Annotated in this window: 58 protein-coding genes, 1 tRNA gene and 1 pseudogene (1 of these 60 only partly in view); 29 read left to right on the top strand and 31 right to left on the bottom strand. The window is 62.7% G+C overall.

The features are described from left to right. A protein-coding gene (locus VKR55_RS02220; RefSeq protein ID WP_324399209.1) for a glycoside hydrolase family 17 protein crosses the window boundary here: on the bottom strand, positions 1-630 show its beginning. Its footprint begins 996 nt before the window's first position; only the first 630 of its 1,626 coding nucleotides appear in the window; it begins with the start codon at positions 628-630; its stop codon lies off the left edge, out of view. Positions 631-891: 261 nt separating this feature from the next. Between VKR55_RS02220 and VKR55_RS02215 the strand changes: the two genes are divergently transcribed. The 3 genes from VKR55_RS02215 to VKR55_RS02205 all read left to right on the top strand — a co-directional run bounded on the left by VKR55_RS02215 (position 892) and on the right by VKR55_RS02205 (position 4,639). Next, a complete protein-coding gene (locus tag VKR55_RS02215) occupies positions 892-1,467 on the top strand; it encodes a beta-1-3, beta-1-6-glucan biosynthesis protein (protein WP_324399208.1) in 576 nt (191 codons plus the stop codon). 185 nt (positions 1,468-1,652) lie between these two features. Then, a complete protein-coding gene (locus VKR55_RS02210; RefSeq protein WP_324399206.1) occupies positions 1,653-4,328 on the top strand; it encodes a glycosyltransferase in 2,676 nt (891 codons plus the stop codon). Positions 4,329-4,563: 235 nt separating this feature from the next. Continuing rightward, positions 4,564-4,639, top strand: a tRNA-Lys gene (locus tag VKR55_RS02205). Positions 4,640-5,431: 792 nt separating this feature from the next. Here the strand turns inward: VKR55_RS02205 and VKR55_RS02200 are convergent. From VKR55_RS02200 to VKR55_RS02190, 3 genes are all read right to left on the bottom strand, one after another. Then, positions 5,432-6,058 (bottom strand): hypothetical protein, encoded by a 627-nt coding sequence (locus tag VKR55_RS02200; RefSeq protein ID WP_324399204.1) that lies wholly within the window; start codon positions 6,056-6,058, stop codon positions 5,432-5,434. A gap of 626 nt (positions 6,059-6,684) precedes the next feature. Continuing rightward, on the bottom strand, positions 6,685-6,855 hold the full coding sequence (locus VKR55_RS02195; RefSeq protein ID WP_324399202.1) for a hypothetical protein: 171 nt from the start codon (positions 6,853-6,855) through the stop codon (positions 6,685-6,687). Positions 6,856-7,155: 300 nt separating this feature from the next. Beyond that, on the bottom strand, positions 7,156-7,395 hold the full coding sequence (locus VKR55_RS02190; protein WP_324399200.1) for a hypothetical protein: 240 nt from the start codon (positions 7,393-7,395) through the stop codon (positions 7,156-7,158). Positions 7,396-8,178: 783 nt separating this feature from the next. Here VKR55_RS02190 and VKR55_RS02185 point away from each other — a divergent pair. The 4 genes from VKR55_RS02185 (at position 8,179) to VKR55_RS02170 (ending at position 10,297) form a co-directional block, all read left to right on the top strand. Continuing rightward, the gene (locus VKR55_RS02185; RefSeq protein ID WP_324399199.1) at positions 8,179-8,397 is read left to right on the top strand and encodes a hypothetical protein; all 219 of its coding nucleotides are present in this window, start codon (positions 8,179-8,181) and stop codon (positions 8,395-8,397) included. A 246-nt stretch (positions 8,398-8,643) separates the two neighbouring features. Further along, a complete protein-coding gene (locus VKR55_RS02180) occupies positions 8,644-9,237 on the top strand; it encodes a formyltransferase family protein (RefSeq protein ID WP_324399197.1) in 594 nt (197 codons plus the stop codon). A gap of 201 nt (positions 9,238-9,438) precedes the next feature. Next, positions 9,439-9,798: a hypothetical protein gene (locus VKR55_RS02175; protein ID WP_324399195.1), complete on the top strand. Its 360-nt coding sequence runs from the start codon at positions 9,439-9,441 to the stop codon at positions 9,796-9,798. Next, on the top strand, positions 9,743-10,297 hold the full coding sequence (locus VKR55_RS02170; protein WP_414642283.1) for a hypothetical protein: 555 nt from the start codon (positions 9,743-9,745) through the stop codon (positions 10,295-10,297). Before VKR55_RS02175 ends, VKR55_RS02170 begins: the two co-directional genes overlap by 56 nt. A 68-nt stretch (positions 10,298-10,365) precedes the next feature. On the opposite strand, the gene VKR55_RS02165 is transcribed toward VKR55_RS02170, so the two are convergent. Then, entirely contained in the window at positions 10,366-10,566 is a 201-nt protein-coding gene (locus VKR55_RS02165; protein ID WP_324399193.1) for a hypothetical protein, read from the bottom strand. A gap of 16 nt (positions 10,567-10,582) precedes the next feature. After that, complete coding sequence (locus tag VKR55_RS02160) at positions 10,583-10,981, bottom strand: RidA family protein (RefSeq protein ID WP_324399226.1); 399 nt, start codon at positions 10,979-10,981, stop codon at positions 10,583-10,585. Positions 10,982-11,156: 175 nt separating this feature from the next. Here VKR55_RS02160 and VKR55_RS02155 point away from each other — a divergent pair, with 175 nt between their 5' ends. The 3 genes from VKR55_RS02155 to VKR55_RS02145 all read left to right on the top strand — a co-directional run bounded on the left by VKR55_RS02155 (position 11,157) and on the right by VKR55_RS02145 (position 14,470). After that, the gene (locus tag VKR55_RS02155) at positions 11,157-12,035 is read left to right on the top strand and encodes a DMT family transporter (RefSeq protein WP_324399191.1); all 879 of its coding nucleotides are present in this window, start codon (positions 11,157-11,159) and stop codon (positions 12,033-12,035) included. Between the two features lie 233 nt (positions 12,036-12,268). Next, positions 12,269-13,717, top strand: coding sequence for a caspase family protein (locus VKR55_RS02150; RefSeq protein ID WP_324399189.1), 1,449 nt, complete (start codon positions 12,269-12,271; stop codon positions 13,715-13,717). A gap of 120 nt (positions 13,718-13,837) precedes the next feature. Continuing rightward, positions 13,838-14,470: a GyrI-like domain-containing protein gene (locus VKR55_RS02145; protein ID WP_324399187.1), complete on the top strand. Its 633-nt coding sequence runs from the start codon at positions 13,838-13,840 to the stop codon at positions 14,468-14,470. Between the two features lie 18 nt (positions 14,471-14,488). Here VKR55_RS02145 and VKR55_RS02140 read toward each other — a convergent pair whose 3' ends face one another. Further along, positions 14,489-14,728, bottom strand: a complete 240-nt coding sequence (locus VKR55_RS02140) for a BrnA antitoxin family protein (RefSeq protein WP_324399185.1) — start codon at positions 14,726-14,728, stop codon at positions 14,489-14,491. A 1-nt stretch (position 14,729) separates the two neighbouring features. Next, positions 14,730-15,707, bottom strand: coding sequence for a cysteine synthase A (gene cysK, locus VKR55_RS02135; RefSeq protein WP_324399183.1), 978 nt, complete (start codon positions 15,705-15,707; stop codon positions 14,730-14,732). A 213-nt stretch (positions 15,708-15,920) separates the two neighbouring features. Between cysK and VKR55_RS02130 the strand changes: the two genes are divergently transcribed. Then, on the top strand, positions 15,921-16,136 hold the full coding sequence (locus tag VKR55_RS02130) for a hypothetical protein (RefSeq protein ID WP_324399181.1): 216 nt from the start codon (positions 15,921-15,923) through the stop codon (positions 16,134-16,136). A gap of 2 nt (positions 16,137-16,138) precedes the next feature. Here the strand turns inward: VKR55_RS02130 and tgt are convergent, their stop codons facing one another. After that, positions 16,139-17,272, bottom strand: a complete 1,134-nt coding sequence (gene tgt, locus VKR55_RS02125; RefSeq protein ID WP_324399179.1) for a tRNA guanosine(34) transglycosylase Tgt — start codon at positions 17,270-17,272, stop codon at positions 16,139-16,141. Between the two features lie 271 nt (positions 17,273-17,543). Here tgt and VKR55_RS02120 point away from each other — a divergent pair, with 271 nt between their 5' ends. Together VKR55_RS02120 and tnpA are read left to right on the top strand one after the other, a co-directional pair. Then, a complete protein-coding gene (locus tag VKR55_RS02120) occupies positions 17,544-18,569 on the top strand; it encodes an aspartate-semialdehyde dehydrogenase (RefSeq protein ID WP_324399176.1) in 1,026 nt (341 codons plus the stop codon). Between the two features lie 186 nt (positions 18,570-18,755). After that, positions 18,756-19,187 carry an IS200/IS605 family transposase gene (gene tnpA, locus VKR55_RS02115; protein ID WP_324399174.1) on the top strand — a complete coding sequence of 144 codons (432 nt, stop codon included), beginning with the start codon at positions 18,756-18,758 and terminating at the stop codon, positions 19,185-19,187. A 137-nt stretch (positions 19,188-19,324) separates the two neighbouring features. Here the strand turns inward: tnpA and queA are convergent, their stop codons facing one another. From queA to coaD, 5 genes are all read right to left on the bottom strand, one after another. Next, the gene (gene queA / locus VKR55_RS02110; RefSeq protein WP_324399224.1) at positions 19,325-20,398 is read right to left on the bottom strand and encodes a tRNA preQ1(34) S-adenosylmethionine ribosyltransferase-isomerase QueA; all 1,074 of its coding nucleotides are present in this window, start codon (positions 20,396-20,398) and stop codon (positions 19,325-19,327) included. Positions 20,399-20,540: 142 nt separating this feature from the next. Further along, positions 20,541-21,005, bottom strand: a complete 465-nt coding sequence (locus VKR55_RS02105; RefSeq protein WP_324399172.1) for a peptidylprolyl isomerase — start codon at positions 21,003-21,005, stop codon at positions 20,541-20,543. Next, positions 20,981-21,475 carry a hypothetical protein gene (locus VKR55_RS02100; protein WP_324399170.1) on the bottom strand — a complete coding sequence of 165 codons (495 nt, stop codon included), beginning with the start codon at positions 21,473-21,475 and terminating at the stop codon, positions 20,981-20,983. The genes VKR55_RS02105 and VKR55_RS02100 overlap by 25 nt, the downstream gene beginning before the upstream one ends. Before the next feature lie 20 nt (positions 21,476-21,495). Then, on the bottom strand, positions 21,496-22,059 hold the full coding sequence (locus VKR55_RS02095) for a peptidylprolyl isomerase (protein ID WP_324399168.1): 564 nt from the start codon (positions 22,057-22,059) through the stop codon (positions 21,496-21,498). Positions 22,060-22,151: 92 nt separating this feature from the next. Beyond that, entirely contained in the window at positions 22,152-22,649 is a 498-nt protein-coding gene (coaD, locus tag VKR55_RS02090; RefSeq protein ID WP_324399166.1) for a pantetheine-phosphate adenylyltransferase, read from the bottom strand. A gap of 207 nt (positions 22,650-22,856) precedes the next feature. Between coaD and VKR55_RS02085 the strand changes: the two genes are divergently transcribed. Then, a complete protein-coding gene (locus VKR55_RS02085) occupies positions 22,857-23,114 on the top strand; it encodes a hypothetical protein (RefSeq protein ID WP_324399164.1) in 258 nt (85 codons plus the stop codon). Between the two features lie 79 nt (positions 23,115-23,193). Here VKR55_RS02085 and VKR55_RS02080 read toward each other — a convergent pair whose 3' ends face one another. Together VKR55_RS02080 and VKR55_RS02075 are read right to left on the bottom strand one after the other, a co-directional pair. Continuing rightward, positions 23,194-23,919: an adenylate/guanylate cyclase domain-containing protein gene (locus VKR55_RS02080; RefSeq protein ID WP_324399162.1), complete on the bottom strand. Its 726-nt coding sequence runs from the start codon at positions 23,917-23,919 to the stop codon at positions 23,194-23,196. A 170-nt stretch (positions 23,920-24,089) separates the two neighbouring features. Next, positions 24,090-25,586, bottom strand: a complete 1,497-nt coding sequence (locus VKR55_RS02075) for a hypothetical protein (RefSeq protein ID WP_324399160.1) — start codon at positions 25,584-25,586, stop codon at positions 24,090-24,092. 333 nt (positions 25,587-25,919) lie between these two features. On the opposite strand from VKR55_RS02075, the gene VKR55_RS02070 reads away from it, so the two are divergent. Then, a complete protein-coding gene (locus VKR55_RS02070) occupies positions 25,920-27,983 on the top strand; it encodes an AfsR/SARP family transcriptional regulator (protein WP_324399158.1) in 2,064 nt (687 codons plus the stop codon). Here the strand turns inward: VKR55_RS02070 and VKR55_RS02065 are convergent. Continuing rightward, positions 27,967-28,368 (bottom strand): hypothetical protein, encoded by a 402-nt coding sequence (locus VKR55_RS02065; RefSeq protein ID WP_324399156.1) that lies wholly within the window; start codon positions 28,366-28,368, stop codon positions 27,967-27,969. The two genes, VKR55_RS02070 and VKR55_RS02065, sit on opposite strands and share 17 nt — an antisense overlap. Before the next feature lie 94 nt (positions 28,369-28,462). On the opposite strand from VKR55_RS02065, the gene VKR55_RS02060 reads away from it, so the two are divergent. Beyond that, a complete protein-coding gene (locus VKR55_RS02060) occupies positions 28,463-29,800 on the top strand; it encodes a YcaO-like family protein (protein WP_324399154.1) in 1,338 nt (445 codons plus the stop codon). A gap of 8 nt (positions 29,801-29,808) precedes the next feature. On the opposite strand, the gene gyrA is transcribed toward VKR55_RS02060, so the two are convergent. Together gyrA and VKR55_RS02050 are read right to left on the bottom strand one after the other, a co-directional pair. Next, positions 29,809-32,538 (bottom strand): DNA gyrase subunit A, encoded by a 2,730-nt coding sequence (gene gyrA / locus VKR55_RS02055; protein ID WP_324399152.1) that lies wholly within the window; start codon positions 32,536-32,538, stop codon positions 29,809-29,811. Between the two features lie 369 nt (positions 32,539-32,907). After that, positions 32,908-33,399 (bottom strand): single-stranded DNA-binding protein, encoded by a 492-nt coding sequence (locus VKR55_RS02050; protein ID WP_324399150.1) that lies wholly within the window; start codon positions 33,397-33,399, stop codon positions 32,908-32,910. A 485-nt stretch (positions 33,400-33,884) separates the two neighbouring features. Here VKR55_RS02050 and VKR55_RS02045 point away from each other — a divergent pair, with 485 nt between their 5' ends. The 5 genes from VKR55_RS02045 (at position 33,885) to VKR55_RS02025 (ending at position 40,344) form a co-directional block, all read left to right on the top strand. Then, a complete protein-coding gene (locus VKR55_RS02045; RefSeq protein WP_324399148.1) occupies positions 33,885-34,655 on the top strand; it encodes an outer membrane protein in 771 nt (256 codons plus the stop codon). A gap of 234 nt (positions 34,656-34,889) precedes the next feature. Then, a complete protein-coding gene (locus VKR55_RS02040) occupies positions 34,890-35,663 on the top strand; it encodes an outer membrane protein (protein WP_324399146.1) in 774 nt (257 codons plus the stop codon). A 266-nt stretch (positions 35,664-35,929) separates the two neighbouring features. Then, entirely contained in the window at positions 35,930-38,908 is a 2,979-nt protein-coding gene (uvrA, locus tag VKR55_RS02035) for an excinuclease ABC subunit UvrA (protein ID WP_324399144.1), read from the top strand. A gap of 61 nt (positions 38,909-38,969) precedes the next feature. Next, the gene (locus VKR55_RS02030) at positions 38,970-39,596 is read left to right on the top strand and encodes an inner membrane-spanning protein YciB (RefSeq protein ID WP_324399142.1); all 627 of its coding nucleotides are present in this window, start codon (positions 38,970-38,972) and stop codon (positions 39,594-39,596) included. Between the two features lie 64 nt (positions 39,597-39,660). Continuing rightward, positions 39,661-40,344 (top strand): HAD-IA family hydrolase, encoded by a 684-nt coding sequence (locus tag VKR55_RS02025; protein WP_324399140.1) that lies wholly within the window; start codon positions 39,661-39,663, stop codon positions 40,342-40,344. On the opposite strand, the gene VKR55_RS02020 is transcribed toward VKR55_RS02025, so the two are convergent. The 5 genes and pseudogenes from VKR55_RS02020 to VKR55_RS02000 form a co-directional block, all read right to left on the bottom strand. Continuing rightward, positions 40,331-40,456 (bottom strand): DUF433 domain-containing protein, encoded by a 126-nt coding sequence (locus VKR55_RS02020; protein ID WP_324399138.1) that lies wholly within the window; start codon positions 40,454-40,456, stop codon positions 40,331-40,333. The genes VKR55_RS02025 and VKR55_RS02020 overlap by 14 nt on opposite strands. 19 nt (positions 40,457-40,475) lie before the next feature. After that, positions 40,476-40,763, bottom strand: coding sequence for a HigA family addiction module antitoxin (locus tag VKR55_RS02015; protein ID WP_324399136.1), 288 nt, complete (start codon positions 40,761-40,763; stop codon positions 40,476-40,478). 4 nt (positions 40,764-40,767) lie between these two features. Further along, on the bottom strand, positions 40,768-41,055 hold the full coding sequence (locus tag VKR55_RS02010; protein WP_324399134.1) for a type II toxin-antitoxin system RelE/ParE family toxin: 288 nt from the start codon (positions 41,053-41,055) through the stop codon (positions 40,768-40,770). A 49-nt stretch (positions 41,056-41,104) separates the two neighbouring features. Next, positions 41,105-41,880, bottom strand: a pseudogene (locus VKR55_RS02005) (AAA family ATPase). Between the two features lie 18 nt (positions 41,881-41,898). Beyond that, the gene (locus VKR55_RS02000; protein WP_324399130.1) at positions 41,899-42,654 is read right to left on the bottom strand and encodes an AAA family ATPase; all 756 of its coding nucleotides are present in this window, start codon (positions 42,652-42,654) and stop codon (positions 41,899-41,901) included. A gap of 120 nt (positions 42,655-42,774) precedes the next feature. Here VKR55_RS02000 and VKR55_RS01995 point away from each other — a divergent pair, with 120 nt between their 5' ends. Continuing rightward, the gene (locus VKR55_RS01995) at positions 42,775-43,101 is read left to right on the top strand and encodes a hypothetical protein (protein WP_324399128.1); all 327 of its coding nucleotides are present in this window, start codon (positions 42,775-42,777) and stop codon (positions 43,099-43,101) included. A 110-nt stretch (positions 43,102-43,211) separates the two neighbouring features. Here the strand turns inward: VKR55_RS01995 and VKR55_RS01990 are convergent, their stop codons facing one another. The 4 genes from VKR55_RS01990 to VKR55_RS01975 all read right to left on the bottom strand — a co-directional run bounded on the left by VKR55_RS01990 (position 43,212) and on the right by VKR55_RS01975 (position 47,340). Further along, positions 43,212-44,531: a TIR domain-containing protein gene (locus VKR55_RS01990; protein WP_324399126.1), complete on the bottom strand. Its 1,320-nt coding sequence runs from the start codon at positions 44,529-44,531 to the stop codon at positions 43,212-43,214. Positions 44,532-44,658: 127 nt separating this feature from the next. Continuing rightward, a complete protein-coding gene (locus tag VKR55_RS01985) occupies positions 44,659-45,516 on the bottom strand; it encodes a PCC domain-containing protein (RefSeq protein WP_324399124.1) in 858 nt (285 codons plus the stop codon). Next, positions 45,516-47,138 (bottom strand): acyl-CoA synthetase, encoded by a 1,623-nt coding sequence (locus VKR55_RS01980; RefSeq protein ID WP_324399121.1) that lies wholly within the window; start codon positions 47,136-47,138, stop codon positions 45,516-45,518. The genes VKR55_RS01985 and VKR55_RS01980 overlap by 1 nt, the downstream gene beginning before the upstream one ends. A gap of 1 nt (position 47,139) precedes the next feature. After that, positions 47,140-47,340, bottom strand: a complete 201-nt coding sequence (locus VKR55_RS01975) for a hypothetical protein (RefSeq protein WP_324399119.1) — start codon at positions 47,338-47,340, stop codon at positions 47,140-47,142. A 256-nt stretch (positions 47,341-47,596) separates the two neighbouring features. On the opposite strand from VKR55_RS01975, the gene VKR55_RS01970 reads away from it, so the two are divergent. Further along, a complete protein-coding gene (locus tag VKR55_RS01970) occupies positions 47,597-48,121 on the top strand; it encodes a DUF3828 domain-containing protein (protein WP_324399117.1) in 525 nt (174 codons plus the stop codon). A gap of 110 nt (positions 48,122-48,231) precedes the next feature. Further along, on the top strand, positions 48,232-48,504 hold the full coding sequence (locus VKR55_RS01965; RefSeq protein WP_324399116.1) for a GNAT family N-acetyltransferase: 273 nt from the start codon (positions 48,232-48,234) through the stop codon (positions 48,502-48,504). A gap of 69 nt (positions 48,505-48,573) precedes the next feature. Here VKR55_RS01965 and VKR55_RS01960 read toward each other — a convergent pair whose 3' ends face one another. Beyond that, positions 48,574-48,969: a DUF3597 domain-containing protein gene (locus VKR55_RS01960; RefSeq protein WP_324399115.1), complete on the bottom strand. Its 396-nt coding sequence runs from the start codon at positions 48,967-48,969 to the stop codon at positions 48,574-48,576. A gap of 392 nt (positions 48,970-49,361) precedes the next feature. Between VKR55_RS01960 and VKR55_RS01955 the strand changes: the two genes are divergently transcribed. From VKR55_RS01955 to VKR55_RS01935, 5 genes are all read left to right on the top strand, one after another. Continuing rightward, positions 49,362-50,264 carry a DUF2189 domain-containing protein gene (locus tag VKR55_RS01955; RefSeq protein WP_324399114.1) on the top strand — a complete coding sequence of 301 codons (903 nt, stop codon included), beginning with the start codon at positions 49,362-49,364 and terminating at the stop codon, positions 50,262-50,264. A gap of 183 nt (positions 50,265-50,447) precedes the next feature. Beyond that, positions 50,448-51,236, top strand: a complete 789-nt coding sequence (locus VKR55_RS01950) for a lytic murein transglycosylase (RefSeq protein WP_324399222.1) — start codon at positions 50,448-50,450, stop codon at positions 51,234-51,236. A gap of 462 nt (positions 51,237-51,698) precedes the next feature. Next, positions 51,699-51,851, top strand: a complete 153-nt coding sequence (locus VKR55_RS01945) for a DUF1127 domain-containing protein (RefSeq protein ID WP_324399113.1) — start codon at positions 51,699-51,701, stop codon at positions 51,849-51,851. Between the two features lie 121 nt (positions 51,852-51,972). After that, complete coding sequence (gene trmFO / locus VKR55_RS01940) at positions 51,973-53,403, top strand: methylenetetrahydrofolate--tRNA-(uracil(54)-C(5))-methyltransferase (FADH(2)-oxidizing) TrmFO (RefSeq protein WP_324399112.1); 1,431 nt, start codon at positions 51,973-51,975, stop codon at positions 53,401-53,403. A gap of 7 nt (positions 53,404-53,410) precedes the next feature. Continuing rightward, positions 53,411-54,514, top strand: coding sequence for a serine/threonine protein kinase (locus VKR55_RS01935; RefSeq protein ID WP_324399111.1), 1,104 nt, complete (start codon positions 53,411-53,413; stop codon positions 54,512-54,514). 9 nt (positions 54,515-54,523) lie between these two features. On the opposite strand, the gene VKR55_RS01930 is transcribed toward VKR55_RS01935, so the two are convergent. Then, the gene (locus tag VKR55_RS01930; protein WP_324399110.1) at positions 54,524-55,261 is read right to left on the bottom strand and encodes an ABC transporter ATP-binding protein; all 738 of its coding nucleotides are present in this window, start codon (positions 55,259-55,261) and stop codon (positions 54,524-54,526) included. Next, positions 55,251-55,593 (bottom strand): ABC transporter ATP-binding protein C-terminal domain-containing protein (locus tag VKR55_RS01925; protein WP_475386236.1); only part of this gene is annotated, 343 nt, incomplete at its 5' end. The genes VKR55_RS01930 and VKR55_RS01925, both read right to left, overlap by 11 nt.

Raw genomic sequence — 55,593 nt, 5'->3', positions numbered from 1 at the left:
GGCAGGGATCGGGAAGTCTTCCCAATAGGGGAGGATGTGGATCGTGATGAAATCGACCACGTCGTAGATTTCGCGGTAGCGCAGCCAGTATTCCCAGACGTCGGCATAGGTGACGGGCACGCTGACCTGCGCTTTCACCGAGCGGATGATGGCGGCGAGGTCAGTGGTCGTCATCTCCCCGCGCAGCAGCACCTCATTGCCGACCACCAGCGAGGTGATGACGCCCGGAAATTCCTTGGCGAGCCGGATTCCGGTCGAGATTTGCGCAAAATTCTTGGCGCGGTCGGAGCCGAGCCAGATGCCCTGCATCACCTTTAGCCCGACCTTGGCGGCCACCGCCGGCACCTGGTCGAGGCCGTTCTCGATCGAATAGGTGCGCACGCAGTCGGAAATCTTGGCGAGCTGGGTCAGGTCCTGCTCGATCTGCTCTGCCGAGATGTAGGTTGTGGGATCGAGCGGCGTCTGCGCGCCGCGAAAGGGGGCGTAGGAGACGCAGAGCAGCTTTGCCGCCGGGTCGATCGGCGCGCGTGCAAGCGTGACCGGCGTGGCCAACCACCACCACACGCCTGCAATGGCAATCAGGGAAATGGGAAGAAGCGCCAGTGGCGTGCGAAAAGAAATCGTTTCCATCCTTTGGGCGGCGGCGGCACGTCGATTAGCGCCTGAAGTGTTCTCTGCCAAGAGCCCTGCCAGCGGCGCGAACCACTCATCGCGCTGGATAGCTTGACACGGCACGCTTTACCACTGTGGCGATAAAATCGTGACCTTGCTGGACAAATTCCCAAATACCAGTCATGGGATTCCGGCTGGGCGGTCTGCCGCATTGGGGACCTATTTGCTCGGCATCACCGAGGCCGTAGCCGGCTTTTTTGGTAACAAATCGGGGATTACATGCGTCGACCGGTGCTTCCACTTACGAATATGCTTTTGCGCCAGCTCGTCATCCCCGCATTCGCTCTCCTGTTGGCGTGCGGCAGCGCCGCCGCCCAAAGTGGCGACAATCACCCCCAGGACCAGGGGGCCAAGGGGAATGCGGCCGCCGCCGAGGCCGCAAAAAAAGAAAACGAGCGCAAAACTGCCGAATTCACCGAGGCGGCCCGAGCCATCAACGGCCCGGCCGGCAACCCCGAATGCGTCTGGCTCGGTCGGCGCGTGGTCCGCCTGATGTGGGTGGATGATCTCGACACGGCGTTTCGCCATCTCGACCTCTATGACCGCTTCGGCTGTCCGGGCGGTCACATCCAGGCGGCGTTCCGCTGCCTGACCCGGTTTGGCGCAGAGATCGACGACAAGGTTCCGCGGAGCCTGGATCTGAGGATTCATGCCTGCTGGATCAATCCGGACGCCCAGCCGCAGGCGGCGGCTGCCGCTGCGCCCGCCGCCACCGCTGCGACGCAGGGATCGGCCGCACCTGCGCCCGCCGCCTCGCCGGCTCCCTCGCCCTCGCCGCAGCCGCCCGCGAAATAGTGACGCGGCTGTGAGCACCGGAGCCGTTTGTTCACGAGCCAGCAAGGTTGGTGCCCTTAAAACGCCACTCGCGTCATACCAGTTGTGAAATGGCGCGGCAGGCTTATCCTTAAGCTTGCCGTCGTGTCGGTCGAACCTAGGGGACAGGTTCGTTTTCGCCCATTATGCCCCGCCAGGTCTTCGCGATGCGAGCCATCATCGCCGTTTTGTTGTTCGTCACGGCCGCCCACGCTGCGCTTTGGGGTGTCTTCCAGCAAAAACAGCAGGCTCCCGACTTCCGCGGCCTATTGCCGAGCGCTTCCTACACCCCGTTCGAGCCGGGTCACACGGTCGTCGACGTCGCCGCCGACTCTGCGAAGATCCGCGCCGACCTGAAGAAATTCTCCACCATCACGCGGGCGGTTCGCCTGTACACCTCGACAGAAGGCAGCGAGCTGGTGCCGCCAATTGCCGCCGAGTTCGGCATGAAGGTCATGGTCGGCGCCTGGATCGGCAAGGATGACAACCGCAACAGTCGGGAGATCGAAGCCGCCATCAATCTTGCCCGGCGCAACAGCAATGTCATCGGCGTCGTGGTCGGCAACGAGACCATCTTTCGCGGCGAGCAGAAGATCGACGACCTGATCAAGCTGATCAAGCAGGTCAAGTCGGCCGTCAACGTGCCGGTCAGCACCGGTGAGATCTACAGCATCTGGGCCCAGCATCCGGAGCTCGCCTCCAATGCCGATTTCATCGCGGCCCACGTCCTGCCGTACTGGGAGCGGTTCTCATCGACTGAGGCGGTGGATCAGGCGGTGAACCGCTACCAGTCGCTGCGCAACCAGTTCCCCGGCAAGCACGTCATGATCGCGGAATTCGGCTGGCCGAGCTCCGGTTACAATCTGGGCAACGCGGACCCCGGCCCGTTCCAGCAGGCCTCCGCGTTGCGCAACTTCGTCGTCCGTGCCGAAGCCATCGGCATGGACTACAACATCGTCGAGGCGATCGATCAGCCCTGGAAATACTTCGAAGGCGGCGTCGGTCCCTATTGGGGCCTTTTCACCGCCGCACGCGAGCCGAAATTTTCCTGGGTAGGACCCATCGTGAACCCCGACTACTGGAAGCTCGCGACGATTGCGCTTCTGGTCGGCATCCTGATGTCGCTGCCCATCCTGCGTCTCGCCGAGCCTACGGCGTTGCAGGCCTTCGTGCTGTCAACCGCGGCCAACGGCGTCGGCGCCTGGATTGCGACCGTGTTCGCCTATTGGGACAGCCATTACTTCGTCTTCGGCTCGTCGTTCGCGCTGATCCTCGGCCTGATCCTGTTGGTGCCGCTGATCCTGATCGCGATGGCGCGGATCGAGGAGATCGCGGCCGTGGCCTTCGGCCGCCCGCCCCGCCGGCTGATCGGCAGGACCGCGACGCTTGCGCCCGCCACCATCGGCGAGAACCTGACCTTCCCGAAGGTCTCGATCCACGTCCCGGCCTATTACGAGCCGGTCGACATGCTGAAGCAGACGCTCGATGCGGTATCGCGGCTCGACTATCCGAATTTCGAATGCGTGGTCATCATCAACAACACGCCGGACCCCGCGTTCTGGCAGCCGATCCAGGATCACTGCCGCTCGCTCGGTGAGCGCTTCAAGTTCATCAACGCCGAGAAGGTGAAGGGCTTCAAGGCCGGTGCGCTCCGCATCGCCATGGACCGCACGGCGGCCAATGCCGAGATCATCGGCATCATCGACGCCGACTATGTCGTCGATCCGGACTGGCTGAAGGATCTCGTGCCTGTTTTCGCCGACCCGCGCGTCGGCATCGTGCAGGCGCCGCAGGACCATCGCGACGAAGGCCGCTCGCCGATGCACTACATGATGAACGGCGAATTTGCCGGCTTCTTCGATATCGGCATGGTCCAGCGCAACGAGGAGAACGCCATCATCGTGCATGGCACGATGTGCCTGATCCGCCGCGCCGCGATGGACATGGCGGGCGGCTGGGCCGGCGACACCATCTGCGAGGACACCGATCTCGGGCTCGCCATCATGGAGCATGGCTGGCTCACGCATTACACCAACCATCGCTACGGCCATGGTCTCCTGCCCGACACCTACGAGGCCTTTCGCAAGCAGCGCCATCGCTGGGCCTATGGCGGCTTCCAGATCGTGAAAAAGCACTGGCGGCGCTTCCTGCCGGGCGCGAGCCGGCTGTCGCGCGATCAGAAGCGCGAATTTTCGCTGGGCTGGCTGAACTGGCTCGGGGCCGAAAGCCTCGGCGTGCTGGTCGCGATCCTGAACCTGATCTGGGTGCCGATCGTGGCCTTCGCCGATATCGCCATCCCCGACAAGATCCTGACGCTGCCGATCATCGCCGCGTTCCTGGTCTCGCTGATCCATTTCGTGTCGATGTACCGGATGCGGGTTGCAATCAAATGGGGCCAGACACTCTCCGCCATGGTTGCGGCGATGAGCGTGCAATGGACGGTCTCGCGCGCGGTCGCGCAGGGTCTGATCACCGAGCATCTGCCGTTCGCCCGCACCTCCAAGGGCGGGTTGTCGCGGATGTCGATCGAGTTTCAGGCGTTCTGGGAAGCCGTGATCGGCGTGCTGCTGCTCGTCGGCGCCGCCGTGCTGATCGTTACGAACAGCTACAAGCAGATCCGCGAAATCTACATCTTCGCGGGCGTCCTGGTGCTGGAAAGCCTGCCGTTCCTGTCGGCTGTCGCGATCGCGATCCTCGAGAGCTCGCGCATCAACTCGTTCCAGTTCTGGCGCAATGCCGGGGTGCGCACCGCGGAACTGATCGGCCTGCGCCCGGTGGCGCTGCCGTCGGTTGCAAGCCCTCCGCAGCCGGTCGCCTCCGAGGTGCATCGCGAGGCGGGCTAGCAACTTTGCCGCAATCCGCCGCAAGACTCGAAGGAACGTGCCTAACGGGCTGCGTGGTCATCGGAATCGACGGCGACGACCTGCGTTGATAAGCCGCGAGGTGCTATTGACCGCCACCAAGCCACCCCCTACACAGCGCCGTCTGGAGCATGAGCCCTTGAAAAAAGCCGCACGCGGCACGCCTTGAGGGGCTGGTATCCGGAGTTTTCCGGGCCGACATGTTCGTTCGACAAGTGAGCGCGTAGCTCAGGCGGTAGAGCACGTGACTTTTAATCATGGGGTCGAGGGTTCGAGTCCCTCCGCGCTCACCAAACAATATCTGTCCAGCCCGGAGACATGGGTAACAGAACGCACCTAGCTAGGACATGGGTGCACACGAAAGCGCAGGACCGAAGCCCCGCCGCTCTTGCTGGCCATCCTTTCGGACTAGCACCTATGGAAACTCACGTTGCATCCCGACTTAGGGCAAACTGCGGTCACGGCCCTCCCTGATCCAAGCCCCTGCTTCCCTGGGGCCGTCGGCCTCGGTACACACCGGATGTACCGAGGCCGTTTTGCTCTCGCGGAATCTTCCGATCGCTCTCCCTGGACGCCATAACGTCGCGCGGGACCGAAGCCCGCGGCGCTCACAGAGTATCACTCGATCGACAGCGCGAGGATGCCGAGTTCAATCAGAAAAACGGTGCAGCCCACAGCGAGTCCGAGAAAAACCTCATCGGGGGGAAGGGTCTTGATCCTCATGCGCGCCTCGCGTCATTTTGCGGCGTCTCACCTCAAAATGACCCAGGTCACCAGAAGTTCCGGTTCCCTTTTGCTTGGAAGTGAAAATCATCAGGAAGGCGCCGGATCGACGCTCCGCGTCTGGCGACGGCTGTGCTCGTGACTGGCGGCCCGACACATGCCCCCAGCCGGAGGTGTGCCGAGCCTAGCCAAGTCGCCGCGCTGGTCGACCCCGACCGGCCGGAATTAATCATGGCAGCAATGTGGCTGAGCCGCTATTGCTACGACGCAACAGTCTCGAACTATCGGTCGTGGAAATAGAAAACCCGCCGGGTGAGAAGCCGACGGGTTTCGCTCATGCCCGGTGTCGCGGCCCCATGTCTTCAGCCTTCCGGGGCTGGCGTGGTGACTGGAAAGCTTAGGGGAGCTCCTCCAACCGAGACAGGCCCTACAGGTTTAAGCTGCCGAGCCATCCTTTTGCGCATCGCTGCGGATAGCCGGTGACGAGCGCGCCCTTTTGGAATGGAGGACGTTATTTCCGGCGCGATCGCATTTTGCAGCGAGTCGACCTTCGCGATAAGCGTGGAAAGCTGAGCAGATATCTTGTTCACATCGACATGCTGGTCCGTGATGCTCTGTCTCAGAGAAGCAAGCGTAGTCGAGTCCTGCTGGAGCAAAGCCGTGTTTTGTTGCAATGAGGATCCATTGTCCCGCAGCGCGACAGCGTGTTGCTGCTGCGCCGACTGAATATCCTTCAAAGCGGCAACAACCGCGTCCGGTACTGGCGCCGGGGCTTCCTGGTGCGGAAGCAGTTCGGCTAGCTTACTGACATTCGGCAACGGAATGTCGAAAGAGGGCAGTGTGTAGATGGCCGCCGTGCCATTTATGGCCAAAGCGAACACCGACAGCGCCAGGATCGATTTCTGACTGGACCGCTTGCTCGATGCTTTGCTCGGCGCTGCGGATTCGAGTTGTTCGGTTTGACTCTGCGTTTCCGACGTCTCGGTCACGTGCTTGACCTCAAATGAGTGAACCAAGAAATGGAGCCGTCGCTGGATCGTCCTCGCGACGGCTCCTTTACGCGGCACCCATCTAAGCTGCCCTGGATTATGGGCTGATGAGATTAATTCCACGTTAGCGCCGCAACCGCTTGGCATGCGTCGACAGCCGCCGTCGGTGCAGCGCGCCGTTTGACTCGGACGCCAATTGCTGGCGCATGATTTTTTCGAAAGGCCGCTGCTCACTTTTGCGGATCGTGCGCCAGGCCCGGTTCCGGCAACCAATCTTCAACGTCCCTCGGCTATCCTGGCTCTATGCAGATTCGCCTTGGCCATTTCCGAAGGAAAGGATCGCGCAAGCGGCGCGAAGACCTCCTGAGCATTTGGCTTGAGGTCCTCAATCATTTCGACAATCCGATCCGACGGCGGGCCAGAAAGCTTCGGCTGACACAACGGCCCCGGCGCGACCTTCCGATGCGACATTCGCAGCCGACTGCCGGCCACGCCTGGCGGAGGTACGCATTGACGGTCTCTCGCACGCACGGCGCACGGTAGCTCGGCGTCGTTCGCCCCCAACGTATCGAGACCATACCGGCACCGGTGCAGGTTCGCGCCAGCGCCGCGGCCAACGCGCTGAGTCACGCGTCGGCCTGGCCACGCAGCAGCGCTTTGTGCAGATGCAGATAGACCCGGCACTGCATGCGATAGCGGCGGCGCGCCAATCTCTCTTCGCTCGACCGCCATGCGTGGCTGAGCTTGCGGTGCAGACGGTCGGCGTCGATCGCTTCCAGCATGTTGAGCGTCAGCATGGTGAGCCTCCATTGCCTAAGCGCTTGGTTCGGCCCAGCATCGAAGAGGTTGGGGCCGGCGTCGGTGACCCGGCTCACACCTCGGTCGTCCGGCTCGGTTCGGGGCGGTCAATCGAAATTTGCCGCATCAGTCGCCGCCAACAGACAGCCGGAAACACCGGTACGCCCATGGGAAGGTGCCGGGCGCGGCGTCCGGCTGTCTGACCGCATCGGCGGCTGCGGCTCGATCTATATAAGACTCAATGGCTTAAAGAAGTGTCTTCGGTTCCCGCACGAGGTATCAGGAGTCCGCTGAATATGTCAGAAGGCCGCCAGACTTAGCGTCGCCAAGCTCTGCCCGCGCGGCTCGAACGCCTGCAGCGCCGCGGCGATGATCCGGATCTCCTCGTCGATCTGCTCGATCGGCCGGCTGAAATCGTAGCCGCTGCGCCCCCTGAGATCGATTGAAAGCCGCCGGCGGTGCATCAGCAAATCCTCGATCGCCCGGCGGTTGCCGAGCTTCACATAGGTGTCGACGATTTTCTTGATGGCGGGTTCCATGTGCCTCATCCCCAAACACAAAACCCGCCGGCGAAATGCCAGCGGGACGGCCCATTCCCTACCCCACACAGATTACCAAAACTTTCGCGCGCCGTGGTTGCGCGATGACAAGGTGTGGGCCGATTTCCAGTCCGTGTGACCTTTCGGTGCGCGACCTCGATGCGCGCACGAATAACACGGTACCGTTCGTGGTTACGCCGCGAGCCTCACCTGATCCTTGTGAATGCCCACGCCTTCTTCATCGCAAGCGCCGTCGCGCGGCGTTGGCCGCATCCGGTCGCTCGTACGCGATGAAAACAAAGGCGACATTGGGGCGCGGTGCTTCGCCGTAGCCCGACTTCGGCAATCCACAATCGAGCTGCGCCGCGCGCAGCGCGCGTCGCGAAGAGCCGGAAAAATCAAGGAGGTATTCGTGACCGCGCCAGTGCCCACAGAGGTGCGGACAAGGAAGGCTCGAAAGTCAGCCGGTCCGATTAGCGACAAAGCCCGGCAATTTTGAGGAATTGCACGACAATATTCTTCTCGCTTTTTTTCAGAAACGCTTAAATGGTAGCGGTCAAACTTGAATGGGGGGAATCGGCGCGGCGGCGACCTGAGACCTTCGTTGCAGTCAACCAACCATTTGGGTGACTGCGTCGGCCGGGGACCTGTTGTGGCAGCAACAGCGGCATGAGAGTTCAGGGCGCTTAAGTCACGCAGAGGTTTTTAACCTCGCCCTTAACGCCGCAACAAAACCAGCGCGACTACGAGAGCCCGCTTGGGCTCACAAATGGGGCGCGCCGAATGAAACAAAAAGAAGCAAAGGTCCTGATCCTCCGCGAATGGGAGCGATGGCTGCAAACACAATCCATCGATCCCGATCATGCCACTGGCCGGGACACGCTGAAATTCTATTTCGAGCTTCAGGACAATCAGTCGGAGTTATTGGATTTCCAGTCACGGGGCCGCGACAAGTGGCACATCATCAACGGCTGGCTCCTGCGCGAGCAGCATTGCGTGTAGGATTGGCTCTCGCGCATCACCGATGAGCTGATCGACGCGCGTCACGCGTGGTCGGCGTGGACATCGACAAAGCCGGCTCCGGCGGGATTGCGGCAAGCGACATCGCATCGCTGGCATCCCAGCGCATGCGCCCGCCCCGGCTTGTTGATAACCCTCCCCCTCCGGCCGCGCAGGCGTTACAGAGCCCCGCGACATGGTATCGACGCGGGGCCAATTGCCTCGCGCTCGCCTTGAGGAAGGAAGACCATGCGGATTACCCTTGTCGGCTCGCGTCATTTCGGCGTGACCACGTTCAACATGCTGAGGGAGCACGGCGTCGAGATCGCGCGGGTGGTCGTGCATGACGACGAAGATCGCCTCGCCGCTGCCGCGAAGGCGGCCGGCATCGAAGTAATGGTGCAAGCCGATCCGAAGCTGGTCGTGGCCAAGGATATCGCACCGGGCACCGACCTCATCGTCACCGCGCACAGCCACGCGCGGGTGAGCAAGGAGGCGCTGGCGGCGGCCAGGCTCGGCGGCATCGGCTACCACCCCTCGCTCTTGCCCCGCCACCGCGGCATCGCGGCGGTGGAATGGACCATCAAGGAAGGCGACCCGATTGCCGGCGGCACGATCTATCATCTCGCCGAGCGCATGGATGCCGGCGCCATCGCCGCGCAGGAATGGTGCTTTGTGAAGAAGGGCGAGACTGCGCGCGAATTGTGGGAGCGTGCGCTGGCACCGCTCGGCCAGAAGCTGCTCGGCGAGGTCATCGACTACGCCAAGACCCACAACGCGCTGCCGGCAAAGCCGCAGGACGAGCAGTTCGCGACCAAGGCGCCGGCCCTCGCGCCGCATTAACCCTTCGTTCACTTCAAGGCTTGCACTGGCTCGGCCCGCGGGCTACCCAGCATCCGCCAATTTCGCCTTCCAGTGAGGCCCCAAGCTCGCGACCAAGTGTTTGGATTCGCTGGAACAATCCGCAATGTTGCGGCGCGGCAAATTTTGGACACATTTGCCCAAAATAAACCGCCTATCTCAGCCAAATCGAGGATTTGATTTATGCGTCTCAATCGCATTGGCCCAGCCTTTTTTGCTTTTGGCTTGTCCGTCCTGGCCACCTCGGCCGCCGCTCCCGCTTTCGCGCAGCAGCCCTATGACGGCGTCTGGAATGTCACCATTGTGACAAAGGCCGGCAGTTGCGAGCCGACCGCCACCTCAACGCTCACGGTGTCCGACGGTAGGATTTCCGCCTCCGGAGCCAACGTCTCCGGACGCATCGGACGAGAGGGCCTTGTTCGCGTCTCAATCAACGGTGCATATGCCAACGGACAGCTCAGCGGCAACGCCGGATCGGGAAAGTGGAATGGGGCTTCAGCAGGGATACCTTGCAGCGGTCGCTGGCAGGCGTCGCGGCAATAAATCGGATACGATCAACAACGCCCTCGTCGTGATCCGGCGGCTGCTGATGGCAGCCGCCGTTTTGTTTGAGGGCACACTGGTCAATTCAGCGAGCCATGCGCAGGCAGGTCCATTTGCAGGCCTGGCCGGAATCTGGAGCGGCGGTGGCACTGTGACGCTCGATGACGGCTCCAGGGAGCGCATCCGCTGCCGCGCGGTCTACAGGGTCGCGGGCGCCACCATGAGCATGACTCTGACCTGCGCCAGCGACGCCTACAAGTTCCAGCTCGCTGCCGACGTCGTCGATCAGGCGGGCGTGGTGTCGGGAAACTGGACCGAGACAACCCGCGTCATCAGCGGCACGCTGGCTGGCCGCGGCGGTGGCGGCAATTTCGACGTTGTCGCGAGCTCGGGCGGCTTCAATGCCAATATCTCGCTGCGCACCGCCGGCAACCGGCAGTCGATCGGCATGCGCGCCGACAGCCAGTTCCGCACGGCGGCGATCGCGCTGGCGAGATAGCTTCACACCGTCAATTTTGGAAAACGCGACGGCAATCCGGGAGATCGGGTTGCCCCGTTCGCTATCGACTAAACCGTCTTCGGCTTGGCGAGGCGTTCGGCCGTCTGCTTCAGGGTCTTCGCGACCAGCAGCGCCTGCTTCCTGGTGAAGGCAAAATCCTGCACGCCCTTATACGTGGTCAGGGACAACACCAGAATACTCGGCTCATGCTCGGGCCAGCCGGTGGCAAAGGCCGTGACGAAATCGGCGGATGTCGCTCGGTCGGTCATGTCGATCAAGCTCGCTTCACGCTGCAGGGACAAAGGCGGTGACTTCGATCTCGACCTTGGCCCTGACATCGACGAGACCGTCGATGTAGAGCAGCGTCGATGGCGGGAAGTTTCGGCCTAACGTCTCCTTCCAGGCCGCGCCGATGTCGCGGCCCGCGGCCTCGTATTCGCTGCGGCTGGTCAGATACCAGGTCAGGCGGACGATGTGCTCGGGCGCAGCACCCGCCTCGCCCAAGAGCTTGACGATCCGCTTCAGCGCGGTGGCGACCTGCGCTCCGAGCTCTGTGGCGTATTCGCCCTTCTCGTCGCCACCGGTTTGTCCGGCCAGCACGATCCAGCGGCCGGGACCGTTGAACTCGACGCCGTGCGAGAAGCCGCGCGGCTTTGACCATTCGGCCGGTTGCAGGATGCGCATCATCTTCTTGCCTCCGCTACTTTCTCCGTTCCCCTTAGCACCGACCGACAGCCACTCCCACCCCGGATTTCAAGCGCGGCGCATCGCTGCCCTCTCAAATTGCCCGTTGCAAGCGGGCGGACGCAGGGCCATATCGGCATGCCTGCCGTCATCCCCTCCCCGACAGTGTGAATCGATGCAACCGATCCCTTCCAAACCGATGGCCGCGCTGTGGATGGCCGGATGGCTCACGCTGATGCTGGTGATGGTGGTTGCCGGGCGCGAGGCGACGCGCGAGCTGAATGTGTTCGAATTGATGGAAATCCGCGCCGTCATCGGCTTCTTCCTGCTCATGCCGTTCGTGGTTCGCAACGGCGGCTTCCGCACGCTGAAGACCTCGCGGCTGCCGCAGCACATCGCGCGCAACCTCATCCATTACGGTTCGCAGCTCGGCTGGTTCTTCGCGCTGACCCTGATCCCGATCGGCCAGGTGGTGGCGATCGAGTTCACCATGCCGATCTGGACCGCGATCCTCGCCGCGAGTTTCCTCGGCGAGCGCATCACCTCCTGGAAGGCGATTGCGATCATGCTCGGCATCGTCGGCGTCGTCATCATCGTTCGGCCGGCGACAGGCGAGGTCAATCCGGGCCAGTTGATCGCGCTTGCCGCCGCAGTCGGCTTCGGCGTCTCGATGGCGCTGGTCAAATCGCTGACCCGCACCGAAAGCGCGCTCGCGGTGATCTTCTGGATGATCGTCGTGCAGGCCGTCGCCGGCTTCTTGCCGACGCTGTATTCCTGGGCGTGGCCGTCGACACATGCCTGGGGCTGGGTCATCGTGATCGCGATCTGCGGCACGTTCTCTCACTATTGCCTCGCCAGCGCGATGCGCTACGCCGACGCGACGATCGTGGTGCCGATGGATTTCCTACGGGTTCCGCTCACGGCGACCGTCGGCTGGCTCGTCTATGCAGAGCGGCTCGACATCTTCACGGTCTGCGGCGCTGCGCTGATCCTGACCGGCAATCTCTTGAATCTGAAGCCGAATGCGCCGGTGGCGGCCCGCGCCGGGACCTGATTGCGACGTGCCGGCTCGACCAAAGTCGGCCATCCATTTTGTGATCTAAATCACGCAAAGCCGGCGGGTGAATTGGATACCATCGGTCGCGGATGAAGAGCACCGCGGGCGACCTTCAGGAGTTGGGCATCAGTCCGTTTCTGGCGGATTTTTCCTGGCGCGGCGCGAGTGCTTTTCGTGTAAGCTGGCAGCCACGTGTCGCTACTTCATTTTATTGATTCCGGGGATTTCAGATGCGCTACCTGACCCTCCTCCTTTCGCTCATAGCAATCCTGTTCAGCGCGGAATCGGCCCTCGCCGACAAGCGCGTCGCCTTTGTCGTCGGCAATGGCGCCTACAAGAATGTCGTGCAGCTTCCGAACCCGCCGGTCGACGCCAAGGCGATGGCGGCGCTGCTGCGCAATGTCGGCTTCGATGTCATCGAGGGAACGAACCTCACGCGCGATGCGATGACCGAGAAGCTGCTCGATTTCGGCAAGAAGGCGGAAGGCGCCGATGTCGCCATCTTCTTCTATGCCGGCCACGGCATCGCGATCGGCGGCGTCAACTACCTGTTGCCGGTCGATGCCGACATCAAGTCGGAGATGGACGTCAAGCTGGGAGCGGGGATCAATGTTGATCTTACGCTCGACCAGACCATGAGCGACGCCAAGGTCAAACTGGTGTTCCTCGACGCCTGCCGCGACAACCCGTTCGCGGCAAAGATCAAGGCGAACTCGCCGACCCGCAGCGTCGCGGTCCAGCAAGGCCTCGCCGAGATGAAATCGGCGGAAGGCACATTGATCTCGTTTGCGACCGGCCCGGGCCAGACCGCTCTCGACGGTCCCGAAGGCACCCACAGCCCCTTCACGAATGCGCTGCTCGCCCACCTCACCGAGCCCGGAGTCGAGATCCAGCAGGTCATGACGGAAGTCCGCGCCGAGGTGCACGAGCAGACCCATAATGGCCAGCTCCCCTGGGGCAACACCAACCTGATCGGCGCGGTGTACCTCAATGGCGCACCGGCGCCGGCCGCCGCTCCAGCGGCCGCTGCGACCGCACCGCCGGGCGCTGCCGCGCCGGCCGTCGCATCGACCACCGACAGCACCAACGTCGAGCTGGAGTTCTGGCGGTCGGTGAAGGATTCCAACAAGCCGGAAGAGCTCAATGCCTATCTGAGCAACTATCCGAACGGCCAGTTCAAATCGCTGGCGCTCGCCCGCATCGCCGAGCTGCAGAACGGCCCGTCGACGACGACGCGCAACCTGGCCACCGGCGTCGATCCTGCGACCTTCACGGAGGACGCCGACCAGCTCACCGAGGACCAGTTGGGTCTCGACCGCGGTCAGCGCCGTGACGTGCAGCGGCGCCTGAACGGGCTTGGCTTCGACACCAAGGTCACCGGCAGGTTCGACGAAGCTACGCGCGAGGTCATTAAGCGCTGGCAGGCCGCGCGCGGCTATCCCTCGAGCGGCTATCTCAACAAGCTGCAGCACAAGGCGCTGCTCTCCGAGATCGTGGCGTCCACGAATTCGGATGACTCCTCCTCAGACGAGCATGAACATGTCACGCGCCACCACTCCAGTGGCGGGGGCGGCGAACGCCATTACTCTCGCCGTGGTGGCGGGGGCGGCGGCGGAAACCCCGGCGCCTTCATGGGCGGCATGATCGGTGGCATGATGGGCGGCATGTTCCGCCACTGACGCCCGGTACCTGGGCAGCATTTCGAAAAGCCCGGCCCTCGCTGGGCTTTTTGATTCATGTTCACGTTACGACAATTGATTTATCGAGCTATCGGGATGTGAAGGTGGTTGGGAGGACTCGTGGACAAACTCGATTTCAAGAAGACCCTATCAAGACTCTACAGCGCGCCAAAGGGCAGCTTTGCTACCCTCGAGGTGCCGCCCCTGCAATTCGTCAAGGTCGACGGCAAAGGCGACCCGAACCACGAGCCCGACTACAAGCGCGCGATCGAATGGCTCTATCCTGTGAGCTACGCGATCAAATTCGCCGCCAAAGCCAGATCAGGAAAGGACTACGTCGTCCCGCCGCTGGAGGGCCTCTGGTGGGCCGACGATCCCACCGATTTCGTCAAACGCAAGAAGCACCGCTGGCGGTGGACCATGATGATCATGGTGCCCGACTTCATCGACCGGCCCTCGTACGATGCCGCGGTCGCCAAGATACGCGACAAGATGCGCGACAAGCCCGGCGAACCCCCGGAAACGCTGCGTCTGGAACCGCTCAACGAAGGGTGCTGCCTGCAGACGCTGCACATCGGCAGCTACGACGATGAAGGGCCGATACTTGCCATGCTCCACGACGAGGTGATGCCGGCGCAAGGATTCACGTTCGCGGGTCCGCATCATGAAATCTACTTGAGCGATCCGCGCAAGACGGCGCCAGAGAGGCTCAAGACGATTCTCCGGCAACCGGTCAGGCAAGCCGGCCGATAACCACGACCCTTGCCCTCGCTATTTCCCTACGGCCTTGCGCAGTGCCTCGTTGATACGGTCCTGCCAGCCCGGACCGCCAGCCTGGAAATATTCGAGCACGTCCTGGTCGATGCGCAGTGTCACCTGCTCCTTGATGCCCGGCACCGCAGTCTTCTTCGGTGGCGTCTCGGCGATCTTGGTGGTGACCTTCTTGAACGCTGCTTCCGCCTCGGTGCGGGCGTCGTTCAGCGTCCGCGGGCGTCTCGGTTGATCGGCCATGTCAGATTCCTTCGAACAGCACGGTGGAAAGATAACGCTCGGCGAATGACGGTACGATCGCCAGGATGGTCTTGCCGGCGTTCTCGGGCCGCTTGCCGAGCGCGATGGCGGCCGCGACCGCAGCGCCCGACGAGATGCCGCCGGGAATACCCTCGTGCCGCGCCAGCGCCCGCGAGGTATCGAGCGCAGTTTCGCTGTTGACCGTCACGATTTCGTCAATCACGGAGCGGTCGAGGATGTCGGGAACAAAGCCCGCGCCGATGCCCTGGATCTTGTGCGGCGAATGCGTCCCGCCCGACAGCACCGCGCTTTCCTCCGGCTCGACCGCGACCACGCGCAGCGACGGTTTTCGCGGTTTGAGCACCTGGCCGACGCCGGTGATGGTGCCGCCGGTGCCGACGCCCGCGACGAAGATGTCGAGATCACCGCCGGTGTCGTTCCAGATCTCCTCCGCCGTGGTGCGGCGGTGAATCTCCGGATTGGCGAGGTTCTTGAACTGCTGCGGCATCACCGAGTTCGGCGTTGTCCGCAATAGTTCCTCGGCGGTGGCGATCGCTCCGTTCATGCCTTGGGCAGCGGGCGTCAGCACAAGTTCCGCGCCAAGGAACGCCAGCATCTTGCGCCGCTCGATCGACATCGAGTCCGGCATGACGAGCTTCAAGCGATAGCCGCGCGAGGCCGCGACAAAGGCGAGCGCGATGCCCGTATTGCCGGACGTCGGTTCGATCAGCACGGTGTCGGCATTGATCAGCCCGGCCTTCTCCATGGCCGTGACCATGGACGCGCCGATGCGGTCCTTCACGCTGCCCGCCGGGTTGAAATATTCAAGCTTGGCCAGGATCGTCGCGTTGGCGCCGCGAAGGTGCGGCAATTTGCGCAAGCGCACGATCGGAGTGTCGCCGATCGCCTCGACAATCGAGTCATACACGCGGCCTCGGCCGGGACGGTGCACTGCACCAATGGCAGACGATGCATCCATGAATGACTCCTTCCCGGCCAGGAAAGCGCTGGCATGTCGTAATTAGTGGCAGGGTGCGCTCTCGCGCAAGCGGGCTCGCGCGAAATCACAACTCACTGCATTGCAAAATTTTAATTGAGTCAAATTGCGCAGAAGCACCGCATTTCTGTTGCGACATCGTCAAGCAAAATAGTGTAGGATATGCTCAGGCTTGGAATGCATGGAGGGTCAACGATGTCAGCAGTTGCTGAAGTCCTGTCGACCGTCGCTCACAACCCCGATCCGCGCGGGAGTGATCTGCCGACCTGCCCGGTCTGCGCCGACTCCATGGTGGCTGCGGAAGCGTCCGCGTATCTGACGGACAACATCATCAGCTACCTCTGGACCTGCGACACCTGCGGTTACGGCTTTGTGACCAAGCATGCGCTGAAGCGGATTGCGTGTAATTGAGATTACCGGGGCACGATGTCGCCCCGCGCCCAACCGGCCCGCGTCTGTTCGTAAAAGTCAGAGAACGCCCCCCGCGCCACCGCGTCGGCGACGTCGTGCATCAAGCGCTGGTAGTAGGCGATATTGATCTCGGAGAGCAGCATCGCGCCGAGCGTTTCGCCCGCTTTGACGAGGTGATGAAGGTAGGCGCGCGAGACCTCGCGCGTCGACGGCCAGTCGCTGGTCTCGTCGAGCGGCCGCGGATCATCGGCGTGCCGCGCGTTGCGCAGATTGATCTGGCCATGGCGGGTGAACGCGACGCCGTGGCGGCCGTTCCGCGTCGGCATCACGCAATCGAACATGTCCATGCCGCGCCTGATTGCTTCCAGGAGGTCCTCGGGCGTGCCGACGCCCATCAGATAGCGCGGCCGGCCGACTGGCAGGAGCGGCGCGACCTCCTCGATCATGGCGAGCATCACCGCCTGCGGCTCGCCGACCGCAAGGCCGCCGATGGCATAGCCGTGGAAGCCGGTGTCGACGATGCCGCGGGCGCTGACGCACCTCAACTCGCCCACGTCGCCGCCTTGCGCGATGCCGAACAGCATGTGGCCTGCCGGCGCCGCTTCGAAGGCGCGCCGCGAGCGCTCGCCCCAGCGCAGCGAGAGCTGCATCGCCCGCTCGATATCGGCGCGCTCCGCAGGCAGCCGCACGCACTCGTCCATCTGCATGGCAATGTCCGAGCCGAGCAGAAGCTGCACTTCGATCGAGCGCTCAGGCGACAGCTCCACCGTGGCGCCGTCGATATGCGAGCGGAACGTCACGGCCTTTTCATCGATCTTGCGCAAGTCCGAAAGCGACATCACCTGGAAGCCGCCGGAATCCGTCAGCATCGGGCCGTTCCAGCCGCTGAATTTCTGCAGGCCACCGAGTGCTGCGATGCGCTCGGCGCCGGGCCGCAGCATCAGATGATAGGTGTTGCCGAGCGCGATGTCGGTGCCGGCCGCACGCACCTCGCGCCAGTGCACGCCTTTCATCGCGCCGGCGGTCCCGACCGGCATGAAGGCGGGCGTGCGCACCAGGCCATGCGGCGTGGTCAGACGTCCGGCTCGGGCCTGGCCATCGGTTGCGAGCACTTCGAAGTGATTAGGGAGCGTCATGGGCCGGCTTATCGCGTAACCCCCGCGTCCGTGGCAACCTCGTTAAGACCCAAACCGGGCCGCAAAAGCCATTGACGCGCTTCCCGCTGGCCCATATGGTCCGCCGCCATGCACGCGATCGCGAAAACCACGACCAAAACCGGAAAGCCCCAGCGGGCTTCGGGAGTCGTGCGCGCGTAAGTTGACGGCCGCATATCCGTAACCGAAGCCCCGCCTGATGAAGGTCCGGGGCTTTTTTATTGCCTTAAAGTCCAATCCGAAGGAGACAAAAGTGAGTGACGATCCCGTTGTTGCCATTGCCGGCGTGACCGGCGCTGTCGGTCGCGAGTTCATCGCCACCATGGACAAGCGCAGCTTCCGCGTCGGCAAGCTGAAAGCACTGGCGAACGCGCGATCGGCAGGGAAGAAGCTCGCCTTCCGCGGGCAGGAGATCACGGTCGAGGAGCTCAGCGAGCGCTCCTTCGACGGCGTCGATATCGCGCTGTTCTCGGCCGGCAGTGCCACCTCGAAGAGGTTCTCTCCGCTCGCGGTTGCGGCCGGCGCTGTGGTCATCGACAACTCCTCGGCCTTCCGCATGGACCCGCATGTGCCGCTCGTGATCCCCGAGATCAACGGCCGCCGCATCCGCGACCATCGCGGCATCATCGCCGTGCCGAACTGCTCTGCGATCACGGCATTGATGCCGCTGTGGCCGATCCACCGCCAGAACCGCATCAGGCGCGTGATTTTGTCGACCTATCAGGCCGTCAGCGGCGCGGGCGCCGCCGCCATGGAGGAATTATTGGCATCGACCCGCGCGAGCCTCGCCGGGGAGCTGTTTACGCCGAAGGTGCTGCCGCATCCCTGTGCGTTCAATGTCTTCAATCACGACACGAAGATCGATCCGGAAACCGGCTACAATGAAGAGGAAACGAAGGTGATCCGGGAGACCCGGAAAATCTTCGAGGACGAGGGCATCGCCATCGGCGTGACCTGCGTCCGCGTCCCCGTGCTCCGCGCGCACAGCCAGGCGATCACCTTCGAATGCGAGAATCCGATCTCCGAGACTCGCGTCCGCAACATCCTCGTCGGCGCGCCCGGCGTGCGGCTGGTCGACGACCGCACCGCCAATTACTTCCCGATGCCGATCGATGCTTCCGGCCAGGACGACGTGCTGGTCGGCCGCATTCGCCAGGATCTCAGTGATCCCTCCGGTCACTCGGTCTCCATGTTCGTATCGGCCGATCAGCTCCTCAAGGGCGCCGCACTGAACGCGGTGCAGATCGCGGAGCTATTGCCGCAGCGGGCGATGGCGTGAGGTGAATTCTAGGGTGGGCAAAGGCGCGCAAGCGCCGTGCCCACCTCATCACACTCCACGCTAGCCTAACAAGGGAGGCCCCCCGGCTCTGCCGGGGAGGCAGCAGAAGTTTGACATTTCCGGCGGTCGTCCACCGACGAAACTCACGACTCGTGAGCCACCACGCGCACGAGAAGGAGTTTCGCGATGGACGATTACGAGAGCCTAAGCCACAGCAAATGGGAGTGCAAATATCACGTGGTCTTCATTCCCAAGTGTCGCAGGAAGACGCTTTACGGGGAGTTGAGGCAGCATCTCGGGGACGTGTTCCGCAGATTGGCAATGCAGAAGGAGTGCAGGGTCGAGGAGGGGCATTTGATGCCCGATCATGTTCACATGATGATTTCGATCCCACCCAAGTATGCTGTGTCGCAGGTGATCGGATACATCAAGGGCAAGAGTGCGATCCATCTGGCGCGGGTCTATGGAGAGAGGAAGCGCAACTTCGTAGGGCAGCACTTCTGGGCTCGGGGATACTTCGTCTCGACCATCGGTCGAGACGAAGCGGTGATCAGGGAATACATTCGCAAGCAGGAGGCCGAGGATACCCGGCTCGACCAAATGAATATGTGGCGCTGAGGCCGCCTTTAGGCGGCCAACAAAATCGGGGACGCGTTAGCGTCCCCCATGGCCGCTTTGAGCGGCCCAATTCCTAAAGCCCCCGGCTTTGCCGGGGGATACTTACCTGGTGGTGGGCACGCTTCGCTTTGCCCACCCTACGAATTCGCGCGAAACAGCAAACAGGCATCGCCATAGGAATAAAAGCGATAGCCTTCGTCAATGGCGTGCGCGTAAGCGCGTTTCATCGTCTCGAGCCCCGAGAAGGCCGAGACCAGCATGAACAGCGTCGAGCGCGGCAAATGGAAATTGGTCATGAGGACCTCGACCGCACGAAAACGATAGCCCGGCGTTATGAAGATCGCGGTCTCGCCTTCGAACGGCGCGATGCTGCCATCCTCGCGCGCGGCACTCTCCAGGAGCCGCAGCGACGTGGTGCCGACCGCGACGATCCGCCCGCCCTTGGCGCGCGCGTCGTTCAGCGCGGCGGCGGTCGCCTCCGAAAGGGTGCCCCATTCGGAATGCATCCTGTGGCCCGCGGTATCGTCGGCCTTCACCGGCAGGAAGGTGCCGGCCCCGACATGCAGCGTCAGCCGCTGCAGCCCTATGCCGCGCTCGCGTAACGCGCGCTCCAGCGCCGGCGTGAAGTGCAGCCCCGCCGTCGGAGCCGCGACCGCGCCCTCCTCGCTAGCAAACATGGTCTGATAGTCGGTGACGTCGCGATCGTCGGCTGCGCGCTTGCCGGCGATGTAGGGCGGCAGCGGCGGACTGCCGACATCGCTGATGGCCTGGTCGAGCACCGCGCCATGGAACGAGAAGGACAGCGTCACCTCGCCATCGTCGCCCTTGTGCTCGACCTCGGCATCGAGATTGCCGAGCAGGCAGACCCTGCCCTCATTGCCGAAGCGGATGCGGTCGCCTCTCACCAGCTTCTTCGCCGGCTTCACCAGCGCCTGCCAGCGCGAGCCGTCGAGCCGCTTGATCAGGGTCGCGTCGATCTTCGGCTCGGTCTCGCGCCCGATGCGGCGGCCGTGGAGCTGCGCCGCGATCACCTTAGTGTCGTTGACGACAAGCTGGTCACCGGCTCTGAGCAGCGCCGGCAGATCGGACACCGCGCGATCCTCGAGCCGGTTACCCTGCACCACCAGCATGCGCGCGGAATCGCGCGGGCTCGCGGGCCGAAGCGCGATGCTCGAAGGCGGAAGCTCGAAGTCGAAGAGGTCGGTGCGCATGGATTTGCGATGCGCTTTCGTCGCGGTCATTCCGGGGCGTGCGAAGCACGGACTCTGGTGCGCAATCGCGCATCTGGGAACCTCGAGATTCCGGGTCTGGTGCTGACGCACCAGCCCGGAATGACGGTGCCTATGTCAGGTGTCACGCCGCGTCGGCGGCCATATGCGCTTTCACGATCTTGTCGGGATCCGTCACCGGCTCGCCGCGCTTGATCTTGTCGACGTTCTCCATGCCATCCGTCACCTTGCCCCAGACGGTGTATTGGCGGTTGAGGAACGAGGCATCGTCGAAGCAGATGAAGAACTGGCTGTCGGCGGAGTCGGGGCTGGCCGCGCGCGCCATCGACGCGGTGCCGCGCACATGTGGCTCGGCGTTGAACTCGGCCTTCAGCTTCTTGCCGGAGCCGCCGGTGCCGGTGCCATGCGGGCAGCCGGTCTGGGCCATGAAACCGTCGATCACGCGATGAAACACGATGCCGTCGTAAAACCCTTCTCGCACCAATTCCTTGATCCGCGCCACATGGTTGGGGGCGAGGTCCGGCCGCATCTCGATGGTGACGGGCCCCTGGGTGGTCTCGAGGATCAAAGTATTTTCGGTGACAGCCATGCTCTCTTCTCTTGGGGTTCAAGGTGGGTGCGGAACCGGACCGCAAAGGGGTGGCCGGCTACAGCCGCGGCCATGGAATCTGTAAATGGCATCGGCGAACAGCGTTGCAATGCCTCCATGACCGCCACGCGATAGGCCAGCCGGTCGTTGTCGGTGGCTTTCGGCGATTCATAGGTAATCCGGGGATGCCCCATGATCGCCCCGGAACGGTTAAAGCTGACGATGACCGTGATGTCCATCGGGTTGGCGACTGCGGTTGACGGCGGTTTCCAGCAGTGACCCAGCCTTTCGAACACGTCCTTGATGGTGTTGACCCGCGGACCCTGCACCGCGCCTCCGGGGAGACCTTTCGCTGGCCCCTTGGTTGGCGGCTGATTTGACTGGCTTTGCGCTGGCGCCGGCGTAGCGAGCGCGGTCAGCAGCAGCGCGGCGGACAGGCCGAGGATCGATCTCGTCTTGCCTGCCGCCATCGCATCACTCCCTCGCGCTGCTATTTCATGTCGGAAGCAACCTGGACCTTCACCATCTTGTCGGGATTGGTGACGGTGCCGCTCTGGGATCCAGGGGGCGCCTTCTTGAGCTTGTCGACGACATCCATGCCCTGCACGACGTCGCCGATCACGGTGTATTGCCCATTCAGGAACGAGGCGTCGCCGAAACAGATGAAGAACTGCGAATTCGCTGAATCGACGCTGTCGCCGCGGCGCGCCATGCCGACCGTGCCACGCTTGAACGGCAGCTTGGAAAATTCCTGCTTGAGGTTTGGATATTTCGATCCGCCGGTGCCGTCGAAATTCTGGCCGTCGCCGGTCTGCGCCATGAAGCCTTCCATCACGCGGTGGAACGGCACGTTGTTGTAGAAGCCGTCGCGCGCGAGCTGCTCGATCCGCGCGGCGTGATGCGGGGCGACGTCGGCGCGGAGGGCGATCACGATGCGGCCCTTGGTGCTGTCGATCACGACCGCGTTTTTCTTGTCGAGATTGGCCGGCAGAGATTGCGCCACCGCGGGTAGCGCGACAACGAGCGCGGCAAGGAAAGCAAGGATACGGATCATGGAAACTCCGGGTGGGATGGAGAGGGATGGTTCACTGCGGGCCGCACGGCGTTATCGCAGAGCCCGTTACAGCTTTCACGAACGTGATTGGTTCAAGCCTTGAATTTCGCTTTCAGGCTGGCCGCAACCGAGGCCGGCACGAAAGCCGAGACGTCGCCGCCCATCGACGCGATTTGGCGCACCAGTGTGGCGGTGATCGGGCGGATCGGCGCGGATGCCGGGACGAATACCGTGTGGACCTCGGGCGCCATGGTCTCGTTCATGCCAGCGAGCTGCATCTCATAGTCGAGATCGGTGCCGTCGCGCAGGCCCCGGATCATGATGGTGGCGCCCGCCTTCCGGGCCGCCGTGACAGTAAGACCATCATAGGTCGCGGTATCGAGGGTGCAGCCAGCCGCGGCCGCGACCGGTCCAAACACCTCCCGGATCATTGCAAACCGCTCCTCGGTCGAAAACAGCGGCTTCTTGGTGGGCTGGACGCCGACCGCGACGATCAGGCGGTCGCAGAGCTGGACGGCCCGACGGGCGACGTCCAGATGGCCGTTGGTGACGGGATCGAATGAGCCGGGATAGAGCGCGATGCGGGGCATGGCGCCGTCCTACAGGCCCGCACCGTCCGGCGCAAGCGTCAGCGGTTCCGCCTGCCGCCTTCTGTTTCGTGCCGCTGCCCTCGACGAAACACAACCGGACCGGGATGAAACCATTTTCCGTTTCCGGCGAAGGCAGGACGAAACCGCTCTTGGTTACCAAGGCGCAACGAAACGACAGGCCAAAAGGCCGCCTCACAGGGGACCGTCATGATCAAAGCTCTTTCAGCCGTCGCTGTCGCCGCCCTCGTTGCCGCCGCTCTCACCATCCTGCCCGGCTTTACCCCCCAGGTCGCCGCTTCGACCCCGCAGCCGCTCGCCAAAGGCGACCGCCTCGACTACCACCCGGTCGGGCGCGACTGCTCGCAACAGGCCTGGCCGAATTTCGAGGCTTCGTGCCTGCGCAACGCCGTCACCAGAACTCAGGTCCGCGAAGTCCGCTTCGTCAGCACGGACCGCACGCGGTAAGGCAACGAATTTCAGGAAAATCCCACCCGGGTAACTTGAATGGAGGCCAGGCGGGCGCGCTGGCCTCCGTTTTTGTTGGCTAGATGGATGTGGGGAAGTTGCCGCAATATAGCGCGGTATTGATGCTCGTCGTCGAAGAGGTCCGCTCCAACGGAAACTCGGCCGCCTCAGCTCGGAGGGCCCAAACACCAACAGGCGCGTGACGCCCTCGGATCAGCAGCGTGCCTGCATTGACGAACCGGCTGATTTCGAAAGCGCCGAACGCGTGCTCGCAACGCGCCCTTTGCATGAGATCGTCACCCACCACGATCTTGGTACCCAGCGCGTGCGCATGCTGTTCAAGCCGAGCTGCGACATTGACCGCGTCGCCAACAAGGGTCGGGCCATAGCGCTTTGAAGTGTTGATCATGCCACTCCAGACCTGTCCGTATTGCAGGCCAATCGACGCGGAAATCAGCCAATCGCCGCCAAGCGCGGCTTCGTTCAGATTCAGCGCGTTGATCTGCTCAAGAATCCGCCATGCGCATCTCAACGTCCTCGTCGCGCAGTCAGTCTGCCCGGCCGCATAATCGAATGTAGCCAGTACACCGTCGCCCTGATACGCGTTGAGCTTGCCTTTGAAGTTCGACACGTTGTCGGTCACGATACGCTGAAATTCTCCAAGCAGGACAAATACAGTCTCGGGCGCAACATCCGTGCAGATCCTCATGAAATGGTCCAGATCGACGAACATCACCGCCATGGGTTGACGGTGAACGTCCTGAACGCAGGGAACGATCTTGGGCCGCGGCTCGGCGGAGTTCATGGTTCTCTCCCTTCGAGGCAGATGTGGATCGGAAGCCTTGAAAACGGGGAGAACCCTATGAGACTTGCCGTGAAAGAGCCGTGAGTCGGGGGTTAGTGCATATTCGCCCGAATTCGGACGCTAAAACTAACGTTGGATCAATCGGATACCGGTGGTGTCGGAAGATCCGATCAGTGCGTCGATTTCGACTTCTGGAGAAGGTCTTCCAGCTGTTTGATCGCAACGGCGCGAGCATCCTGGCTGGCAGGCATCGTGGGCAGATTGGGCGGGCGATTGGGTTGAAGCAAGATCGAGAAGACATAGTCTGTCTTGCGTGCATGTTCGTGGCAGCCCATGCAGGTTCGTTCGACAAAACAGCTCGACAGCGACGTTTGATGGAACGTTTCCATAGTGGTGTTGACGGTCGCCGAGCCATTTCGAATGCTGCAAGATGGCTGCGACGCGTCGGCGCCTGCGGTCGGCGAAGACGCGAATATGGGCCACTGGGTCATGACCAGTTTGTAGTTCTTCCAGACACTGCCAAGACTACCGAGCGCGCTTTGTTGCGTGCTATTGACCATCAACACTTCAGCCTCGATGCGTTGTAGCCGCTCCACCTGGAAGGCCCTTGGAGGCACACCCGGCCCATTGGCGCCAGCCGGTCTCGGGATCTGAAAATCCGGCTCCGGTTCAGCGGTCATGTGGTGGTCGGGATTGCCGTCATTGAAAGTAAAGTGCGCTCCGGGACTCGAGTCAGGTTCGCGAACGTTGTCGACGTGCTCGAAGGTCGACCAAATCCACTGCGGCCGGGAAGGTGTCTTGTACACAATATGCAGGCCCACAAGTCCCACCGTCGCGAGTCGACACTCGGTGCTTCCTGGATCCTGAATTAATGCATCTCTGAAATAGAACCGAGAGGGATCGATATGATTTGGTCCTCCCTTCGGCAGTTCGACCCATGCCGACTTCACCGTCAGGGCGCCGTCGTTCTGCCTGCCGGGATCGGGTATGGGCTGACCACGCGGAGCGTCGCCAATGCCCGAAACGTTGTCCCTGTTGTAGAGGCCCTCCTTCTGGATCTTGTCGAAGACCGTTTGGTTGTAGCCAACCGCATAGCGCACATACGTTCGGTTCTGAGCGATCAGGAAATTATCGAGTCCCGGGTTGATGACCTCGCGGAGACTGCCGAATTTGTTAAACGAGGCGAGAACAAGCGTGCCAGGACCTATGGCCGGATGGTTAGTGCATGGTTCGGCGATGTCGGGGTAGACCTTCCAGTCCGCCGGCTGACGAGCATCCGGCAGAAAAGTCTCCCAGTCCGCCTTGAGAGACTCGAACGTGCGTGGACCCGGGTCCGTTATTTTCTTGTCGGCGTCGGGTTTGCCGCGTTGATCGGATGCCGGCCACACCAGAAATTTAAAGAGCTGCCAGGACAGCGCATAAAAGTCCTTCTTATCGATGACGCCGGTCGTCGCGCAGACATCCGCAGGCGGCGTGGCGGGCGGCGGATCGGTCCACGAAATTGTCGCTACGCACGTCGCGCTGCTTTGCGCCATTGCCGGGGTTGAGCTGACAATCCGTCCGGCCGCGCACAACGCCACGGCACAAATCATCAAGCGAGCGCAAAAGGTAGCAACCACGCTTCCAGTTGATCTCGAATGGCATCGGCTGTCCTGAATTGGCACCATGGCAGCAATCCTCCCGGCCGTCGTCAGTGGTAATCTGCGGTGTCCAAATCCTTTCGCAAATGACTGCGTCGATATGTCCTAAGAAATCGCCACAGCGGCAATTGTCCGCAACTCGAGGTTGACGACTCCACGCAGCTCGGAAGTCCGCCAACCAAAATCGCAAGGATGATCGGCGTTTTCGCGACGTGGCGCTCCCCTTTTGTTACTTTCGCTCTTGCGGCCAGTGGCGTCAACGGAAGCGATTGTTCGCTCGGCGCAGGTCCTGACGAGTCATCGTCCATTAGCGATCTCGGTAAACTGTTGTAGGCTCTCAGGGCTCAAGGAGTTCTTGCCGTGCTCCAGCTGTCATTGTTCGGCCCCTTCTCGCTGCGAAACGACGGGCACGAGGTCCGAATCAAGAGCCTCAAGCTGCGGGGCATCCTCGGCTACATCGCGCTGAGCGAGTCGCTGCTTGAGACGCGCGAGCGGCTGGTCGGCCTGCTCTGGAGCGAGTCAGGGGAAGCGCAGGCGCGTGCTGTGTTGCGCCAGGTCATTCGCGAGCTCCGTGAGATTTTTGCTGAGGCCGGCTGCGACGGGCTTCGCATTGACGCCCATGAAATAGGATTTGAGCACAGCGCTATCGACGTGGATGTGTGGGCTATCGTACGCGCGGCCGAAGCCGGAGAGGTGCATCCTCTCCTGCTCGAGCGGCAGCATCTGACCGATGATCTCTTGAGCGGCCTGGAGGATCTCGATCCGTCGTTCCGCGTCTGGGTCCTGGCCAAGCGGCACACGCTGTCCGATCGCCTGCTGCGCGCCCTGGAGCAGGGTCTCGCTCAGAATCTCCACAGCCCGAACAGGCAAGCGCGGCTTGCGGAAGCCATCATCAATCTCGACCCTACCCACGAGAACGCGTGTCGATGCCTGATGCTGGCGAATGCGACGACGGGCCGGACAGCGCACGCGTTGCGCGCCTACAAGGCCTTATGGGATTTGCTGGACGAAGACTATGGAATGGAGCCCTCGAAGGCGACGCAGGAGCTGGTGGCCAAGATAAAGCTGGGCGCCTACGAGCGTGCAGAGCAGCCGCAGGATGATAGCGCCGCAGCAGCGCCATCCGTTCCTTTTGCCCTTTTCGGGCCAGGCTCGATCGTTCCGCCCAATCCGGCCGAGACGCGACTTTTGCTTTCACTGCAAGCCGTCGACATCCAACAGGTCGATCGCGACAAGGCGCATCTTGCGGTCGGGTTTCGTCAGCTCCTGATTGCGTCACTGGTCAAATTCCGGGAGTGGCACGTGACTGACCTGCCCTTCCCGCCGCAGGCTGACAAGCTCTCGCAGCAGGCAGAGGAGCGCTACGAGGTGCAGATGTTTGCCAGTCAAAACCGGCAGGCCCTGCAACTCACCTTGATGCTGAAGGAATCGGCTACCGGTTTCTACGTTTGGAGCGACGGGTTCGAGCTCAATTTGGACAATTGGTTCGATTCGCAACGGCGCGTTATTGGGCGCGTGGCGATGGCGCTCAATGTACATCTATCGGCCGAGCGCCTCCGTCGCCTGTCGGAAAGGCCCGACATTTCGATCGGAGTCTATGATCGATGGTTGCGTTGCCAAACGCTGGTCCGGACATTCAATCCCCAGCACTGGTCTCGTCTGACCGCGCAATTCAGCGAGATCATCGAGGCCGCACCTCAGTTTGTACCGGCGTATTGCGGTCTGGCGGACTTGCATACGATCGAGCACATCGCCCATCCCGGCGTGCTTCGATCGCGTGCGCGAGAACAAAGGGCATTGGAGCTTGCACGCAAGGCGGTCGAGCTGGACGCTGCCGACATTCATGCCCATCGCTGCCTGGCCTGGGCATATGCGATGATCGGACAGCACAGCCAGGCGGAACTCCACATTCAGGTCGCCTGCGAGCTCAATCCGAATGATTCCTGGACCGCGATTTCCGCGGCGCTCCTGCTGGCATTTTGCGGGGAATACCAGCGCGCATCCGAGCTTGGTCAGATCGCACTGGATATGACGCTTTCACCAAGCCGAACTCATTGGGCCTATCAAGCCGACATTCAGTTCCTGAGCGGAAACTACGAGGCAGCGATCCAGGCGGCGGATCGTGCCCAGGATGTCCTGTGGGGGGCGGCAGCTTGGCGGACGGCGGCGCTGGCCCACCTCGACCGCGTGGCCGAAGCTGCCGCAGAAGCAAAGCGATTTCTGTCCCGAATCCGCGCGAACTGGTTCGGCGCCGAACCGGCAACCGACAGCGCGATCGTCCGCTGGCTGCTACACCTTTATCCGATCCGCCGGCGCGCCGACTGGGAAAGGCTTCGCGACGGCTTGCAGGCCGCGGGCCTTCCAGCCGGTGTCGAGCTCGACGGCCTGCACGCGCCGACGTTGGATGTCAGCAGCACTCATTGACGGAGTATTCTCCGATGCGCCTGATCGCGAAGTCGCGCGCCTGCTGCGCAGAGAGGGAGGCCCTCGCCGCGCCGGCATAGGCGATATCGTAGAACAGCGGCATGTTGGTGTAAGGACCGGGTTGGACTGTTGCCAGTTTCGCGTCGCGCATCTGCGCGGTGGGGATCATGATCACCAGGGAATCGTCGGGAGAGTCAGGATAGGACAGGATCTGGACAACCCTGTCATCCCCTCCCACGCAGTCGGCCACTATGTTGTTCGCGGCAAACTGGGTTCGGAGTTCACCAGCAGTGGTGGGACGCGATTCTTCGTCGTCGATCCAGGTCTGGACCAGATTGCCCCAGTTCAACCAATTTTGGTTGTCGTCTTTGATTTGAATGCGCATCGCGGCTTCTCCTTGAGGACCGAGCTGATTGCACAACTCTAACTTTCCTTTGTTGAAGCAGCTGACGTGAATCCAACGTGAATCGGACATCCCCATGGAAGATCAGCAAAATCCGCTTGCCGTCCGCCTGGAATCGGCGGCATCCGCGCTGACCACCAGTCCCGCCGCGATCGTCGCCGATACCAGTCTGTTGCGCTATCTCGGCTATGACGATGGAGCTACCGCCCAAGCGGAAGGCCGCGCACGCTTGCTGCGCGCCGCGGCACGGTTTCGCCGGCTCTTCCTTCTGCCCGTCCCCGATGCCCCCGGTTTGACATTCTTTGGCGCAGAGGCTGACCCCGCAACGTTTGGCAAGCCGTACGAAGGCCTTCCAATGGGCAATCTTGCGGGCTCCGGACTCACGCCGCAAAGAGCGTTCGAGGCGTGTGTCGGCGAAGGCATTGAATATTTGAGCCAGTTCGTTCGCGCCGACAACTCCGCCGAGTTGGGTCCGCCCGCCGTCTACGCCAATGCTCCCGACGAGCATGCAAGAAGGCTTATCAACGAAATACTCGCAGCCTGCTCGATCGACACTGATCGCCCAATCTCGTGGGTCGCGGCAGGCCGCTTGTCAGACGGCGCAAAGGTGCGATTTCCGCTGGACCTTTGTTGTCGGCGGCGCGCAAGCGAGCAGGATTTCGCCCCTCCCCTCAAGCTCAGTTCAGGATGCGCTGCGGGGGCGACCGTCGAGGCAGCTACCTTGCGCGCCCTGCTGGAGTTGGTCGAACGCGATGCGGCGGCACTGTGGTGGCGCGGCGGCCATCGCGGGCGAGCGATCGCGCCGGACAGCGAAGCCGCGGCTGCAGCCACCAAGTTGCTGACACAGCTAAGGCAGGGGAAGACAGACCGGAGAACCTGGCTCCTCGACATCACGACCGACGTGCAGATACCGGCAGTGGTCGCGCTCTCGGCACGTGAGGATGGGTTCGGCTTCGCCTTCGGTCTTGGCGCCCGATTGACGCTCGCGGAAGCTGCGCAAGCGGCCATCTTCGAATTGTGCCAGGTGGAACTTGGCCAGCATGTGGTTGACGCGAAGCGAAAGGAATCCGGCGATGCGGCATTGAGCGAGAACGATCGCCGTCAGCTGCGGCGCGGCACACTCTTCGACACTCGGTATTGTAAATTGTTGCAACCCGAGCCGGCCCACTTTCCGGCGGAGGGACACGATGCTCCGCTATCAGGCCTGCAGGGAGCTCTCGAGCGCTTGGGAGCGCTCGGCATTGCCGTGTACGCCGTTGATCTCACCCGGCCTGAGCTTGGCATCCCGGTGATCCGGACGATCGCCCCAGGCCTGCAACTTGAGCCTTGCCAGATAGTGGGACCGCGCCTGTCTCGTGTGATCAACGAGACTGGCGGAGGCGCCGTGCATCACGGTGGGATGCCGCTACTCTAGCAAGCGGCCTAACCACCGCCGCCGTTGCCGTTCTCGCCGTTCTCGTCCTCGCCGATATGCTCGACCGAGACCACGTGCTCGTCCTCGGCGGTGTCGAACACGATCACGCCCTGCGTCGAGCGGCCGGCGATGCGGATGTCCTCGACCGGGCAGCGGATGAGCTGGCCCTTGTCGGTGACCAGCATGATCTGGTCGGAATCCTCGACTGGGAACGAGGCGACGAGCTTGCCATTACGCTCGTTGACGCTCATGGCGACGATGCCTTTGCCGCCGCGGCCGGTGGTGCGGTACTCAAATGACGAGGTCCGCTTGCCAAAGCCGTTTTCGCTGATGGTCAGCACGAACTGCTCGGCCGCCGACATTTCGACATAGCGCTGCTCGCCGAGCTCCATCGATCCTGAGGCCTCCTCGCCGTCGGTCGACGTCTCCTCCTCGGCGCCACCACGGCGCACCGCGTTGGCCCGCCGCAGATACGCTGCGCGCTCCTCGGCATCGACGTCCATGTGGCGCAGGATCGAGAGCGAGATCACCTTGTCGTCCTTGGCAAGCGCAATACCGCGCACGCCCATCGAGGTGCGGCCGGTGAAGACGCGCACGTCGTTGACGGGGAAGCGGATGCATTGGCCTCCGGCCGCCGTGAGCAGAACGTCGTCGTGCTCGGTGCAGATCTGCACGTCGACGATGGCCTCGCCCTCCTCGAGCTTCATGGCGATGATGCCGGAGCGGCGGACATCGACGAAGTCCGAGAGCTTGTTGCGACGCACGTTGCCGCCGGTGGTGGCGAACATCACGTCGAGCTGCGCCCACGAGGATTCATCCTCCGGCAGGGGCATGATGGTGGTGATGCGCTCGCCCTGCTCCAGCGGCAGGATGTTGATCAGCGCCTTGCCGCGCGCATTGGGGGCTGCGACCGGCAGGCGCCAGACCTTCTCCTTGTAGACCTGGCCGCGCGAGGAGAAGAACAGGACCGGCGTATGCGTGGAGGCCACGAACAGGCGGCTGACGAAATCCTCTTCCCGGGTCTGCATGCCGGCGCGGCCCTTGCCGCCGCGGCGCTGCGCCCGATAGGCCGAGAGCGGCACGCGCTTGGCGTAGCCGGCGTGGGAGACGGTCACGACCATATCCTCGCGCTGGATCAGGTCCTCGTCCTCGACCTCGCCCTCCTGCTCGATGATGACGGTCTTCCGCGGCGTGCCGAACTCGGCCTTCACCTCGGCTAGCTCAGTCTTGATGATGGTCTGGATGCGGGCGCGTGAGCGCAGGATGTCAAGGTAGTCGGCGATCTCGACGGCCAGCTTGTCGAGCTCCTCGGAGATCTCCTCACGTCCCAGCGCAGTCAGGCGCTGCAGGCGCAAGTCGAGGATGGCCTTGGCCTGCTCCATCGACAGTCGCGCGGTGCCGTCGGGCGCAAGCCGATGGCGGGGATCGTCGATCAGCGTAATCATGGCGGCGACGTCCTGCGCCGGCCAGTCGCGCGACATCAAGGTGTCGCGCGCTGTGTTCGGATCGGGCGAGGTACGGATCACACGGATGATCTCGTCGATGTTGGCGACGGCGATCGCCAGCCCAACCAGGATATGGGCGCGGTCGCGCGCCTTGTTGAGCAGGAATTTGGTCCGCCGCGTCACCACCTGCTCGCGGAAGGCGATGAAGACGGTGAGCAGATCCTTCAAATTCATCGTCTGCGGACGGCCGCTGTCGAGCGCCACCATGTTGGCGCCAAAGCTCGTCTGCAGCGGCGTGAACCTGTAGAGCTGGTTCAACACGACGTCCGGCATCGCATCGCGCTTGAGCTCGACCACGACGCGGTAGCCCTCTCGATCGGATTCGTCGCGCAGGTCCGCGATGCCGTCGATCTTCTTCTCCTTGTGGAGCTCGGCAATGCGCTCGACCATCGAGGCCTTGTTGATCTGGTACGGGATCTCCGTGATGACGATCGCCTCGCGCTCCTTGCGGATGGTTTCGAACGCGACCTTGCCGCGCATCACGATCGAGCCGCGGCCGAGGTGGTAGGCCGAGCGAATGCCCTGGCGGCCGAGGATGATGCCGCCGGTCGGAAAATCCGGTCCCGGAATGATCTCGATCAGCTGATCGATCGTCAGCGAGGGATTGTCGATCAGCGCCACGCAGGCATCAACCACCTCGCCGAGATTATGCGGCGGGATGTTGGTCGCCATGCCGACCGCGATGCCGCCGGCGCCGTTGACGAGCAGGTTCGGGAATTTGGCGGGAAGGACGACCGGCTCCTTGCGGGAGTCGTCGTAATTGGGCTGGAAGTCGACGGTGTCGCGGTCGATGTCGTCGAGCAGATGCAGCGCGATCCTGGTGAGCCGGGATTCGGTGTAGCGCATCGCCGCCGGGGGATCGCCGTCGACGGAACCGAAATTGCCCTGACCATCGATCAGGGGCACGCGCATCGAAAAATCCTGCGCGAGCCGCACCAGCGCGTCGTAGATCGCCTGGTCGCCGTGCGGGTGATAGTTGCCCATCACGTCGCCGACGATACCGGCGGACTTCTTGTACTTCTTGTCAGGCGTGTAGCCGCTCTCGTTCATCGAGAACAGGATGCGGCGATGCACCGGCTTCATTCCATCACGCGCATCGGGCAACGCCCGCGCCACGATCACGCTCATGGCGTAATCGAGGTAGGAGCGTTTCATCTCGTCGAGGATGGAAACGGGGCGAATATCGGAGGGCACCGGCGGCTCGCCGGGTGTCTCGTCGTCGTGGTCTGCCAAGGGGAAAATCCGGGTCGTTTTCTTTGCGGAATCATATAGCCCATCGGAGGCCCTAAAACCACCCTTTCGGGCTTCAAAGGCACGGTTTTTCCGCTCGTTTTTCCAGAGACTTAGGCCATTTGCGAGGGGTTAGCGAAAGCCGCTCGCTGCGGGCTGCAATCAGGGCCCCTTTTCAGCGCCGAACAAGGCCGACAAAAGCATCGATGTAAATCGATTTGCATCGATGTTCTTATCATTCACATCAAGCGCCATCAAAGCTCGGAAGACGAAGCAGCGCAGGCGCAAAATACATCGGCGCGACGACGTTACCGCCGCGCGCCGAAATTCTGCTTCACGCGATTGGATGATCGGGCGAGCGCCCGCCACAGCTCAGAACGGGATATCGTCGTCCATGTCGCTGTTGCGCGCACCGGCGGCGGCAACGCGGCGCGGCGGCGCGCTCGACGGACCGGCTGCGCCGAAATCGCCGCCCGGCTCGTCGCCGAAACCGCCACCGCCACTGCCACCACCGCGGCCATCCAGCATGGTCAGTGTCGAGTTGAAGCCCTGCAGCACCACCTCGGTGGTGTATTTCTCCGCGCCGCTCTGGTCGGTGTATTTGCGCGTCTGCAACTGGCCTTCGATGTAAACCTTGGCGCCTTTCTTCAGGTATTGCTCGGCGATCTTGGCCAGGCCCTCGCTAAAGATCACCACGCGATGCCACTCGGTCTTCTCCTTGCGCTCGCCGGTCGCCTTGTCGCGCCAGTTCTCGGAGGTCGCGACGCTGAGATTGGCGATCGGCCGGCCGTCCTGGGTTCGTCGGATCTCCGGATCCTTGCCGAGATTTCCGACCAAAATCACCTTGTTCACACTTCCCGCCATCGCCACTCTCCACGCTGAGACGCCGCCGCTCAAACTCCGCCAGCACGATCGTCTGGCTCAAGCTCGGACCAATGAATCGTTGGGGCGCGACCCTATACGCTTGGCAAGCCCTTGCCGCCTGCGCGGCAGCGCAGGTTACGCCGTTATCCACATATAGCACCGAAATCCCCAACGTTCCAGTTTTGTTCCCGAAAGACTGCCGCAAATGGCTCCCCACGATAACACAAATTCATCGGCCTGGCGGATCGCAGTGTCGAAGTCGGCTTCCCATTGCTCTCCGGTAACCGGCCGCACCGGACCGAAAAATCTGACAAATCATTAACATTATAGGCCGCACTTGGCCGCTGAGTGTTGCATTTCGGAGACGGCATTGCGGCCTGAATCGAGCTAAATTCCGGGTCGAATTTTGGATCGCACGGGCGGTCGTGGCTTGAGGAAGACGCTTCTGGGGACCAACGGAAGCGGACAAAGGCTGGAGTGGTGGAATGAAGAATAGTCTGCTCGGCATAGCCGGTCTGGTCGCTGCGATCAGCATGGCCTCGCCCGCGTCCGCTGCTGATCTTGCTGCGCGGCCCTACACCAAGGCGCCCGCGATGATCGCCGCTGCCTACGATTGGAGCGGCTTCTACATCGGTCTCAACGGCGGCGGCGGCTCGGCCCGCAAGTGCTGGGACATCGTCAACGACCTCGGAGTGCCCGTGGTGCCGGCCTTCCGCGAAGGTTGCCATGACGCGACCGGCGGCATGGTCGGAGGCCAGCTCGGCTATCGCTGGCAGTCCGCGAGTTGGGTGTTCGGGGTCGAGGCGCAGGGCGACTGGGCCGACTTCAAGGGTTCGAACACCAGCCTGTTCTTCGGCCCCGGTACGGTCAATCAGACCAAGGTGGATGCGCTTGGCCTGTTCACGGGCCAGGTCGGCTACGCCTGGAACAATGTGCTCTGGTACGTGAAGGGCGGCGCCGCCGTCGTCGACGACAAGTACAGGGGCCTGAACGCGGTCGGCGGCGCCGTCTTCGACCAGGCCAACGACACCCGCTGGGGCGGCACTGTCGGCACCGGCGTCGAAGTCAGCTTCGCGTTGAACTGGTCGGTTGCCTTCGAATACGATCATCTGTTCATGGGTAGCCGCAACATCAATTTCGCCTCGACTACGGCGCCTTTCGGGCTGTCCCGCATCGACAGCATCAAGCAAGACGCCGATATCGGCAGTGTCCGCGTGAACTACCGCTGGGGCGGGCCGGTGATCGCGAAATACTGATCCTCGCCTGAATTTCCCGATGAAAAGGCCGGCTTCGCGCCGGCCTTTTTGCTGGCCGAAAGATGGCAAAATCATGGCATCTCAAAGTTGTAGTCCTCGCAGTTTAACCGCCGTTGTGGCTTTCGGGTGACGCTGATTCAAGCACCTCTGGTTTATGATTGGCACAGTTTTGGAATCGGGCTGAGGGGTCGCCGACCGGCTCCCTGGTTGTTCAATTTTCTGGAGGACTGGAACATGAAAAAAATCCTGTTGGCGACAGCCGCTCTTGTCGCTGTTGGCATCGCTCCCGCGCTCGCGGCCGATCTTCCGGCTCGGGTTTACACCAAGGCACCAGCCATCGTTCCACCGCCGATCTATAGCTGGGCCGGCTTCTACATCGGTCTCAACGGCGGCGGCGCCTCCGCCCACAAGTGCTGGGATGTGACCAACGTCTTCGGTTTCCCGGTGGCGCCGTTCAGTGAGGGTTGCCATGACGCGAGCGGGGGCGTGGTCGGTGGCCAGGTCGGTTATCGCTGGCAGAGCGCCAACTGGGTGTTCGGCCTTGAAGCCCAGGGCGACTGGGCCAACCTCAGGGGCTCGAACGTCAGCCTCCTGCCGCTGGCTGGCTTGCTCACCAACCGGACCAGGATCGACGCGCTCGGCCTGTTCACCGGCCAGGTTGGCTATGCCTGGAACAACGTGCTCTGGTACGTGAAGGGCGGCGCCGCTGTCGCGGATGACAAGTATGACGGCCTGATCACTGGCACCGGCTTCGTGCTCGACTCCGCAAGCGAGACCCGTTGGGGTGGCGTGGTCGGCACCGGCCTGGAAATTGGCTTCGCGCCGCACTGGTCGGTGGGCTTCGAATACGACCATCTGTTCATGGGTAACCGCTCGGTCAACTTCACCACGTCGTTGGTCCCGGGCGTCCTGGTCGGCACCCGCACCGACTCGATCCGTCAGGACGTCGACATGGGCACCGTCCGCATCAACTACACCTTCGGCGGCCCGGTGGTCGCGAAGTACTGATCTCGTCGACAGGCGATTGCTTCCGAGAAAAGGCCGGCCTCGCGCCGGCCTTTTTGTTTGCACGCGAAAAATACGCAAATGGCCGGCTTGCTGCCCGCTGCTGCCAACGCGCGCCGCGCCCGAGGAAACCGTTGATGGGCGCTATTCAGCACTGGAATTCAAAGCCCGTTCTTCCTACGTTCTGAGCTTCACGAGAGCGGCGTCCGATCCTGGTTTTCCGGCGAGGCGCAGGTCAAAATGCGCGGCCCACGCGCCTGGAATTGCTCATGGACGAGATCCTGAAAGCCCGACGCCAACTATCTGCTTCGAGTCTGCGCGCCATCACCATCCGCGGCGCGCGCGAGCACAATCTGAAGAACATCGACGTCGAGATTCCCCGCGACAAGCTCGTGGTGTTCACCGGCCTCTCCGGCTCCGGCAAATCCTCGCTCGCCTTCGACACCATCTATGCCGAAGGCCAGCGCCGCTACGTGGAATCGCTCTCGGCCTATGCGCGCCAGTTTCTGGAGATGATGCAGAAGCCGGATGTCGACCAGATTGACGGCCTGTCGCCGGCGATCTCGATCGAGCAGAAGACCACGTCGAAGAATCCGCGCTCGACGGTCGGCACGGTGACCGAGATCTACGACTACATGCGCCTGCTCTGGGCGCGCGTCGGCGTGCCCTATTCGCCGGCCACAGGATTGCCGATCGAGAGCCAGACGGTGTCGCAGATGGTCGACCGCGTGCTGGCGCTGCCTGAGGGCACACGGCTCTATCTGCTCGCGCCGGTCGTGCGCGGCCGCAAGGGCGAGTACAAGAAGGAATTGGCTGAATACCTCAAGAAGGGATTCCAGCGCGTCAAGATCGACGGCACCTTCCACGAGCTCGCCGAGGCGCCTGCCCTCGACAAGAAATTCCCGCACGACATCGACGTCGTGGTCGACCGCATCGTCGTGCGGGCGGATATCGGCCAGCGGCTTGCTGAAAGCTTTGAGACCGCACTCAAGCTCGCCGAGGGGCTGGCGGTGATCGAATACGCGGATACGCCAACGGCACCTGCGCCGGAGGACAAGAAGAAGACCGCAAAGATCCACGACAAGAGCGGGCCCGAGCGCATCCTGTTTTCGGAAAAATTCGCTTGTCCCGTGTCCGGCTTCACCATCCCCGAGATCGAGCCGCGGCTGTTCTCCTTCAACAACCCCTATGGCGCCTGCCCGGCCTGCGGCGGGCTCGGCGTCGAGCAGCATGTCGATGAGGACCTGGTCATTCCCGACAAGGAGATGACCTTGCGCAAGGGCGCGATCGCGCCCTGGTCGAAGTCGTCGTCGCCCTATTACATCCAGACGCTGACCGCGCTCGGCAAATTCTACAAGTTCACACTCGATACCAAGTGGAAGGACCTGCCGAAGAAGACGCAGACCGCGATCCTGCATGGCTCGGGCGAGGACGAGATCAAGTTCTCCTATGAGGACGGCGTGCGCTCCTACGACACCAAGAAGCCGTTCGAGGGCGTGATCACCAATATCGAGCGCCGCTATCGCGAGACCGAGAGCGAATGGGCGCGCGAAGAGCTCGCCAAATATTTCTCCGATGTGCCCTGCGTCGGCTGCAACGGCTATCGCCTCAAACCCGAGGCGCTGTGCGTGAAGGTTGCCGACAAGCATATCGGCGAGATTTCCGAGCTCTCGGTCAAGCGCGCCGCCGAATGGTTCGAAAGCGTGCCGGCGGCGCTGAATGCACAGCAGAACGAGATCGCCACGCGCGTCTTGAAGGAGATCCGCGAGCGGCTGACCTTCCTGGTCGATGTCGGCCTCAATTATCTGACGCTGTCGCGCTCCTCCGGAACGCTCTCCGGTGGCGAGAGCCAGCGCATTCGGCTGGCCTCGCAGATCGGCTCGGGGCTGACCGGCGTGCTCTACGTGCTGGACGAGCCCTCGATCGGCCTGCACCAGCGCGACAATGCGCGCCTGCTCGAGACGCTGAAGCGCCTGCGCGACCTCGGCAACACCGTGATCGTGGTCGAGCATGACGAGGACGCGATTCGGCTTGCCGACTATGTCCTCGATATCGGTCCCGGCGCCGGCATGCATGGTGGCAACATCGTGGCCCAGGGCACGCCCGCGGACATCATGCGCAATGCCAGCTCGCTGACAGGCAAATACTTGACCGGCGAGCTCGCGGTCGAGGTGCCGGAGCGGCGGCCGCCGAACCATCGCCGCACCATCAAGGTGGTGAATGCGCGCGGCAATAACCTGAAGAACATCTCGGCGGAGATCCCGCTCGGCCTGTTCACCTGCGTGACCGGTGTCTCCGGCGGCGGCAAGTCGACATTGCTGATCGATACGCTCTACCGCGCCATCGCGCGCAAGCTCAATGGCGCGAGCGAAGGCGCGGCACCGCACGACCGCATCGAAGGGCTCGAGCACATCGACAAGATCATCGACATCGACCAGTCGCCGATCGGCCGCACGCCGCGCTCCAATCCCGCGACCTATACCGGCGCCTTCACGCCGATCCGCGAATGGTTCGCCGGCTTGCCGGAAGCCAAGGCGCGCGGCTACGAGCCCGGGCGCTTCTCCTTCAACGTCAAGGGCGGCCGCTGCGAAGCCTGCCAGGGCGACGGCGTCATCAAGATCGAGATGCACTTTTTGCCGGATGTCTACGTCACCTGCGATGTCTGCAAGGGCAAGCGCTACAACCGTGAGACGCTGGAGGTGCTGTTCAAGGGCAAGTCGATCGCCGACGTGCTCGACATGACGGTGGAGGAAGCTGCCGAGTTCTTCAAGGCGGTGCCGCGCGTGCGCGACACCTTCGAGACGCTGCGCCGCGTCGGCCTCGATTACATCCATGTCGGCCAGCAGGCGACCACGCTCTCCGGAGGCGAGGCCCAGCGCGTCAAGCTCGCCAAGGAACTGTCGAAGCGCGCCACCGGCCGCACGCTCTATATCCTGGACGAGCCGACCACGGGCCTGCACTTCCACGACGTGAAGAAGCTTCTGGAGGTGCTGCACGAGCTGGTCGCCCAGGGCAATACGGTGGTGGTGATCGAGCACAATCTCGAGGTGATCAAGACCGCCGACTGGGTGATCGACCTCGGCCCCGAAGGCGGCGACGGCGGCGGCGAGATCGTCGCCTGGGGCGCGCCGGAGGACATCGTGAAGGCGCCGCGGAGCTACACGGGCAGGTTTTTGGAGCCGGTGCTGAAGAAGGCGCGCGCGCCAAGGAAGAAGAGCGGGGGTGGGGCGAGCGAGGCGGCGGAGTAAGCCAGGGCAGCCAGCCGATTCCCGAGCGCCAAAGGGCTGAGCAAGGCGAGCTCAACATCCGATGAAATACTTCCTCAACGCCGCGATGCTTCTGCTCCTCGACCTGGCGTCGACCATCCTGTTTCTCATTATCTTTTCACTGACCCACAACGTCCGCCTCGCCGTCGGCCTCGGCATGGCATTGGGCATCGCGCAAATTGGAATCCAGTTTGCTCGCGGAAGGCCGATCGCCACCATGGAGTGGCTGAGCCTGTTTCTGGTCGTCGCGTCCGGCACTGCGACGTTGCTGACGAACGACCCGCGCTTTGTGCAATTCAAGCCCAGCGCCATCTACGTGATCGTTGGTCTCGTGATGCTCAAGCCGGGGTGGATGACTCGCTATTTGCCCCCGATCGCCCAGGTGGTCATGCCGGACGTCGCCGCCGTCGTTGGCTTCCTCTGGGCGGGCCTGATGTTCGCCTCCGCCGTGACAAATGCCGTCGTCGCTCTGAATTTCAGCCTGGCGACGTGGGCGTGGTTCATGCCGATGTTCGGTATGGTCAGCAAACTCACGCTGTTCCTCGCGGGATTCGTCACCATGCGCTTCATTGGCCGACGTCGTGTGCTTGCGATGCCGGAGGCGGAACGCGATGCACTGCTGGCTTCGGTCGGATTGCCGTCCGGCAACGCCTACGGCGGAACGGCCTAGCGACAGGTTCTATCTCGGATACAGAGGTGTACCACGCCCACTTCTGCGCCTATCCTCCGCCCGCATGCCTTACTCCCTCGCCATCTTCGATCTCGACGGCACGCTGGTCGACAGCTTTCCCTGGTTCTGCCGCACCATCAACGACGTCGCCGACCACTTCGGCTTTCGCCGCGTGACGGAGGACGAGCTGGAGGGAATCCGCGCGGCCTCGACGCACGAGATCCTGGCGCATCTGCAATTGCCGTTGTGGAAGGTGCCGACAGTGGCGCGCTACATGCGGCGTCTGAAGGCCGAGCAGGCCGCCAACACGCCGCTGTTTCCCGGCGTGCCGGCGATGCTTCGCACCCTTGCCGATGCCGGCATCAAGCTGGCGCTGGTCACCTCGGACAGCCAGGCCAATGCCCGGCGCAAGCTCGGCGAGTCGGCGGCGCTGATTGCCTACTACGACTGCGCCGCATCCCTGTTCGGCAAGCCCGCGCGATTTCGCCGCGTCATCCGCCGCTCAGGCGTCGACAAGGCAGAGATCATTGCGATCGGCGACGAGGTCCGCGACATCGAAGCCGCGCGCAGCGTCGGCATCGCCTGCGGCTCGGTGGCATGGGGCTACGCCGCGCCGCAGGCGCTGCGCGCGATGGTGCCGGATTTCATATTCGAGCGCATGGAGGACATCACGCGCGAACTGCTCGGGGCTCACTGCCTGATCGAGCCCTCAGCGGCGCGAATATCATCCGGCGTCAATCATGGATGATCGGCGAGATCGCGCGTGGCGACATTGCTTCGGCGAGCTTGCGCAAGATGAGTTCGACCGGAACAGCCGTGCCGCGGATAACGGGCTCGTCATTCACGACGTGCGGGTTCATCTCGATCCTCCGGTCATTCTCAAGCGGCATCTGCTGGTCTCACCCTTCTCGCGATCTCGGCGCCCTTATCCCTTTCGACTACGCCAATGTCGTATTGGCTCTGCAGGTCGAGCCAGAATTGCGCGCTGTTGCCGAAATATCGGCCGAGTCGAACTGCCGTATCAGCGGTGATCGCGCGCCTGCCGTTAAGAATATCCGTGATACGTCCCGAGGGAACACCGATATCGAGCGACAGCCGATTGGCACTGAGCTTGCGAGCGGTCAACTCTCGCTTGAGGAAACGACCGGGATGGACGACGGGCGCCATGCCTTCAACCTTTGTGATAGTCGACGATTTCGGCATCGAAAGCGTCACCTCTGCGAAATTCAAAGCAAACTCGCCATCGGGCGTTTACCGTCATCGCCCATTGCCCGCTGCGATCTCCCTTAAGCCTATGGAGACCAACGCTCTTCAACGGACTTAAGTCACTCAGCGACTTCGCTGCATTCAGGGCCAATAACAGATCGATCGCAGCCTCGAAATCCAATCCACGGAACTGGTTCGGCCGATCGCCGTCCCAAATCTTCCGGGACGCAGAATTCCGCCACGACCTGATCATGGCATAAACATACTACGGAAGGCGGTAAATATCAACGAGATGCAAGATGTCACTCCCCGATCGCCGCTTCCACAGTGCCACGGGATCGTCGAAGAAATCGCGCATCGCCTTGTAGTGGTCGGTCCGCTCCACCGTCGTCGGCTCCAGCCCGTATTTCGTCAGCCGCAGCAGCGTGGCGTTGGGATAGGCCATCAGCATCGGGGAGTGGGTGGCCATGATGACCTGACAGCGATCGGACCTGTCCATCATCCGCAGCAGTTTCAGGAACTCGATCTGCCGCGATGGCGACAGCGCCGATTCCGGCTCGTCGAAGATGAAAATGCCCTGGCGCTGGCAGCGTTCCTCGAAGAAACGCAGGAAGCCCTCGCCGTGAGAATGCGAGAGAAAATTGGGCGGCGGCCGCTTGTGGAAAGGGTCTTCCTTCCACGCTTTGTCGAGATATCGCGCGATCGAAAAGAAACTCTCCGCCCGGAAGAACCAGCCATGGGTGATTTTCGGCAGCCAGCTTGCGCGCAGCGCCTTCGACAATGCGCCACCCATCTTCTCCAGCGCCTCGGAATGATCGACCGGCGCATAGCCCTTGCCGCCGCCCGCCTCATCGTAGCCGGCGAGCGCAGCGATCCCCTCAAGCAGCGTCGATTTGCCGGTGCCGTTCTCGCCGACGATGATGGTGATGGCGCGCTCGAAGTTGAGCGAGAAGTCGTCGGCGAGGAATGGCAGGCAGAAAGGATAGGCCTCGCGGTCCGGCACGCGGGCCGGATCAAGCCAGAGCCGTTTCAGATAAGGCGCAGGCAGATTGATGTCGCGTTCGCGTCGGCGTGCCATCGATCAGCCTTCCGGCATTCAATCAATGATCGCGGCTTCGACAAATCCCTTGGGATCGTCGAAGAACTCGCGCAAGGTCTTGTAGTGATCGGTCTGCTCGACCGTGGTCGGCTCGAGCCCGTATTTCGTCAGCCGCAATAGTGTCGCGTTGGGATAGGCCATCAACATCGGCGAATGGGTGGCCATGATGACCTGGACGTGGCCGATCTCGTCCATCCGCCGCATCAGTTTCAGAAACTCCATCTGGCGCGCCGGCGACAGCGCGGATTCCGGCTCGTCGAAGATGAAGAGACCCTGCCGTTGGCAGCGCTCCTCAAAGAAACGCAGGAAACCCTCACCGTGGGAATGCGAGAGGAAATCAGCATATGGACTTCCCACCGCGTCCAGATATCGCGCGACAGTAAAAAAGCTCTCCGCGCGAAAGAACCAGCCGTTGGTGATTTTTGGCAACCAGCTCGCACGGAGCACATCCGACAATTCTCCGCCCATCACCTCGATGGCGCTGGAGTGGTCGACCGGCGCATAGCCCTTGCCGCCGCCGGCTTCGTCATAGCCGGCGAGTGCGGCGATGCCCTCCAGCAGCGTCGACTTGCCGGTGCCATTTTCGCCCACGATGGTCGTGATCGCGCGTTCGAAATGAAGCGAGAAGTCGTCGCTCAGGAAAGGCAGGCAAAACGGATAAGCCGTGCGATCCGGAATACGCGACGGATCGAGCCAGACGCGCTTGAGATACGGCGCCGGCAGGTTGATATCGCGCTGTCGCCGTCTTGCCATTTTGTCCTGCCCAACACCTAAAACAATGCTCCAATCCATGGCACAACCATTGGAACATAACAAGAACAATCTTGCGTTGCGTAAGCGTGTCGGAGCGACGCGACATCTCCAGGGACGCCCATGCCCTCCCCGACCTACACCGTCTTCCGCAACGCCATCCTCGCCGAGCAGCAGGTGACCTGCCTTTACGACGGCCGCCATCGCGAGCTCTGCCCGCACATCATCGGCACCAACAAGAGCGGCGAGGAGGTCGTGCTGGCCTGGCAATTTGCCGGCGAGAGCTCAGGCAAGCTGCCGCAATGGCGCTGCCTGCGGCTTGCACATGTGCGCGACGCGCGCGCTCGCGCCGGCAAATGGCATGAAGGCCGCTCGCATCGCACGACGCAAACCTGTGTCAGCACCATCGATCTCGACATCAATGTGCATGTGCGCAGGCCCAAGCCTTAGAGAATCCCCGCCCACTCTCGCCGCGCCTGCATCGTTGCCGGAATCTTTGCTGTCGCTGGCTGCCCGAAACATCAGCGGCCGTGTCACGAGCCTGGTCCGTTCGCATCTGACTAACGGCAGGTATCCCATGTCCGCAGATGGAGTGTTATGCCGCCATTACCCCTGCTGGTGATGCTGCGGTAAAGCACGCAGACGCCGCTGAAGGTGAAGCCACCGCAGCTTTGGTCGGACTTGCAGGCCTGCTCGCAGCTGTCCTGCGATTGAAATTGATCATAACGAGAGCCGACCCCGGTGGGCGAGCTGTTGTTGAATTTGCAGAAATGATCACCTTGGGCGACGCCGGGCCTCGATTGATCCGAGCGAACGCCAGTATCGGACCAACCGTCAACCCAGAGCAGGTTGAGGCTGCTCTTCAGATAGCAATGGTTCGTACGCCGATCGAAGCTGTAGGCGATGCAATCACCGCGGCGTTGGCATTCCGCGCGGCAGCCGCCGGCATCCGTCGGCATGTCGCCGATGTCGCCACCTCTCATGTCGGTGTTGGGATAGGAGTTGAAACCTGTCGGACGCGGCTGCACGGGCGTCGGGGTCGATGCACGAGTTGGCGTAGGGGCTGGCGTCTGCGTCGGTATTACCGTTGGGGTCGACGTCGCATTCGCGTGGGGCGGAACCGATGGCTCTCCTCCGATCATGTAGCCGACAAACCCTGCCACACATACACCGACCACGCCTAAAGCAATGTAGAGCGGCGTTCGGTTCGGTGTGCGGACAGGTGGGTTGAGCACGACAGGCAAATTTGGGGGGTGCTCCACCGGCAAGCTCGGGGGTTGCGCCGCAAGTTGTTGAGGGAGGGAAACCGGTGCAGCCGTCTCGGAGTTGAGCGGAGGCCCCTGCTCGGCAACGAACTGCTCTTTTTCCGCCACAGGCACCGCCGCAAACGCAACTGCCGCGTTTCCGGGCTGCGCGCCGGCCGCCGTGCGGTCGACTATCAAATTCTCCAGCACCAATTTCTCGCGGATAAGCTCCGCCAGGGCTTCTGGTGCCCGATCGCGTATCGAAAGGTAGCCGATAGTCTTGGTGATGCCCGGGATTTCCGTATCATCAAAGCGCACCGGCAGAATATACTCTCTTCTCTCCTCGAGAGCCCGCTCTTGCGCGGCCGTCAGCTCGTGACTTGTCCAAACCTTCTCTTTGTAGTGCTTGGAGATGAAAATCACCGTGTAATACGCCTGGCGCGAATAAACTTCAGCCAGGTAGGCGTATAAATTCTTGCCCCAAAGAGCGACCTCTTCATATCTGTCGTAGAACAATTTTACATTGTGCACTCGCAAATATGCGGCAACCGTGTCGACATAAGGCCGATCCTCGTCCGCGAACGATAGCGCTACATCATATTTTTTCGCTTCAGTAGACTTATCCGGAGAAGCCACAATTCCCGCCCCAATAGGTTTCGAAGCCTGAGCTAGTGTAGCAACTTAACCGGGCTACAACCATGGGCTTTGTAGGATCCCGGGGCCATGGGTGCGGCCTGCATCCGGCATTCCGCGGCGATGCGCCTCACACCGCCTCCAGCACCAGTTCCATGGTCATCAGCACGGGATTGTCGCCGCGGATCAGCCTGCCCTCGCCGATGCCGCCGGTGTAGTCGATCAGCGCGACATCGAGATTGGCTTCCAGCGCGCCGTTCGCGCCGGGCGCGACTTCACCGGATGTGATCGCAAGCTCCGTCGCGAACGGCTCGATCACGGCGCCGCCGGCAAAGCGCGCACCGATGGTCGAGCCGACGCCGCCGCGAAGTCTGGCACGCGCAACGCCGTGCTGGCGACAGAATGCTTCGAGAGCGCTCGCAACATCCTGGTTCGGCCGCAGCCGCATCGCAAACGCGCGGCTCGACGTCTTTGCGCCTCTCGCCTCGGCCGGCACCGGGCCGAACAGCTTGAAGTTGGTCTCGCTGTCAGGCTCGGCGGCAAACACCGCGCCATCGATGCCGAAGGCCTCGACCTCGAATGGCTCGGCGACAAAGGTCTCCTCGGGCAGCATGTGGCCGCCGCTCTCGCGGCCGTCGGCCTCGCGCCACAGCCCGTGGCAATGAAAGAACGGCGCGCCATCGCGCGAGCCCAGCGTCAGCGTTGCAAGCTTGAGCTGCGTGATGCCAGCGGGCCGGAACGTGTCGCTATAGAACGCGGCGTTCTCGCCGGTCTTCGACAGCGCCGGCATGACATAGCCGAACGGGCCGAGCGCACCGCCGTTGATGTTCAGCGTGCCCCCGACAAATCCCTGCGCAGCGAAGCCGCGGCGGGCGGCTTCCAACAGCGGCAGACCGGCTTCCAGCCTGAAGGTAAAAGCGCGACCCCGCACCTCCACCCACTGGATGCGTTCGGCTACCGGTAGCCCCGGCTGCTTGATGCTGCGCATCAGCGACTTTGCTTGTTCAGGTCGAGCAGCCCGCGCGCTTCCAATTCATCGCGCACCAGCCGCTTCGGGATTTTTCCGTAGCCTGACTTTGGCAGAGCCTCCCAGAAGAAGAAGCGCTTCGGCATCTTGTAGCGCGGCACCTTTGGCGCGAGGAATGCCGCCATCTCGGCTTCGGTGACTTGCCTGGCGCCTTCGCGCGCGACGCAGACTGCGACACCGACTTCACCCCAGACCGGATCGGGCACGCCCAGCACCGCGACCTCGCCGATCGCGGGATGGGTCAGGATCTTCTCCTCCACCTCGCGCGGATAGATGTTGGAGCCGCCCGAGATGTACATGTCGGAGGCACGGCCGGTGATGTAGACAAACCCCTCCTCGTCCATGTGGCCGAGATCGCCGGTGCGGAACCAGCCGTCGCGAAACGCCTTGGCGTTGGCCTCGGGGTTGTCGTAATAGCCGGCGAAGACCCCAGGACCGATCACGCAGATCTCGCCGGTCTCGAACGGTTTCAGCTCGCGGCCGTTGTCGTCCTGGATCGAAACCTGCATGCCGGTGCGCTCGAAGCCGCAGGTGCCGATCCGCGCCTGAGGGCCGTCTTCCTCCTCATGGAGCGCAGCCGGGAACACCGTGATGTTGCCGGTGACTTCACCGAGGCCAAAATACTGCACGATCACCTTGCCGAGCTTCTTCAGCGCAAACTTCTGGTCCTCGCGGTACATCGGCGCGCCGGCATAGATGACATGGCGCAGCGAGGAATGGTCGAACTGATCGGCGGCGGGATGCTCGACCAACATCTTCAGAATGGTCGGCACGGTGAAGAGATTGCTGACGCGATGCTTCTCGATCAGGCGGAAGGCTTCCGTGATGTCGAAGCGTTCGGTCGGCAGCAGAATGGTTGCTACCCCGCGCGCGGCCTGCATGAGCTGATGCACGCCGGCGCCGTGCGACAGCGGCGCCACCACAAGTGAGGTATCTTCCTCGGTCGTGCCCGGCGTGAGATCGGCAAGATGGTTGGTGACGACAAAGGCCATCTGGCCGTGGGTGAGCACGGCGGCCTTGGAGCGGCCGGTGGTGCCTGAGGTGAAGAAGAACCAGCACGGATCGTCGTACTCGACCGCGACGTTGGCGACGAAGGCGCCGGCATGCGCGGCCATCGCCTCGCGCAGGCTCTTTTCGCCGAAAGCGCCCTCTCCGCCGATGCGCCAGGTGAATGCGGGACCGGTGACGGCCCTGGCGTGATCCGGGAAATCGCCATGGCAGAGAAACGCCTTCGCGCCGGAGGCGGTTGCGAGATAGGCGACCTCGTCCGGCATCAGCCGGAAATTGGTGGGCACCCAGACTGCGCCGAGACGAAACGCCGCGAACATCGAGAAGAACATCTCCTCGCAATTCTTGGAATGAACGAGGATACGGTCGCCCTTCCCGATCCCGCGCGCGGCGAGCGCGGCGGCGAGTGAGGAGACATGCGCGTCGATCTCGCGCCAGGTCCAGCTCTTCTCGCCCCATATGAAGCCCGGACGATGTCCATGCCGGCGCGCGTTCTGCGTCACCATGTGCGCCAGATTCATCACCCGGCGCGACATCCGGAGCTGCCCGCCGGCTGGGGTCGCGGCCCCGCTCACTTCAGCGGCGTCCCATGAAGGTGCCGGCGCCGATCAGGATCAGGCCGAGCACGCCGGAGACAATGCCATGCTTCATGTGCACGCGCGCCACGCCAGCCTCATGGCCGGGGAAGAAGCCTGGAAGCTGATCGGCGGGCACCACGAAATAGACGGCAGCAACAACAAGCAGGACAACGCCAATCAGGGTCAGCACGAGCTTCATGGGGGTTCCTCTGGAAAGGGCGCTCGGGAGACGCCCGCGTGGACAAGCTTTCGTTGCGACCCTGTTTATCGCCATCGGCTCCGGCCCCGCAAGAGCGCAGTGTTCGCGAGCGGGTTGCAGATTTGGCGGGAATGGGTTTGGTCGTCCTGAAGGCAAATCAGGTTCGCCCATCGCCGCCGACGATTGAAAAAATATAGCGGAGGAGCTTGCACTGGCGCCGGTCTATAACAATGCGAAACCGAGTTTGAGGAGCCGCATGATCACACGCCGTCATCTGATCTCGACTATCCTGATTGTTGCGATCGAGGCGCCGCTCGCGCGTGCCGAACCTGCAACCGCTAACGATCCCGTCGCGATCGTCACTGCGATCTACGCCCGCGCCGCCAAGGGCAAGGGCGATGGCGGCGGCGGCTTTGTCATCGAGAACAAGGCGGCGAAGGCGAAATATCTCTCGAAGTCGCTGATCGCGCTGTGGGCCAAGGCGGACGCGCATACGCCGAAGGGTGATGTCGGGCCGATCGACTTCGACCCCGTTACCAATTCGCAGGATCCGGATGTCAAATCGTTCAAGGTCGAGACCGAGAAGCTCGATGCCACCAAAGCGCTGATTGCCGTCACCATCACCGGCCGCAACACACCGCCGCCGAAGCCCGCCGATCAAGTGATCCGCTATGAGTTCGTGCGCGAAGCGGGCGGCTGGAAGATCGACGACATCAAGGGCTCGAGCGACGGCGAAGCCTGGTCGATCCGTGCAATGCTGAGCGACTCCTTGAAGGGTTGAGGAGACAACAAGCGGAATACGCATAGGTGTCCGCGTTCATCACGCCTTGGCAACGAAGGGTTCATGCTCCTACATGACGGCGAGCCCATCGATCCAAGGAAATCCCGACCATGGCTGCCGTCCGCGACAACAAGGCCCTGCACCGCTTCGAACTCGATGCCGGGGGCCAGGTCGCTTTTGCAAATTACCGCCTCACGCCGCAGGCGGTCATCATCACCCACACCGAGACGCCGCAGAGCTTGCGCGGCCGCGGCATCGCGTCAGAGCTGGTGAGAGGCGCGCTGGAGATGATCCGCGCCGATGGTCAAAAGGTGATCGCCGGTTGCAGTTTCGTTGTCGACTATCTCAGCAAGCACCCGGAGCATCGGGATCTCGTGGCGTGATTTGAGCTCGGTTGCAAAAAAGGCCCGTGTGATACACGGGCCATTGGCACAAGAGGCCAAAAGGACCCGCTAATGCTTGATTTCAGGCGGGAGCTTGCCGCCATTGGCCGCGAGCTTCGCCATCACCTGCTTGTGCAACCAGACATTCATGCTCGCGGAGTCGTTGGTGTCGCCGGTATAGCCCAGCTCCTTGGCGAGCTCCTTGCGCGACGCCAGGCTGGAATCGATGTCGAGCGCCTTCATCAGGTCGACGATCGAGGTCCGCCATTCGAGCTTCTCATGCTTGGCCGCGACCGCCTTGTCGAGGATCGGCGCCACGTCGACGCTTTGCGCGGGTGCGGATGCCGGGGCTGTGGCTGCAGCCGAGCCGCCGCCGGTGCCGCCCGAAGCGGCGGCGCCGCCAGTTGACGCGGCAGCGGCCGACTGGCCGAAGATCGCGCTCATGATTTTTCCGAAAATGCTCATGGTGTGCTCCCCAATGGACCTAGACACGAGATAACGCGTAAGACGTAACGGCGTTAAGCGGCTTTTGTTGCCCGGCGGCGCCGGGTCCAGATCGCTTTTTTTCAAACTTACCCGTCGAGGCAAGGCTTGCCGGTGCTACCCCGGTCGGCAGCTTGGAGCTTAGCCGCGGCGAAATGACGGCGGAATGACGCGGTTGCGCCGCGGTAACTATTTTCACCGAGGCTTGAGGGACGGCAGAGCGATTCAGGAGTATGCTGACCGTTCAGCTCGCGAGATGGCCAGAACAACAAGGTTTTCGGGTCTGGCCAAACATCGCGATCGTTTCCTTCGGCGGCCGCTCGCGCCCCGATCTGGCGCGAATTCCGGCCGCTGCGGCAAGGGAGTTTGCGACCATGGCCTCGACCTATCATGATAATGTCAGCTCTCAGGCGCAGCCCGTGGAGGCCGCGCCTGAGATCCGCACGATCGGCCTTTCCGATCTGCACCAGGCGCTGAAGCTCGGCTGGGAGGATTTCAAGGCGGTGCCAAGCCACGCCATCATCCTCTGCGTGATCTATCCAGTGCTCGGCCTGTTGCTCGCCCGCGCCGCGTTTGGCTATGCCGTGATCCCGCTTCTGTTCCCGATCGCTGCAGGCTTTGCCCTGGTCGGCCCCTTCGCGGCTCTCGGTCTCTATGAGCTGAGCAAGCGCAGAGAACAGGGCAAGGACGCTTCCGCCTGGAATGCACTCGACGTGCTGCGTTCGCCTTCCTTCGGCGCCATGCTCGGACTCGGCACATTGCTGCTCGCGTTGTTCGTGACCTGGGTTGCGACCGCGCAGGCGATCTATATCGCCGTGTTCGGCTATGGCGGGGCCACGAGCGTCTCCGATTTTGTCACGCGCGTGCTCACCACGCCGCAAGGCTGGTGGCTGATCATCGTCGGCTGCGGTGCCGGCTTCCTGTTCGCGTTGGTCGCGCTCTGCGTCAGCGTCGTGTCCTTCCCGTTGATGCTGGACCGTCACGCGAGTGCCGGCGAAGCGATGGTCACCTCGATACGCCTGGCTGCCAAGAACCCGGTGACGATTGCCGCCTGGGGCCTGGTCGTGGCAGCGCTCCTGATTGTCGGCTCGCTGCCGCTGTTCCTGGGGCTCGCGGTCGTGATTCCGGTGCTCGGACACGCGACCTGGCATCTCTATCGCGAGGCCATTGCGATCGATCCCAACGCGCGGCCAATTCCCCCGCCTCCGCCGCATCAGCGCAAGCCGGCTGCGGATTTCCCCGCCAACCTGTTCCCCTGGCGGCGCCGGGACGAATAAGCGGCGGAAGCGCAAAGCTGGTAACAGCCCGACCGTCGGCCTTTGCCGGCGGTTTGGCTGCGTGTCTCAGCCTTGTTTTGGCCGCGGTTGACACCGACATTTTGCGCTGCACGATCAAGTCGATTTTCGAATCGGAACGTATTCTTGGCACCAGCGCATTATCGTCTCCTCATCTGCGCTTTGATGCTCGGCGCGACGCTCGGCTTCACTGCCACGTCGGGACAGGCTGCAACGCCCTGCGGATCCGGGAGCTTCGATACCTGGCTCGCCGCCTTCAAGAGCGAAGCCGCAAGCAAGGGCATCTCGCAACAGGCCATCAATGCCGGGCTCATCGGCATCACGCTCGACCAGAGCGTGCTCAACCGCGACCAGTCGCAGAAGGTGTTCGGCCAGAGCTTTGAGGAGTTTTCCGGCCGCATGGTGCCGCCGCGCATGCTGCGCGGCTCCAACAAGCTCAAGCAATACGGCTCGCTGCTCTCCCGTATCGAGCAGGCCTACGGCGTGCCGGGCGAGGTACTGGTCGCGATCTGGGGATTGGAGACCGATTTCGGGGTCAACAACGGCAAATTCCAGACCCTGCGTTCGCTGGCGACGCTGGCTTATGACTGCCGGCGCGCCGACGAATTCCGGGGTGAGCTGATGGATGCGCTGCGGATCATCGATCGCGGCGATCTCTCTCCGCAGGACATGCGCGGCGCCTGGGCGGGCGAGCTCGGCCAGACCCAGTTCATGCCATCGGCCTGGATCAAGTATGCGGTGGATTTCGATGGCAATGGCCGCCGCGACCTCCTGCACAACGTACCCGATGTCCTGGCCTCGACTGCCAATTATCTCGCGAGCTACGGCTGGCAGCGCGGCAAGGACTATCAACCCGGCGCGCCCAATTTCGCCGTGCTCCAGCAATGGAACAAGAGCGAAGTCTATGCCCGCACCATTGCCTACTTCGCGACCCAGCTCGCGCACGCGCCTTAACGAGCGCGTGGCGAGGTTGCGACCAGATCTCGGACCCTTTCGCGAGAGGATGGTCCCGGCGATAGCCTGCATTGCATCGCAAAAATAGAAATGGCCGAAAATTCATTATTACAGCCGCAGCTGCATGCGAATCGCGCATGCTCCGTAGGCTGCCCATGTATTCAGCTGGCCACCTCGCAACTTGAAATGACCCGTCTTTCGTCCCTATTTTGAACTGCTATGAAATTGCGCGGTTATGCGACAATTCCATGATTTCACAAGGTTTTTACTCGTGTCCATCTTGCGGCCGCGGGTTTGGCGGCAGCTATGCGCAAAGGTTAATCGCTCCTTGCTCCCGTCATGCATTTTCGGCTTAGCTGCACCGCAACATCGGAACTACTGATCCGGAAAATCTCATCTATATTCATTTCAACGATGAGGCCTCCTCCAAAGGCTGAATCGCTAAGACTCAAGGAGACTACCATGTTGCTCTCGCTCATCCGCATGATCCAGGCGTTCCGCGACTATCAGCGCAACGTCAACGAGCTGTCGCAGCTCAGCGATCGCGAACTGGCCGACATCGGCCTCGACCGCTCGGATATTCCGCGCGTGGCGGCTGGCGCCTATAACGGCTGATCGTTCAGCCTCCCCGATCGAACGGATAACGCCCGCCTCGTTTGCGGGCGTTGTCGTATCTGGATATGGCCGTGCTTTCCTCAGGTGCGCCCCGCGCCAAAACGCGCTAACCCTGCGGCCCATGACGGCGATCCGCTCCTCCGACACCGTGCATATCGTTGGCGCCGGGCTCGCCGGCTCCGAGGCCGCTTGGCAGGTCGCCCAAAGCGGTTGCCGCGTCGTGTTGCACGAGATGCGCCCCGACCGGATGACGGAAGCTCACCGCACCGACGGGCTTGCCGAGCTTGTCTGCTCCAATTCCTTTCGTTCCGACGACGCCGCCAACAACGCGGTCGGCCTGCTGCACGCCGAGATGCGCCGGCTCGGCTCGCTGGTCATGCGCGCGGGCGATGCCAACCAGGTGCCCGCCGGCGGGGCGCTCGCGGTCGATCGTGAGGGCTTTTCCGCGGCCGTGACCAAGGCGCTGAGCGAGCATCCGAACATCGAAATCCGCCGCGGCGAGATCGCGGGCCTGCCGCCGGCGGATTGGACCAATGTCATCGTCGCAACCGGCCCCCTCACCTCAGCGCCGCTGGCGGATGCTATCCGGGCGCTGACCGACGAGAATGCACTGGCTTTCTTTGACGCGATCGCGCCGATCGTGCACAGGGACTCGATTGACATGTCGGTCGCCTGGTTCCAGTCGCGCTACGACAAGCCCGGTCCCGGCGGCACGGGAGCCGATTACATCAATTGCCCCATGACGAAGGAGCAGTACGACGCCTTCGTCGACGCGCTGCTCAAGGGCGAGAAGACCGACTTCAAGGACTGGGAGACGAACACGCCCTATTTCGACGGCTGCCTGCCGATCGAGGTGATGGCCGAGCGCGGCCACGAGACGCTGCGGCATGGGCCGATGAAGCCGGTCGGGCTGACCAACCCGCATGATCCGACAGTCAAGCCCCACGCGATCGTGCAGCTCCGCCAGGACAACAAGCTCGGCACGCTCTACAACATCGTCGGTTTCCAGACCAAGCTGAAGTACGGCCCCCAGCAGCAGATCTTCCGCAGCATTCCCGGCCTGGAGAAGGCCGAGTTCGCGCGACTCGGCGGCCTGCATCGCAACACCTTCCTCAATTCGCCAAAGCTTCTCGACGCCGAGCTACGCCTGCGCGCCGAGCCGCGGCTGCGCTTTGCCGGCCAGATGACGGGCTGCGAGGGCTACGTGGAATCCGCGAGTATCGGGCTGATTGCTGGCCTCTATGCCGCCGCCAATGCCCGCGGCACGTCGCTCACGCCTCCGCCGGCGACGACGGCGCTCGGCGCGCTGCTCGGCCATATCACCGGCGGCCATCTTGAGACCACTGAGGCGAGCGGCCGCTCCTTCCAGCCGATGAACATCAATTTCGGTCTGTTTCCGCCGCTTGCCTCGCCACCGACCAGGAAGCCCGACGGCAGCAGGCTTCGCGGCAATGAGAAGACGGTTGCCAAGAAGCAGGCACTGAGCGCGCGGGCGCTGGCCGACCTCGACCGCTGGATCGCCGATCATCTGCGCGTGCCGGCGGCGGCGTGAGCATCCGATGAGATTGCCCAAGGACGATGCGGCGGCGTTGTCGTCGCGCTGGAGCGACGGCGTACTGCTCAAGCGCGACGCATTCTCGACCGTCGAGCGCGGTCGCTTCTGCGGCGAGACTGGCGAGGTCGACGCAGTCTTGCGCCGGCTCGATGAAGTACCGTGGTGGTCGTTTCCGCTGGCACAGCATCTGTTCGCGCGCGAACGGCGCGCGCTGGCGCTCGCGAAGGGGCTGCAGGTCGGTCCCGAGCTGCTCTGGACCGGGCAGCGGGCGCTGGTGCGCGGCTTCATCGACGGCGTCGCGTTGCATCTGGCCAAGCCCCATGGCGACATCGCCTATTTCCGCTCGGCCAAGGCCGCGCTTCGCAGGCTGCATCGGGCCGGCATCTGCCATAACGATCTTGCCAAGGAGCAGAACTGGCTGCGTGGCTCCGACGGACACTGCTATCTCACCGACTTCCAGCTCGCCGCGTGCTTCAGGGCGCGCAGCCGCCTGTTCCGGATCGCAGCCTATGAAGATTTGCGCCATCTCCTGAAGCACAAGCGTACCTATGCGCCGCAGGCGCTGACGCCGATGGAGCGGAAAATTCTTGCGCGAAAGTCGGCAATCGCGCGCCTTTGGCTGATGACGGGCAAAAAGGTCTACCGCGCCATCACCCGCGGCCTCTTCAACTTCACCGACCGTGAAGGCGGCGGCCGCCGCCTCGTCAACGACGCGCCGGTGCTGGTCGACCTCATCCGCAAAAACCCCGACGTTCGCGATACCGCCATCGTCGCCTTTGCCGATCGCCGCACCGGCGTCGGACTCTATGCCTTTGTCGAGGCCGACAAGCCCGCGCTCGAGAGTCAGCTCCGCAGCGAGCTGACGGCAGCCAAAGGGCCAAAGCCCCCGGAGCATATCCAGGTCGTCCACGCGCTGCCGCGCGATGCCAGCGGCAAGCCGCGTACCGAGATCCTGCAGCTTGTGGCCATGAACCAGCTCGACCTGATCGAGCCGATGATGAAGGACGAGACCGACCGCGCCTTCCTCAAAGATATTTTGGAGCAGCGCAAGAATTTGCGCGACCGTTTCAATTTCGAGGCGGGCGATCTGCAACTGCCGTCACATTGAACGCCGGCGTTAAGCTACCCCGCCCAGATACAGCCGCTTGACGATGTCGTTGGCCTTGAGCTCGTCGACGGAAGCCGCTGAGACGGCGATCTCGCCGTGGACGATGATGTAGCCGCGGTCGGCGATGCGGATCGCCTGGTTGAAATTCTGTTCGGCCATCAGCACGGTCAGACCAAAACTCTGCTTGAGCTCGCCGATCTTGGTGATGGTCTGTGACACCAGGAGCGGCGACAAGCCGACAGAGGGCTCGTCGACCAGAAGCAGCCGTGGCGAGGACATCAGCGCGCGCGCGATCGCCAGCATCTGCTGCTGCCCGCCCGACATGGTGCCGGCGAGTTGGCTGCGCCGCTCCTTGAGCACCGGGAAGGTCTCGAACGCCATCGAAAGGTTGCGTTGAATGGCGTTGCGCGCGGCCTTGCGGAAAGCGCCCAACATCAGGTTTTCGACCACCGTCAGCTTGGGAAACAGCCGCCGTCCCTCCGGCACCAGCGCGACGCCGAGGTCGACGATGGCCTCGGGCGAGAGTTTGGTGAGATCATGGGTCTTGCCGTCGATGGAGAGCGTAACGCTGCCGCGCGTCGGTCGCACCAGCCCCATGATGCATTTGATCAGCGTGCTCTTGCCGTTGCCGTTGGTGCCGAGCAGCGCCACGGTCTCGCCGGTCTCCACCCGCATGGACACGCCGCGCAGCGCCTTCACCGCGCCATAGCCCGCATCCAACCCGTCGATGGCGAGGCTAAGTGCCAAGATAGGCCTCCTGCACACGGGGGTTGGCCATGACCTCCGCCGGCGCGCCGATCGCGATGATCTTGCCGGCATCAAGGCACATCACCCGCTCGGAGAAGCGCATCACGGCCTGCATGATGTGCTCGATCATGATGATCGCGATGTTGTCGCCGCAAAGACCGATCAGGAGGTCGAGCACCTCGTCGACCTCTGATGTCGACAACCCCGCCATCGCCTCATCCGAAATCAGCAGCTTCGGTCCCGTCGCCATCGCGCGCGCGAGCTCGGTCTTGCGCAGCTCAACCTGGGTCAGCGCTGATGTCGCGACATTGGCCTTGGCGGCGAGCCCGATC

Origin of the sequence: Bradyrhizobium sp. (assembly GCF_035309285.1) — a bacterium.
Classification (GTDB): Bacteria; Pseudomonadota; Alphaproteobacteria; order Rhizobiales; family Xanthobacteraceae; genus Bradyrhizobium.
The sequence above is the reverse complement of the archived record's forward strand: the minus strand, read 5'-3'. Positions and strand labels throughout refer to the sequence as shown.

Coding starts and splice junctions, on each gene's coding strand:
- VKR55_RS02215 (WP_324399208.1), top strand. CDS start 892: ATGCGTCGACCGGTGCTTCCACTTACGAATATGCTTTTGCGCCAGCTC.
- VKR55_RS02210 (WP_324399206.1), top strand. CDS start 1,653: ATGCGAGCCATCATCGCCGTTTTGTTGTTCGTCACGGCCGCCCACGCT.
- VKR55_RS02195 (WP_324399202.1), bottom strand. CDS start 6,855: ATGCTGACGCTCAACATGCTGGAAGCGATCGACGCCGACCGTCTGCAC.
- VKR55_RS02190 (WP_324399200.1), bottom strand. CDS start 7,395: ATGGAACCCGCCATCAAGAAAATCGTCGACACCTATGTGAAGCTCGGC.
- VKR55_RS02185 (WP_324399199.1), top strand. CDS start 8,179: ATGAAACAAAAAGAAGCAAAGGTCCTGATCCTCCGCGAATGGGAGCGA.
- VKR55_RS02180 (WP_324399197.1), top strand. CDS start 8,644: ATGCGGATTACCCTTGTCGGCTCGCGTCATTTCGGCGTGACCACGTTC.
- VKR55_RS02175 (WP_324399195.1), top strand. CDS start 9,439: ATGCGTCTCAATCGCATTGGCCCAGCCTTTTTTGCTTTTGGCTTGTCC.
- VKR55_RS02170 (WP_414642283.1), top strand. CDS start 9,743: ATGGGGCTTCAGCAGGGATACCTTGCAGCGGTCGCTGGCAGGCGTCGC.
- VKR55_RS02165 (WP_324399193.1), bottom strand. CDS start 10,566: ATGACCGACCGAGCGACATCCGCCGATTTCGTCACGGCCTTTGCCACC.
- VKR55_RS02160 (WP_324399226.1), bottom strand. CDS start 10,981: ATGCGCATCCTGCAACCGGCCGAATGGTCAAAGCCGCGCGGCTTCTCG.
- VKR55_RS02155 (WP_324399191.1), top strand. CDS start 11,157: ATGCAACCGATCCCTTCCAAACCGATGGCCGCGCTGTGGATGGCCGGA.
- VKR55_RS02150 (WP_324399189.1), top strand. CDS start 12,269: ATGCGCTACCTGACCCTCCTCCTTTCGCTCATAGCAATCCTGTTCAGC.
- VKR55_RS02140 (WP_324399185.1), bottom strand. CDS start 14,728: ATGGCCGATCAACCGAGACGCCCGCGGACGCTGAACGACGCCCGCACC.
- cysK (WP_324399183.1), bottom strand. CDS start 15,707: ATGGATGCATCGTCTGCCATTGGTGCAGTGCACCGTCCCGGCCGAGGC.
- VKR55_RS02130 (WP_324399181.1), top strand. CDS start 15,921: ATGTCAGCAGTTGCTGAAGTCCTGTCGACCGTCGCTCACAACCCCGAT.
- tgt (WP_324399179.1), bottom strand. CDS start 17,272: ATGACGCTCCCTAATCACTTCGAAGTGCTCGCAACCGATGGCCAGGCC.
- tnpA (WP_324399174.1), top strand. CDS start 18,756: ATGGACGATTACGAGAGCCTAAGCCACAGCAAATGGGAGTGCAAATAT.
- queA (WP_324399224.1), bottom strand. CDS start 20,398: ATGCGCACCGACCTCTTCGACTTCGAGCTTCCGCCTTCGAGCATCGCG.
- VKR55_RS02105 (WP_324399172.1), bottom strand. CDS start 21,005: ATGGCTGTCACCGAAAATACTTTGATCCTCGAGACCACCCAGGGGCCC.
- VKR55_RS02100 (WP_324399170.1), bottom strand. CDS start 21,475: ATGGCGGCAGGCAAGACGAGATCGATCCTCGGCCTGTCCGCCGCGCTG.
- VKR55_RS02095 (WP_324399168.1), bottom strand. CDS start 22,059: ATGATCCGTATCCTTGCTTTCCTTGCCGCGCTCGTTGTCGCGCTACCC.
- coaD (WP_324399166.1), bottom strand. CDS start 22,649: ATGCCCCGCATCGCGCTCTATCCCGGCTCATTCGATCCCGTCACCAAC.
- VKR55_RS02085 (WP_324399164.1), top strand. CDS start 22,857: ATGATCAAAGCTCTTTCAGCCGTCGCTGTCGCCGCCCTCGTTGCCGCC.
- VKR55_RS02080 (WP_324399162.1), bottom strand. CDS start 23,919: ATGAACTCCGCCGAGCCGCGGCCCAAGATCGTTCCCTGCGTTCAGGAC.
- VKR55_RS02075 (WP_324399160.1), bottom strand. CDS start 25,586: ATGGTGCCAATTCAGGACAGCCGATGCCATTCGAGATCAACTGGAAGC.
- VKR55_RS02065 (WP_324399156.1), bottom strand. CDS start 28,368: ATGCGCATTCAAATCAAAGACGACAACCAAAATTGGTTGAACTGGGGC.
- VKR55_RS02060 (WP_324399154.1), top strand. CDS start 28,463: ATGGAAGATCAGCAAAATCCGCTTGCCGTCCGCCTGGAATCGGCGGCA.
- VKR55_RS02050 (WP_324399150.1), bottom strand. CDS start 33,399: ATGGCGGGAAGTGTGAACAAGGTGATTTTGGTCGGAAATCTCGGCAAG.
- VKR55_RS02045 (WP_324399148.1), top strand. CDS start 33,885: ATGAAGAATAGTCTGCTCGGCATAGCCGGTCTGGTCGCTGCGATCAGC.
- VKR55_RS02040 (WP_324399146.1), top strand. CDS start 34,890: ATGAAAAAAATCCTGTTGGCGACAGCCGCTCTTGTCGCTGTTGGCATC.
- uvrA (WP_324399144.1), top strand. CDS start 35,930: ATGGACGAGATCCTGAAAGCCCGACGCCAACTATCTGCTTCGAGTCTG.
- VKR55_RS02030 (WP_324399142.1), top strand. CDS start 38,970: ATGAAATACTTCCTCAACGCCGCGATGCTTCTGCTCCTCGACCTGGCG.
- VKR55_RS02025 (WP_324399140.1), top strand. CDS start 39,661: ATGCCTTACTCCCTCGCCATCTTCGATCTCGACGGCACGCTGGTCGAC.
- VKR55_RS02020 (WP_324399138.1), bottom strand. CDS start 40,456: ATGAACCCGCACGTCGTGAATGACGAGCCCGTTATCCGCGGCACGGCT.
- VKR55_RS02015 (WP_324399136.1), bottom strand. CDS start 40,763: ATGGCGCCCGTCGTCCATCCCGGTCGTTTCCTCAAGCGAGAGTTGACC.
- VKR55_RS02010 (WP_324399134.1), bottom strand. CDS start 41,055: ATGATCAGGTCGTGGCGGAATTCTGCGTCCCGGAAGATTTGGGACGGC.
- VKR55_RS02000 (WP_324399130.1), bottom strand. CDS start 42,654: ATGGCAAGACGGCGACAGCGCGATATCAACCTGCCGGCGCCGTATCTC.
- VKR55_RS01995 (WP_324399128.1), top strand. CDS start 42,775: ATGCCCTCCCCGACCTACACCGTCTTCCGCAACGCCATCCTCGCCGAG.
- VKR55_RS01985 (WP_324399124.1), bottom strand. CDS start 45,516: ATGCGCAGCATCAAGCAGCCGGGGCTACCGGTAGCCGAACGCATCCAG.
- VKR55_RS01975 (WP_324399119.1), bottom strand. CDS start 47,340: ATGAAGCTCGTGCTGACCCTGATTGGCGTTGTCCTGCTTGTTGTTGCT.
- VKR55_RS01970 (WP_324399117.1), top strand. CDS start 47,597: ATGATCACACGCCGTCATCTGATCTCGACTATCCTGATTGTTGCGATC.
- VKR55_RS01965 (WP_324399116.1), top strand. CDS start 48,232: ATGGCTGCCGTCCGCGACAACAAGGCCCTGCACCGCTTCGAACTCGAT.
- VKR55_RS01960 (WP_324399115.1), bottom strand. CDS start 48,969: ATGAGCATTTTCGGAAAAATCATGAGCGCGATCTTCGGCCAGTCGGCC.
- VKR55_RS01955 (WP_324399114.1), top strand. CDS start 49,362: ATGGCCTCGACCTATCATGATAATGTCAGCTCTCAGGCGCAGCCCGTG.
- VKR55_RS01950 (WP_324399222.1), top strand. CDS start 50,448: ATGCTCGGCGCGACGCTCGGCTTCACTGCCACGTCGGGACAGGCTGCA.
- VKR55_RS01945 (WP_324399113.1), top strand. CDS start 51,699: ATGTTGCTCTCGCTCATCCGCATGATCCAGGCGTTCCGCGACTATCAG.
- trmFO (WP_324399112.1), top strand. CDS start 51,973: ATGACGGCGATCCGCTCCTCCGACACCGTGCATATCGTTGGCGCCGGG.
- VKR55_RS01935 (WP_324399111.1), top strand. CDS start 53,411: ATGAGATTGCCCAAGGACGATGCGGCGGCGTTGTCGTCGCGCTGGAGC.